Annotated in this window: 55 protein-coding genes (2 of these 55 cut by a window edge); 19 read left to right on the forward strand and 36 right to left on the reverse strand. The window is 42.1% G+C overall.

The features are described 5' to 3' along the window. Nucleotides 1-753 carry the final stretch of a helix-turn-helix domain-containing protein gene (locus H605_RS0108435; protein ID WP_029053814.1) on the forward strand. The gene continues 1,248 nt to the left of window position 1, outside the view, so 753 of the gene's 2,001 nt are visible here — the last part of the coding sequence; its start codon lies off the left edge, out of view; it ends in the stop codon at nt 751-753. Nucleotides 754-1,950: 1,197 nt separating this feature from the next. Here H605_RS0108435 and H605_RS0108440 read toward each other — a convergent pair. From H605_RS0108440 to modA, 5 genes are all read right to left on the reverse strand, one after another. Then, a complete protein-coding gene (locus tag H605_RS0108440; protein ID WP_029053815.1) occupies nt 1,951-2,325 on the reverse strand; it encodes a hypothetical protein in 375 nt (124 codons plus the stop codon). A 43-nt stretch (nt 2,326-2,368) separates the two neighbouring features. Continuing rightward, nucleotides 2,369-3,400: a type 2 isopentenyl-diphosphate Delta-isomerase gene (gene fni, locus H605_RS0108445; protein ID WP_029053816.1), complete on the reverse strand. Its 1,032-nt coding sequence runs from the start codon at nt 3,398-3,400 to the stop codon at nt 2,369-2,371. Between the two features lie 126 nt (nt 3,401-3,526). Then, a complete protein-coding gene (locus H605_RS0108450) occupies nt 3,527-4,195 on the reverse strand; it encodes an ABC transporter ATP-binding protein (protein WP_029053817.1) in 669 nt (222 codons plus the stop codon). An 18-nt stretch (nt 4,196-4,213) separates the two neighbouring features. Further along, a complete protein-coding gene (gene modB, locus H605_RS0108455) occupies nt 4,214-4,888 on the reverse strand; it encodes a molybdate ABC transporter permease subunit (RefSeq protein WP_418346999.1) in 675 nt (224 codons plus the stop codon). A 27-nt stretch (nt 4,889-4,915) separates the two neighbouring features. After that, nucleotides 4,916-5,713, reverse strand: a complete 798-nt coding sequence (gene modA / locus H605_RS0108460; protein WP_029053819.1) for a molybdate ABC transporter substrate-binding protein — start codon at nt 5,711-5,713, stop codon at nt 4,916-4,918. 160 nt (nt 5,714-5,873) lie between these two features. On the opposite strand from modA, the gene H605_RS0108465 reads away from it, so the two are divergent. Continuing rightward, on the forward strand, nt 5,874-6,827 hold the full coding sequence (locus H605_RS0108465; RefSeq protein WP_037561777.1) for a substrate-binding domain-containing protein: 954 nt from the start codon (nt 5,874-5,876) through the stop codon (nt 6,825-6,827). Nucleotides 6,828-7,069: 242 nt separating this feature from the next. Here H605_RS0108465 and H605_RS0108470 read toward each other — a convergent pair whose 3' ends face one another. The 3 genes from H605_RS0108470 to H605_RS0108480 all read right to left on the reverse strand — a co-directional run bounded on the left by H605_RS0108470 (nt 7,070) and on the right by H605_RS0108480 (nt 10,597). Next, nucleotides 7,070-8,266: an AI-2E family transporter gene (locus tag H605_RS0108470; protein WP_037561801.1), complete on the reverse strand. Its 1,197-nt coding sequence runs from the start codon at nt 8,264-8,266 to the stop codon at nt 7,070-7,072. Between the two features lie 72 nt (nt 8,267-8,338). Continuing rightward, on the reverse strand, nt 8,339-9,295 hold the full coding sequence (locus tag H605_RS0108475; protein WP_029053822.1) for an LCP family protein: 957 nt from the start codon (nt 9,293-9,295) through the stop codon (nt 8,339-8,341). Nucleotides 9,296-9,370: 75 nt separating this feature from the next. Continuing rightward, entirely contained in the window at nt 9,371-10,597 is a 1,227-nt protein-coding gene (locus tag H605_RS0108480; RefSeq protein WP_211225429.1) for an MFS transporter, read from the reverse strand. 102 nt (nt 10,598-10,699) lie between these two features. On the opposite strand from H605_RS0108480, the gene H605_RS0108485 reads away from it, so the two are divergent. Continuing rightward, on the forward strand, nt 10,700-12,298 hold the full coding sequence (locus tag H605_RS0108485; RefSeq protein ID WP_029053824.1) for an ABC-F family ATP-binding cassette domain-containing protein: 1,599 nt from the start codon (nt 10,700-10,702) through the stop codon (nt 12,296-12,298). Between the two features lie 148 nt (nt 12,299-12,446). On the opposite strand, the gene H605_RS0108490 is transcribed toward H605_RS0108485, so the two are convergent. Next, nucleotides 12,447-12,812 (reverse strand): helix-turn-helix domain-containing protein, encoded by a 366-nt coding sequence (locus tag H605_RS0108490; protein WP_029053825.1) that lies wholly within the window; start codon nt 12,810-12,812, stop codon nt 12,447-12,449. Nucleotides 12,813-13,229: 417 nt separating this feature from the next. Here H605_RS0108490 and H605_RS0108495 point away from each other — a divergent pair, with 417 nt between their 5' ends. After that, nucleotides 13,230-13,922, forward strand: coding sequence for a hypothetical protein (locus tag H605_RS0108495; RefSeq protein WP_029053826.1), 693 nt, complete (start codon nt 13,230-13,232; stop codon nt 13,920-13,922). 47 nt (nt 13,923-13,969) lie between these two features. Here the strand turns inward: H605_RS0108495 and H605_RS0108500 are convergent, their stop codons facing one another. Further along, complete coding sequence (locus H605_RS0108500) at nt 13,970-14,170, reverse strand: cold-shock protein (protein WP_029053827.1); 201 nt, start codon at nt 14,168-14,170, stop codon at nt 13,970-13,972. A 209-nt stretch (nt 14,171-14,379) separates the two neighbouring features. Continuing rightward, nucleotides 14,380-14,673 carry a DUF1033 family protein gene (locus tag H605_RS0108505; protein WP_029053828.1) on the reverse strand — a complete coding sequence of 98 codons (294 nt, stop codon included), beginning with the start codon at nt 14,671-14,673 and terminating at the stop codon, nt 14,380-14,382. Nucleotides 14,674-14,997: 324 nt separating this feature from the next. Between H605_RS0108505 and H605_RS0108510 the strand changes: the two genes are divergently transcribed. Both H605_RS0108510 and H605_RS0108515 read left to right on the forward strand, forming a co-directional pair. Then, complete coding sequence (locus H605_RS0108510) at nt 14,998-15,567, forward strand: 5-bromo-4-chloroindolyl phosphate hydrolysis family protein (RefSeq protein ID WP_232321227.1); 570 nt, start codon at nt 14,998-15,000, stop codon at nt 15,565-15,567. Then, on the forward strand, nt 15,494-16,747 hold the full coding sequence (locus H605_RS0108515) for a toxic anion resistance protein (protein WP_418347000.1): 1,254 nt from the start codon (nt 15,494-15,496) through the stop codon (nt 16,745-16,747). Before H605_RS0108510 ends, H605_RS0108515 begins: the two co-directional genes overlap by 74 nt. 344 nt (nt 16,748-17,091) lie before the next feature. Here the strand turns inward: H605_RS0108515 and H605_RS0108520 are convergent, their stop codons facing one another. From H605_RS0108520 to H605_RS0108535, 4 genes are all read right to left on the reverse strand, one after another. Next, nucleotides 17,092-17,289, reverse strand: a complete 198-nt coding sequence (locus H605_RS0108520) for a DUF6501 family protein (RefSeq protein ID WP_029053831.1) — start codon at nt 17,287-17,289, stop codon at nt 17,092-17,094. Between the two features lie 63 nt (nt 17,290-17,352). Further along, nucleotides 17,353-18,585 carry a 2-oxoglutarate dehydrogenase complex dihydrolipoyllysine-residue succinyltransferase gene (gene odhB, locus H605_RS0108525; RefSeq protein WP_029053832.1) on the reverse strand — a complete coding sequence of 411 codons (1,233 nt, stop codon included), beginning with the start codon at nt 18,583-18,585 and terminating at the stop codon, nt 17,353-17,355. A 99-nt stretch (nt 18,586-18,684) separates the two neighbouring features. Beyond that, nucleotides 18,685-21,495, reverse strand: a complete 2,811-nt coding sequence (locus H605_RS0108530) for a 2-oxoglutarate dehydrogenase E1 component (protein WP_029053833.1) — start codon at nt 21,493-21,495, stop codon at nt 18,685-18,687. A gap of 186 nt (nt 21,496-21,681) precedes the next feature. Then, nucleotides 21,682-22,755, reverse strand: coding sequence for an undecaprenyldiphospho-muramoylpentapeptide beta-N-acetylglucosaminyltransferase (locus H605_RS0108535; protein ID WP_029053834.1), 1,074 nt, complete (start codon nt 22,753-22,755; stop codon nt 21,682-21,684). Nucleotides 22,756-22,840: 85 nt separating this feature from the next. On the opposite strand from H605_RS0108535, the gene H605_RS0108540 reads away from it, so the two are divergent. After that, nucleotides 22,841-24,196, forward strand: a complete 1,356-nt coding sequence (locus H605_RS0108540) for an MATE family efflux transporter (RefSeq protein WP_029053835.1) — start codon at nt 22,841-22,843, stop codon at nt 24,194-24,196. A gap of 367 nt (nt 24,197-24,563) precedes the next feature. On the opposite strand, the gene H605_RS0108545 is transcribed toward H605_RS0108540, so the two are convergent. The 10 genes from H605_RS0108545 to H605_RS0108590 form a co-directional block, all read right to left on the reverse strand. Beyond that, nucleotides 24,564-25,217, reverse strand: a complete 654-nt coding sequence (locus H605_RS0108545) for a CAP domain-containing protein (protein ID WP_029053836.1) — start codon at nt 25,215-25,217, stop codon at nt 24,564-24,566. Between the two features lie 178 nt (nt 25,218-25,395). Next, the gene (locus H605_RS0108550; RefSeq protein WP_029053837.1) at nt 25,396-26,295 is read right to left on the reverse strand and encodes a CobW family GTP-binding protein; all 900 of its coding nucleotides are present in this window, start codon (nt 26,293-26,295) and stop codon (nt 25,396-25,398) included. A gap of 64 nt (nt 26,296-26,359) precedes the next feature. Continuing rightward, entirely contained in the window at nt 26,360-27,856 is a 1,497-nt protein-coding gene (locus H605_RS0108555; protein WP_029053838.1) for a lmo1851 family serine protease, read from the reverse strand. A 75-nt stretch (nt 27,857-27,931) separates the two neighbouring features. After that, nucleotides 27,932-28,636 carry a purine-nucleoside phosphorylase gene (deoD, locus tag H605_RS0108560; RefSeq protein ID WP_029053839.1) on the reverse strand — a complete coding sequence of 235 codons (705 nt, stop codon included), beginning with the start codon at nt 28,634-28,636 and terminating at the stop codon, nt 27,932-27,934. A gap of 77 nt (nt 28,637-28,713) precedes the next feature. After that, complete coding sequence (locus H605_RS0108565; protein WP_029053840.1) at nt 28,714-28,938, reverse strand: YozE family protein; 225 nt, start codon at nt 28,936-28,938, stop codon at nt 28,714-28,716. A 15-nt stretch (nt 28,939-28,953) separates the two neighbouring features. Continuing rightward, the gene (gene msrB / locus H605_RS0108570; protein ID WP_029053841.1) at nt 28,954-29,379 is read right to left on the reverse strand and encodes a peptide-methionine (R)-S-oxide reductase MsrB; all 426 of its coding nucleotides are present in this window, start codon (nt 29,377-29,379) and stop codon (nt 28,954-28,956) included. Continuing rightward, nucleotides 29,376-29,906, reverse strand: coding sequence for a peptide-methionine (S)-S-oxide reductase MsrA (gene msrA / locus H605_RS0108575; RefSeq protein WP_029053842.1), 531 nt, complete (start codon nt 29,904-29,906; stop codon nt 29,376-29,378). Before msrA ends, msrB begins: the two co-directional genes overlap by 4 nt. 13 nt (nt 29,907-29,919) lie before the next feature. Continuing rightward, complete coding sequence (locus H605_RS0108580; protein ID WP_029053843.1) at nt 29,920-30,492, reverse strand: YpmS family protein; 573 nt, start codon at nt 30,490-30,492, stop codon at nt 29,920-29,922. Nucleotides 30,493-30,500: 8 nt separating this feature from the next. Then, complete coding sequence (locus H605_RS0108585) at nt 30,501-31,304, reverse strand: SGNH/GDSL hydrolase family protein (protein WP_037561780.1); 804 nt, start codon at nt 31,302-31,304, stop codon at nt 30,501-30,503. Between the two features lie 25 nt (nt 31,305-31,329). After that, a complete protein-coding gene (locus H605_RS0108590) occupies nt 31,330-32,166 on the reverse strand; it encodes a DegV family protein (RefSeq protein ID WP_029053845.1) in 837 nt (278 codons plus the stop codon). Nucleotides 32,167-32,247: 81 nt separating this feature from the next. On the opposite strand from H605_RS0108590, the gene trhA reads away from it, so the two are divergent. Next, complete coding sequence (trhA, locus tag H605_RS0108595; protein WP_029053846.1) at nt 32,248-32,883, forward strand: PAQR family membrane homeostasis protein TrhA; 636 nt, start codon at nt 32,248-32,250, stop codon at nt 32,881-32,883. A gap of 9 nt (nt 32,884-32,892) precedes the next feature. Here the strand turns inward: trhA and H605_RS0108600 are convergent, their stop codons facing one another. The 5 genes from H605_RS0108600 to H605_RS0108620 form a co-directional block, all read right to left on the reverse strand. Beyond that, the gene (locus H605_RS0108600; protein ID WP_029053847.1) at nt 32,893-33,375 is read right to left on the reverse strand and encodes a dihydrofolate reductase; all 483 of its coding nucleotides are present in this window, start codon (nt 33,373-33,375) and stop codon (nt 32,893-32,895) included. 12 nt (nt 33,376-33,387) lie between these two features. Then, entirely contained in the window at nt 33,388-34,329 is a 942-nt protein-coding gene (locus tag H605_RS0108605; protein WP_029053848.1) for a thymidylate synthase, read from the reverse strand. Nucleotides 34,330-34,438: 109 nt separating this feature from the next. Further along, nucleotides 34,439-35,026 (reverse strand): YpjP family protein, encoded by a 588-nt coding sequence (locus H605_RS0108610; RefSeq protein ID WP_029053849.1) that lies wholly within the window; start codon nt 35,024-35,026, stop codon nt 34,439-34,441. A 415-nt stretch (nt 35,027-35,441) separates the two neighbouring features. Next, a complete protein-coding gene (locus H605_RS0108615; RefSeq protein WP_029053850.1) occupies nt 35,442-36,221 on the reverse strand; it encodes a class I SAM-dependent methyltransferase in 780 nt (259 codons plus the stop codon). Further along, on the reverse strand, nt 36,218-36,649 hold the full coding sequence (locus H605_RS0108620; RefSeq protein WP_029053851.1) for a BrxA/BrxB family bacilliredoxin: 432 nt from the start codon (nt 36,647-36,649) through the stop codon (nt 36,218-36,220). Before H605_RS0108620 ends, H605_RS0108615 begins: the two co-directional genes overlap by 4 nt. Nucleotides 36,650-36,866: 217 nt before the next feature. Between H605_RS0108620 and fabG the strand changes: the two genes are divergently transcribed. Next, nucleotides 36,867-37,610: a 3-oxoacyl-ACP reductase FabG gene (gene fabG, locus H605_RS0108625; protein ID WP_029053852.1), complete on the forward strand. Its 744-nt coding sequence runs from the start codon at nt 36,867-36,869 to the stop codon at nt 37,608-37,610. 55 nt (nt 37,611-37,665) lie between these two features. Here the strand turns inward: fabG and H605_RS0108630 are convergent, their stop codons facing one another. Further along, on the reverse strand, nt 37,666-38,232 hold the full coding sequence (locus H605_RS0108630) for a biotin transporter BioY (RefSeq protein ID WP_029053853.1): 567 nt from the start codon (nt 38,230-38,232) through the stop codon (nt 37,666-37,668). 96 nt (nt 38,233-38,328) lie between these two features. Between H605_RS0108630 and bioD the strand changes: the two genes are divergently transcribed. Continuing rightward, nucleotides 38,329-39,066 (forward strand): dethiobiotin synthase, encoded by a 738-nt coding sequence (gene bioD / locus H605_RS17625; RefSeq protein ID WP_051210521.1) that lies wholly within the window; start codon nt 38,329-38,331, stop codon nt 39,064-39,066. A 7-nt stretch (nt 39,067-39,073) separates the two neighbouring features. Next, nucleotides 39,074-40,405: an adenosylmethionine--8-amino-7-oxononanoate transaminase gene (bioA, locus tag H605_RS0108640; protein WP_051210530.1), complete on the forward strand. Its 1,332-nt coding sequence runs from the start codon at nt 39,074-39,076 to the stop codon at nt 40,403-40,405. Nucleotides 40,406-40,550: 145 nt separating this feature from the next. Here the strand turns inward: bioA and H605_RS17630 are convergent, their stop codons facing one another. After that, a complete protein-coding gene (locus H605_RS17630) occupies nt 40,551-41,435 on the reverse strand; it encodes a D-alanyl-D-alanine carboxypeptidase family protein (RefSeq protein ID WP_051210522.1) in 885 nt (294 codons plus the stop codon). A 380-nt stretch (nt 41,436-41,815) separates the two neighbouring features. Between H605_RS17630 and ggt the strand changes: the two genes are divergently transcribed. Both ggt and H605_RS0108655 read left to right on the forward strand, forming a co-directional pair. Further along, entirely contained in the window at nt 41,816-43,570 is a 1,755-nt protein-coding gene (ggt, locus tag H605_RS0108650) for a gamma-glutamyltransferase (RefSeq protein ID WP_029053855.1), read from the forward strand. Nucleotides 43,571-43,760: 190 nt separating this feature from the next. Continuing rightward, entirely contained in the window at nt 43,761-45,998 is a 2,238-nt protein-coding gene (locus H605_RS0108655) for a YhgE/Pip domain-containing protein (protein ID WP_232321228.1), read from the forward strand. A gap of 415 nt (nt 45,999-46,413) precedes the next feature. Here the strand turns inward: H605_RS0108655 and H605_RS0108665 are convergent, their stop codons facing one another. After that, complete coding sequence (locus H605_RS0108665) at nt 46,414-46,623, reverse strand: alpha/beta-type small acid-soluble spore protein (protein ID WP_029053858.1); 210 nt, start codon at nt 46,621-46,623, stop codon at nt 46,414-46,416. Between the two features lie 157 nt (nt 46,624-46,780). Continuing rightward, nucleotides 46,781-48,460, reverse strand: coding sequence for a glycerol-3-phosphate dehydrogenase/oxidase (locus H605_RS17635; protein WP_051210523.1), 1,680 nt, complete (start codon nt 48,458-48,460; stop codon nt 46,781-46,783). A gap of 254 nt (nt 48,461-48,714) precedes the next feature. Here H605_RS17635 and mtnK point away from each other — a divergent pair, with 254 nt between their 5' ends. The 6 genes from mtnK (at nt 48,715) to H605_RS0108700 (ending at nt 56,601) form a co-directional block, all read left to right on the forward strand. Beyond that, nucleotides 48,715-49,905 carry an S-methyl-5-thioribose kinase gene (mtnK, locus tag H605_RS0108675; protein WP_029053859.1) on the forward strand — a complete coding sequence of 397 codons (1,191 nt, stop codon included), beginning with the start codon at nt 48,715-48,717 and terminating at the stop codon, nt 49,903-49,905. 20 nt (nt 49,906-49,925) lie between these two features. Further along, nucleotides 49,926-51,119 carry a 2,3-diketo-5-methylthiopentyl-1-phosphate enolase gene (locus H605_RS0108680; RefSeq protein ID WP_029053860.1) on the forward strand — a complete coding sequence of 398 codons (1,194 nt, stop codon included), beginning with the start codon at nt 49,926-49,928 and terminating at the stop codon, nt 51,117-51,119. A gap of 15 nt (nt 51,120-51,134) precedes the next feature. Beyond that, on the forward strand, nt 51,135-51,788 hold the full coding sequence (locus H605_RS0108685; RefSeq protein WP_029053861.1) for a 2-hydroxy-3-keto-5-methylthiopentenyl-1-phosphate phosphatase: 654 nt from the start codon (nt 51,135-51,137) through the stop codon (nt 51,786-51,788). 28 nt (nt 51,789-51,816) lie between these two features. Next, the gene (locus H605_RS0108690; RefSeq protein WP_029053862.1) at nt 51,817-52,329 is read left to right on the forward strand and encodes a 1,2-dihydroxy-3-keto-5-methylthiopentene dioxygenase; all 513 of its coding nucleotides are present in this window, start codon (nt 51,817-51,819) and stop codon (nt 52,327-52,329) included. A 548-nt stretch (nt 52,330-52,877) separates the two neighbouring features. Next, nucleotides 52,878-55,298, forward strand: coding sequence for a Lon protease family protein (locus H605_RS17640; protein WP_081657894.1), 2,421 nt, complete (start codon nt 52,878-52,880; stop codon nt 55,296-55,298). Nucleotides 55,299-55,542: 244 nt separating this feature from the next. Next, complete coding sequence (locus H605_RS0108700; RefSeq protein WP_029053863.1) at nt 55,543-56,601, forward strand: acyltransferase family protein; 1,059 nt, start codon at nt 55,543-55,545, stop codon at nt 56,599-56,601. 66 nt (nt 56,602-56,667) lie between these two features. Here H605_RS0108700 and H605_RS0108705 read toward each other — a convergent pair whose 3' ends face one another. Both H605_RS0108705 and H605_RS0108710 read right to left on the reverse strand, forming a co-directional pair. Continuing rightward, complete coding sequence (locus H605_RS0108705; protein ID WP_029053864.1) at nt 56,668-57,228, reverse strand: hypothetical protein; 561 nt, start codon at nt 57,226-57,228, stop codon at nt 56,668-56,670. A 200-nt stretch (nt 57,229-57,428) separates the two neighbouring features. Next, on the reverse strand, nt 57,429-57,671 hold the 3' portion of the coding sequence (locus tag H605_RS0108710; RefSeq protein ID WP_029053865.1) for a hypothetical protein. Its footprint extends 204 nt past the window's final position; only the last 243 of its 447 coding nucleotides appear in the window; the start codon falls outside the window, past its right edge — the gene reads right to left on this strand; it ends in the stop codon at nt 57,429-57,431.

A 57,671-nucleotide genomic window follows, 5' to 3' on the forward strand; every position in this document is an offset into this window, starting at 1 on the left:
CCTGTCAACAAGAAGATGCAAGGGCGTGCGTTCATTTTTACGAATGAAGACGGTAGTCTGTGCGAATTAAATGAAGAGTCATTACCCGAACGTCTATATGTAACGATTGGGGAAGTTTTTGATTCTTTCTTGCAAGGCACTGCCAGACAAGTAAAGTTATTACCGAATCAAGCGATCGAATTCAATCCGTATCAACGGAAATGGGAGAAAAAACTCATCCGTTATGTAAGCTGGCGTTGGCGTACTCAAGCACGAAAAGCAAGCTACTTGCAGCCGCATAAAATTAGTACATTACTCGAAAAAATCGGTATACAAATAGATTCACAGGCACCTTCACGTATTCGGGACCGATTGGAGAAAGCCCTAGACCTATTGGAGGAAGAAGGCGTAATAACATTTTGGCAATACAATCAATGGAATGAAGATAGCATGTCGAAGAAAGGCTGGTTGCGTATCTGGTTGGATGCTACGATCATCATCGCGCCACCTGACGAGATTGTCGGCTATTATCAGCCGATCGAGAGAAAGAAATCAATCAATTCACCAACTACTTTTTCCGTAGTGCAAAACAAAGAAGGAATTTGTAAGAATATTGGCAGTGATTTTAAAGAATGTCGCATCAACCGTGGTTTAACACTGAAGCAAGTATCCGAAGAGTTGAATATATCGACGTCCTATATAAGCAATATTGAACGAGGTGGAGCCTTACCGTCACAAACCGTCTATAAAAAGATGAAAGATTGGTTAAATTAAGTTGGTATTACTGAATACGTGTCAGCTTAATTCAATTTCGAAATTATTTTTTTAAAAACCGAACATACAAACGCTATACTAGTGTTATACTAAGCAAAGCTCATTTTTTGTCGAGCTTTGCTTTCTTTTATCGACAAAAGTAATAAGTAGAGAACATTAAATTCTTAAGAAACCTGGTTCCAAATAATCCTTCTTACTTTACTATTATTCGCATCATGTAAATTAGCACGCCATAAATATCACACGTGCAGCAATCAAGGAAGGGAGATCCTGGAGAGCAACAGTAATATCATGCATAGAGCTCGGTTGATAGGTAGGAGAATGTACTTAAATGTCGTGATTCTATGTATTCAATGTGCAGGTGGAATTTCTGTAAAGGAATAATAGATTTGCTGAGCAACACTGGCAAGGTGTATTTAAGCCGGTTTTGCTTATCAATTTATAAAACGTTATTTGAAGATAAAAGATCAGTAAATATATAAACAAAAACAAAGCACGAACATACAAGCGCTATACAAGTGATATACTAGGCAGGGTTTATATTCATAAGTAAGGCTAAACGTAGTATGTAATCTTAGTGAACATGGTTCCAAATAATCCTTGTTTATACAGTGTTCCACGCACCATATTATCTAACAAACATCGACTATCGCACGTAAAATAATCAAGGACGAGATCTTCGAATACATAAACAAGGAGATTAAGCAGATTATTGAGAAAGCCCATCAATTAACTGGAAGAGAAGGGGCCGTCAGATTTTTGTCGATAGGATAATCGGTATGAAAAGTATATGACGATGACTTTACATGTCAAAAGCCTATAAAAGTGATAGGTTGATGGATTAAGCATTACGTTAAAGAGTGCTTATAAATGACTGGTCGAGTTAAGCTAGTATGATTGATCATCAAGCAAGATAGTAAAACGGCATATAAAATGCAAAGCAGGAACAAAACAATAAATAGTGTTTGCCGAAGAAAATTAATGACAAACACATAAATAATACAGAAACATCGTAAAGCTTGAAGTAAACTTGTTAAGCAATTATAATAAATCGAGCGCTTAATTCATCTAAAAAAGCGCTGATATCTCACTATCACAAGTATACTTATAAGTGATACATAACTTCCTATAATTTATATTATGTTCGGGGCGTTCTACGATCTATACATATTCTACTCTCCATGTGTCCTTCTCGCGCTAGCTTTCTAAGCGGTTCTTATGATCTTTAGTTTTGATGTGTTCAAAGTCGATATGTCCTACACTGTACTCAATGACATCGTTAATGAATAGCTTGTGATCTTTTGCCAGCTGTTTAACGGATTCCAATAATTCTTTATCGTACGTCGTTTTGTACTGGATTCGATCTGTTGGACGTAAATTCTTATCGTACTCAATAACTCCTGTGGCTAATACGTTCCACAATCCATTTTCCAATAAATAATTGCTATATGTATCATGTTCTTCAGATAAATCTTCTAATTGCTGTAAAATCTCTTGACTGATATTCGTGCGGAATTTAATCCGTGTTTCATCTGTCGTTTGAATCATTTTTCCGTTCACTAATTTCCACATTGTCATTTCCTCCTTAGATATGAAAAACTCGCAAATAGTACATTCACGAGTTAATCTTTTGTAATCGATCTGTTTGTTGTAACGCCCGGATATTCGCAGAGCCCGTTGCAAACATCGCCATGCGTAATTCTAGTTCGCGAACTTCCATTGTTTGGAAAACGTTTTCAGCTGATATAGTTGCTTCTTCTAAAATCGCTCGACCAAAACCGACAAAATCTGCGCCTAACGCGATACATTTTGCAGCGTCGACACCTGTATGAAGTCCACCACTTGCTACTAATAACTTATCGTTCATATGAGGTTTAACTAGCTGTAGTGAATCTGCCGTTCGAATTCCCCATTCGCTAAATGCTGCTGCCGCTTGCTGTTTAATCGGTGTCGTGCGGTATTTCTCTACTTGACTCCAAGATGTTCCCCCTGCACCAGCTACATCAATGAAAGACACACCGATATCCAAGAGCTTCTTAGCGGTTTGACCATCTATTCCCCATCCCACTTCTTTAATGCCGACAGGAACCGATAATTCATTGCATAATTTCTCGATTTTACATAATAAATTACTGAAATTCGTATTACCTTCAGGTTGAATGACTTCCTGTAATACATTTATGTGCAATACTAATGCATCTGCATCGGTATAATCGATAATTTGACGACATTCGTCTGCAGAAAAACCATAATTCAATTGCACTGCACCTAAATTTGCGATAATGGGAGCCGTTGGAGCATATTTTCGTAATGCAAATGAAGGACGGAATGCTTTACTCTCTATTAAAGCGCGTGTCGAACCTAACGCCAGTGCCCAGCCTCTTTGTTCTGCAGCAAATGCTAGATTCCGGTTAATCGTTTCCGCAAAATCCGCACCACCGGTCATCGAACTCACTAAAAAAGGTGTTTTGCATGATTTATTTAGAAAATTTTGCTCCATATTGATATCGTCAAATGATAATTCAGGTAAGGCATTATGCAGAAATTCATACCGCTCCAAACCTGTCGTAATCGCATTTCCAGTCACATGTTCTTCCAACACGATTTGAATATGCTGTGCTTTCCGGTCATTCAGTTGCTTGCCCATGATATTAACTCCTATCTACTAGTAAACCCATTTTTATATTAGTCGGTTACTATGAATTATAGCTGTTCTACTTCGATTACACAAAATATAAAAAAGCTCTGATATAAAATCGGAGCTTTGTACGTTTTAAAATGTTGAAACTAGATGTTTTTTCCACTTTTCATCCGTTATTTGTCCTTGATCAAGATAAATAATACGGTCACCTAGGCGTTCTGCTTCGTCAAGATCATGAGTTACAATAATGAACGGAATTTTCCACATGGCATGTAAACGTAAGAGCTCATCTTGACACTGTTTCCGCGTTTCTTTATCGAGAGCAGACAACGGTTCATCCAGCAATAACACGGAAGGTTGGGTAGCAAGTGCTCTAGCCAACCCTACACGCTGTTTTTCTCCGCCTGAAATCTGGTGGGGATACTTCTGTAGTAAATGCTCAATTCCTAGTACTTGAAGTAACTCCCAAATCATTTTGTTGCTTTCTTTTCGCTCATTCTTTTTCACGCCGAACCAAATATTCTTCTCCACCGTCATATGTGGAAATAATGCATAGTCTTGAAATAAATAACCGATTTGACGATCGCGAGCAGGCATTGGTTTTTCACCCGTTTCAAAAAAAGTACGTTCATTCGAATGAATCATCCCGTGATCCGGCTGTGCAAGCCCCGCAATATAGTTCAATATCGTCGTTTTACCAGAGCCGGATGGGCCGACTAACACCAGGATTTCATTGCACATTTCAAAATGAATGTTCATTTCATAATGCGCGAGTTGTTTATTGATTTCCACATGTAGCATGTCAAATCCCCCTTACCCTCAAGACTTCGTAAAACGCCTAATATTGCGCTTGCTCCACCAATTCACCCATAAAATCAAACTAAATCCGAATGTAATGATGATCACTACCCAAAACGTCGCTTTTTCCATCTGTCCCGACTCTACGGCGAAATAAATCGCCATCGGAATCGTGTCGGTTTTACCTGGTATGTACCCTACAAGCATTAAAGTAGCACCGAACTCTCCTAGACCTCTTGCGAATGACAGCACCAACCCTGCCAGTAAACCAGGCCAAGCAAGCGGGAATACGACTGACCAGAACACGCGCCATTCCGAAGCACCCATCGTACGCGCAGCATTTGATAATCGTTCATCGAGACTTTCAAATGCTGCCGCTGCGCTTTGATACATTAAAGGAAACGATACGACAATCGAAGCAATAACAGCGCCAATCCACGTAAAGACGATTTGAAAATCGAACCATTCGAGTAACCAACTGCCGATCCAGCCCTTTTTACCGAATAAAATGAGTAAACCGAAGCCGACGACGGTCGGTGGTAACACGAGAGGCAATAAAAACAATGCTTCCAATATGCTTTTTCCGAAAAAATCACGCTTCGCAAGTAAGTACGCAATGAACACACCAGCTACAAAAACAAAGAAAGTGGAGATAGCAGCTACTTTCAGAGATAATAATAAAGGTGAATAATCCATATCGAGCAAACTTTCTCCCCCTTTCCTTTACTTAAATCCAAACTTCTGCAGCGTTTCTTTTCCTTCCTCACCAGTCAAATAGTCAAGGAATTGCTGTGCGGCATCCTGATGCTTAGATTCAGCAAACACAGCGCCCGGGTACACGATCGGCTCATGCCAAACTGCATTTGCTTCTGCTAAGACTTTTACATCATCCGTAATGAATGCATCACTTGAATACACGACACCGTAATCTGCGTTACCCATTTCCACATGTGTCAGTACTTGACGTACGTCTGAGCCAAGAACTAATTTTTCTTGCAAAGACTCCCAGAGATCCAAGCTTTCAAGTGTCTCTTTCGTATAGCGACCCACTGGCACCGATTCCGGCTCACCAACTGCTAAATGATCGAGTGCTGCTGGATCTATGTCTTCAAAAGAGGAAATCGTCCGATTAGAATCTTTATGTGTAATTAATACGAGTGCGTTTTCAGTAAAATCTTTTCTTGACTCCTTGACGAGTAACTCTTTATCTTCCATATCATTCATATCTTTTGAACTAGCAGACAAGAATACGTCAGACGGTGCGCCATTTTCAATAGTCGTTGCCAATTTCCCCGAGCTGCCAAAGTTGTATGTCACCGTAATGCCTTCATGCGCTTCTTCAAATGGTCCTTTTAACTCTTCCAATACATCCGTCAAACTGGCCGCAGCAGATATTAATAATTCAGCTTCAGGTTTCTCGCGATCCACTGCGCCTGATTTCTCCGTTTCATTCGTATCTGAACATCCTACAAGCAAAACGGTTAGTGAAATGAACAGAGTGAAAAATGAAAAACGTTTCATTATGTAGTACCCCCTACTTCCCTGTTAACTATAACTAAATATATCTAAACATAACTAGTTATATCTAGAATCATCATATTATGCTTTATAAAGCTTGTCAATTTTGCAATTATGGATGATATGTTAGAAGATAGATGTACTATTTGTGGAGGGTTGAGACATGACAAATTTAGAAAATGATATCTCCTATACGACCGATGAAATCGCTCAATTGTTGAAAGTGTCGAAATTAACAGTGTATGACATTATTAAAAAAGGAGAAATCCGAGCCTATCGCGTGGGACGTCAAATGCGTGTCGATGCCGTAGATTTGACAGCATATAAAGAACGACTGAAAAGCGGCGGCGAATCGGCAACGGCGCCCACGACTTCAGTGATTTCACAAGTCGCTGCTTCAGAAACGGTTACAGACAGCCACGTCATCATTAGCGGGCAAGATTTGAGTCTGGACATCGTAGCTAGTCATGTAGAAGAATCGGGACTCTATCGACCGTTGCGATCATTCTCCGGCAGCTTGAATAGCTTGATCAAGATGTATCAAGGACAAGCCGACATCGTCAGTACGCATTTATTTGACGGAGAAACCGGTGAATATAATTTGCCATATATTAAACGGCTACTTACGGGGCGCTCTTATATGGTCATCCACTTGCTAGGTAGAAAAGCTGGGTTATATGTACAAAAGAATAATCCGAAGCAACTACAGAACTGGTCAGACCTGGGACAACCAGGTGTCCGCCTTGTGAACCGCGAGAAAGGCTCAGGAGCTCGTGTTTTGCTGGATGAGCAACTACAACTCGCAGAAATTACAGCCCCTTCCATTACAGGCTATGACGACGAGGAGTTGAATCACATGGCCGTAGCGACCCGCATTGCTTCCGGTTACGCAGATGTAGGCGTCGGAATCGAAAAAACTGCCCGATTGATCGATGTGGACTTCATACCATTAATTCAGGAGCAGTATGATTTAGTGCTGATCAAAACGGCTGAAAATGAAAAGCTGCGCGAACTCATAGTAGAGACACTGAACTCCGCTTCGTTCAAAGAGCAATTGGCTGCGGTGGGTGGCTATGACTTAACGAAAACTGGAACTATTTTGTATGAAACGGTGTAGGCATAGTGGATCGATTTTATGTAACTAGTGAGGTTTCGCTCATTAATTCGTCTACGCGCTCATAGGTCATGCGTAACCGCTCTATGGCCATCTCCAACCGCTCTATCACGGTCCGTAACCGCTCATACATTTCATCAAGCGCTCTATCAACACCTGTATCCGCTCATTAGCCTCAGCATTTCGCCTATCCACACTCACCAAACACCTTCAACAAAAAAGTAACCCACCTAGTAAAAGGCGGGTTACTCTCTATCATTCTCATAATACTCTTCAAGCGAATCTGTCTCATAATACATCTCTTCCTGCGTCTCAAAGCGATTATATCGCATCGTGAACAGATAAAATACATGAGTCGCAACGACTTTCAGCAGCGCATACGCGGGAATCCCGAGAATCACCCCAGCGACGCCGAACAGCGAGCCGGCCGTCAGTAAAACAAATATAATCGTGATTGGGTGGATATGCAGCGACTTCCCCATGATTTGAGGCGAAATAAATTTCCCTTCGATCACTTGCACAATCGTCCACACAATCGCCAGCTTCACGAGCATGAATGGCGACGTGACCATCGCAATAATAGCCGCTGGCGTGATCGCAATCACCGGTCCCAGATATGGCACGATACTCGTGAACATCGCAAGTACTCCGAGCAGCAATGCATACTTCATTTCAATAATCAGGAAGCCAATTGATACCATGATCCCAATCGCAATCGCAACTAAAATCTGACCTTGAATATACGCACTGATTTGTCTATCCGCATCGCGGAAGATGATCGCTGCATCGTCACGTAAACGTGGGGGCAACATACGCAAAATCGTTTGTGGTAACTTCTCACCGTCCTTCAGTAAATAAAACAGAATGAGCGGCACGGTGACAATGCTCAAGATAATTCCAGTAAGCGCGGAAACGAATGACGTCAAGCCTGATGCGATACCACCTATCGTCTCCGTGAAGAATTTGCCGATGCTTTCAAAACCGGAGTCAAGGAACGTATTGACGTTAAAGTTGAATCCTTGATAAATCGGAGCAAAAATGGAGTTCTTGAAAAAATTATCCATGTCCAAAATCAACTGTTTAAAGTACTGAGGAAATTCATCGAATAAATTGATCGACTGCAAACGTAGGAACGGTAACACTAAGAAAATTACTAATGTTAGTAACCCAGCAGTTGCCAGTAAAAGGATCAAAATCCCATAGACGCGTGGTATGCGTAAACGCTCTTCTAAAAACCGAAGAATCGGACGCATTAAGTAGTATAAAATGGTCGCAAGTACTACCGGCAAAACGACAGTCGAGAAAAATACTTGAATTGGATAGAAAATAAATGAAACTTGAGTGAAGACCAAGATGATCAATCCAATGAACAATAAACAAAGCAGTACAAACAATGTAGATTGACCACCGAGAAATCCGACAATTGGTGATGTAGAAGGAATAGACCAGAAATCTCGTAAAGAAGGCTTTTTTGGTGGCTGCCTCAACGTTTCACTCCCCCTTTATTCGATCCGTTAGGGTGTTGCTAAAAATGAACGGATCGCTTCTCTGTTTTTATCTAAATCAATATCGATTACAGATCCTGCATGGCTGTATGAAGTAAAGGAGTAACTGCCCTCAACTGGAATACGTAATGTCTGCAGATCCAGTTTACGTTTTGCGATAACTGTCAGCACTTTTGTTAGCTCGTCCTTCGTAGTTAAATCCGTTTCAATGAAGTTATCGAGTGCGCCGGCTACTTTCGGTGCTTGCATAACAGTGGACACGCTAAATAGCTCGTCCTTCACTGCTTGTATCACTTCCTGCTGGCGGTTGACCCGACCGAAGTCGCCTTCATCGTCTGCGCGGAATCGTGCATAACCGAGTAACTCTTTACCGTTCAACCGCTGTACGCCCGGTTTTAGCGTAACACCAATTTTCTCAGACATTTCATTCTTTACATTCATTTCGAGGCCTTTCGGAAACGCAATATCCATGATCGACTCGAAATTATTAAAATCGACGACTGCGTAGTGATGAATCGGGATATTGAACATCCCCGAAATCGTTTCTTTCGCCGTTTGTACTCCGCCTAAGTAGTATGCGGTATTAAGCTTGTACGACTGGTACCCTGGAATTTGTGCGTAAATATCCCGCATGAATGAAATTAAATGCGCAGTACCAGCGGTTTGATCCCAAGACAGCACCATCATCGTATCGGTGCGATATTTTCCAGTGCCATCATTGTCGATGCCAAGCAATAAATAATTTTCCGTCGTCGGATCTTGCGGACTCAGCAAATCACCTTGAAACTCTCCTGGATTAATCTTACTGCCTGCCGTCATAGCCTTACCTTGTTTATATTGAAAGTAACTATACGCTGAGGTCGTTACCGTGAAAAGCAATAGTACTGTCATAAAAACTCTGCCAACGCGTAATTTACGCTTCTTTTTTCTGCGATGCGGCTGTTGTTCGTCGAAGTGTTCTTCCATGTGGCATTCATTCCTCCATTATCCGTGTGTATCCTGTTAATCAGGACGTTTCTGTTCACAAGGGGTTGCGTCCAGTTACGAGCTTTGCTTGGCGGACCGACCTATTTGCAACGCTAGCACTAGCATAGCCACAAATAAAACAAGAAATACGAACAATGTCACGTAATGATTTTCAGTATAGTCATATAAGGAAGCGATCAGTAACGGCAAAATCCCTCCGATGATGAAACCACCTGTCTGCATCATAGCAGTCCATGAATTCGTTTCTTCGGCAGTATCCGTCGCGTCCATCGGCATCAACAAGCAAATCGGGAATAATCCACCGAGCGGAATCCCCATGACGAGAACTCCAATGGCAAACCACAGCGGATCAGCTGTCCACATTAACCCAATTGAGACAATACCGAGTGCAAGAATTACAACAAGTGCCGGCGTTCTGCTAGCAAACTTCTGTAAAACAATAGGAAAGCCTATATTCATAAAAATTTGCACGATTGTCATTCCACTTAGCAATGTCCCAGCTTGTAGAAGCGTCATGCCGTGCGATACCGCAATAGGAACGAGATACGTCAAAACAGAAAAGAATAATGCGGTCTGTAAACCAAAGAAGATCAGGAAGCTCCATGCCTGTTTACTGCGCCAAGGGTTCTTCCTTTTTTGCGCGGGTTGCTCTGTTATTTGCTTCACTTCAATCGGATGTGCAGCCGTAACTGCCCATGCAATAATGCCAAGAATTGCAATGACGGCCCAAACAGCAAGTGCAAATGAGTAGGAATGAACTTTTACATAAAAGACACCTGTCAATCCAGTACTCAGCGTCGCCCCCATGCCCATGCCGAATGAATAAATTCCGACGACTACAGCAACATGCATCGGGAAGTATTGTTTGATCAGTGCGGATAATAGCGGACCAATGACAGCAATGGCCACACCTGAGATGAAAGCTGTCAGTAATAACACACTGAACGACGTGACAGAATAACGCATGCCGGTTGCTACAGCGAGTAACAACAACATCCAGTACATCGTTTTATTCAAGCCGATTGCTTTATTCAGTATCGGCGCTAGCATCGCGAAGACGCCCATGCAGATAACCGGAATAACAGTCAGTAGACTTACTTGAGTGTTCGACAACAACAAATCATCACGGATGATGTTTAGCATCGGCCCGATGGACGTAATTGCCGGCCGTAAGTTGAGCGCGACTATAAAGATCGCAAATAATAATAGACCTTGACTAGTTTTAGAGCGCAATCCAAAGACTCCTTTTGTATAGGATACGTATAGAACATCTACCGTCATTATATCGTAAAACGAATTTGTAAACAGTACTAGTTCAAACATTCCATTTCACGTAATTTTAATGTATACTAGGAACATTGTGAAATTAGGAGGATATTATTTATGTTAGCAGTTAGTAATTTAAGTCTTCGCTTCGGCGATCGCAAGCTATTCGAAGATGTCAATATACAGTTCAATCCAGGCAATTGCTATGGATTAATTGGAGCGAACGGCGCTGGTAAATCAACATTTGTTAAAATTGTGTCAGGCGAACTTGAACCCCAAACAGGTAATGTTATTCTCGGAAAAGATGAACGTTTGGCTGTCCTGAAGCAGAACCACTTCGAGTATGAAGAGTTCGTAGTAATGGATCTAGTCATCATGGGTCATAAAGAGCTATATGAAGTCATGAAAGAAAAAGACGCGATTTATATGAAAGAAGACTTCTCTGATGAAGACGGTATGCGTGCAGCTGAACTCGAAGGTGAATTCGCAGAGATGAACGGATGGGAAGCGGAATCTGAAGCTTCTGTACTTCTTCAAGGTCTTGGTGTTCCTGAAAGTATGCATCACGCGACGATGGCAGAGCTTGACGGTTCAAGCAAAGTAAAAGTATTGCTTGCACAAGCTTTGTTTGGCAAACCAGACGTACTACTACTAGATGAGCCGACAAACAACTTGGATCTTAAAGCAATCCAGTGGCTTGAAGAATTCTTGATCAACTTTGAAAACACTGTCGTAGTCGTTTCACACGACCGTCATTTCTTGAATAAAGTATGTACACACATCGCCGATCTTGACTTTGGTAAAATCCAGATCTACGCGGGTAACTATGACTTCTGGTACGAATCAAGTCAATTAGCTTTGAAACTGTCCCAAGAATCAAACAAGAAAAAAGAAGAAAAAGTAAAAGAATTACAAGCGTTTATCGCGCGTTTCAGTGCTAACGCATCGAAATCCAAACAAGCAACGTCTCGTAAAAAGACATTGGATAAAATCGAGTTGGATGATATCAAGCCTTCTTCACGCCGTTATCCATTCGTTAACTTTACAATCGGCCGCGAAATTGGTAACGATGTCTTGACGATCAAAGATGTCACAAAAACGGTTGATGGCAAAACATTTATTAAAGATGCGACCTTTACACTCAATAAAGATGATAAAGTCGTATTGATCGGTAACCCACTTGCAAAATCTGCTTTACTCGATATGTTAGCTGAAGAAACAGAGCCGGATACAGGAGTAATCAAATGGGGCGTGACGACAACTCGTGCCTACTTCCCTATGGATAACTCGAAGTATTTCGAAGGTTCCGAGCCGACATTAGTTGAATGGCTTCGTCAATACTCTCCTGAAGATGAAACGGAAACATTCTTGCGTGGATTCCTCGGACGTATGCTATTCTCAGGTGAAGAAGTAAAGAAAAAGCCGAACGTCTTATCAGGTGGAGAAAAAGTTCGCTGTATGTTATCGAAAATGATGCTGACAAGCGCAAACGTTCTTCTTCTAGACGAGCCAACAAACCACTTGGACTTGGAATCTATCCAAGCACTTAACAATGGTTTGATCGCGTTTAAGGGCGCTATGATCTTCACATCTCATGACCACCAGTTCATCCAAACAATTGCTAATCGTGTAATCGAAATCAATGATGATGGAACAATCTTTGATAAGATGATGACATATGATGAGTATTTGGAATGGAAAGGTCAGAAAGCTTAATTCGTAGTGGATATAGTGACTCCCCTAGAAGGTAAAACTTCTAGGGGAGTTTTTTGCACTTATACGAATACATGATGTATAAAAGCCGTCGATTTGCTAGCGACATAAACTTGATTTGCTAAAATATTAGCCATCACGACTTCACATATTATTGTCTCTTTTGCGAATAATTGTCTTGCAGTGCTCTCTTTAGTAAAGAGATAGATCGATCAATCTCGAACTTTATAGTATCTTTATAAGCTTTCACTTTCTCCTTGTCCCCAATGCGGTAAATGTAAAGCGTCTGCATCTCCGTCCCTTGCTTATGGATTGGATGTCTGACGATTAATCCATCGTTGAGTAAATCATGGAGAGATTTGTATACTTCAGACTTAGTTGGACGATAACCTAGGTCCCTAAAATGATCTTGAAGGTCATCTAACATCTGTAAACCATACAAGTTCCCTTCTTCTGCCTTGTTGAGCATGTAGAGCTTCAAAAAAGCTCTTTGACGAATGACGAAAGTACTCTTCATTGATCTTTCCCCCCTTGATTGCTGTACGTGCGTTATGCATAGTATACCAAATAATGAGATGCGAGTATTATTATAGCATATAGGGATTATTTGGAACCAGGTTTTGTTAGAACTATATAATATGTTTATAGATGGATTAATTTGGAGGTTAGTAAATTAGCCCTATAATTTGAGAGTCGATATCTCCATTTCTATATTCAAAAATATTTATAAAATTAAATGTTTTTTTGCTAGAATTCATTTGTCGAAAGAAATCTTTAGCTTAGAAATCAAATGAAATGTAAAGTATATTTTAAGTGTTGTCCCACCCCAAAAATTAAATTGAATCCTGAGCCGTTTACTCTGACCTATTTTTATACTCTACGAATAGATTCCACTATGAAGGGAATAACACAAAGTAAAAGGAGGTTTTTCATTATGAAACGCAATTTATGGTTTCTAATGGCTGCACTGCTTCTCGTGCTCGCTGGATGCTCAAACAAGCCTACTACGTCGATGGATGGTAAGACTGACTCTTCAGAGACAAATCAAAAAGGGACGGACACTGACAAGTCAGAACAGCAAAATGGCAACGAGGATGCTAATTTAACCGACGTATCTCTCTTGGATTACTTTCTTCCTGACGGCTCCAGCGCGCATTATAAAGGTGTCGGTAATGAATTTGCTGAGCTAGATATCACTGTTGCACGACCTGCACAAGATTATGTCGTGATACACGAAAACAACGGTGGTGCATTCGTTCAAAAAGTATTTAAAGTGGATGGAGATGAAATTCAAGTATTGCAAGAGGAACATATCGAATTGGATGCTGGAGTCCCAACGACAGCTGAGCTAGAGTCCATGAATCCGGTCCGTACGTATTTGAAAGGTCCTATCGAAGTAGGGACAACATTTGATGACTGGAAGATTGTCGAGATGAATGCCTCAGTGGAAACGCCTTATCAGCAATTTGAAGATGCGGTCGTAATGGAGCAGGCTGGAAATGACTTTGTGAACAGGATCTATCTCGTGAAGGATTTCGGAGAAGTTAAACGTGAATCGGTGATGCCGATGGAAGGCGAAGAAGAATTCGTTGTCACGTCTAGCCTAGAAACAGTGACACAACCTTGATTTTTTGCAAACAAAAAGGCGCCACACTAGGCGCCTTTTTAAGTGGTTTAGATTTTAACAACGTTAGCTGCTTGTAGACCACGGTTACCTTCGACTACTTCAAATTCAACCTGCTGACCTTCGTCAAGAGATTTGAATCCTTCGCCTTGGATTGCTGAGAAGTGTACAAAGATGTCTTCTTCTCCGTCAACTTCGATAAAACCGAAGCCCTTTTCTGAGTTAAACCATTTCACTGTACCTTGTTTCATTCGATTACCTCCAAAAAAATATAAATACTTTAATACACGAACCTTAACATACAAAAAAATTCACGTATTACAAAAGTTGCCGACGTCGCCGATCCCTTTTGTAATAGGTGAATCTCTTAGCATACGGTCGTTCGATTGATTTACTTACGTCTAGTATAACATACTGGGCTTCTTTGTCAATTGAATAAATACATTTTTACAGAATGTTCTTACGATATGTTTGGTTCTCCGTCTACTAACACAATGATGCCGTGATACAATTGTAAATCTCCCTCACAGCCTTCGCAATAGTGTTTTTCCGAAGTCGACCAAAATGCATGGAAGCAGCCTTTACGAACTTCATAATGCTCGAAATACGGTTCCATCTTCCCGATCACTTCTTTAATATATGATTCTGTGTCGATTATATTCGTAAATGTTTTGGATGAAACGGAGTAGTCTCTCCACTCTTCAAACATCCACCACGGCTCAAAGTCCGCCTTCATGTATACCACTTCATACATTCAGTAAGCACCCCTTTATCTTTCGCTATGCAGGAATGATATTCATTCTAGCAAATTCAACTCGCTTATCAAAGTAAATTGATTCATGTGGCGTAATATATGAGTTTTCGGCGGTTTTCGGCTATAATTGATATAGGCTCCAGTAACCTTACTATCTACACGATAAATGAAACCTTTTCGCTGTTAATCCGTAAGTATTATATAGAGTCAGAATGGAAGGCGGCCTGAACCATCATGAATAATATAAAAAATTTCTTCACACGACATGTAATTATGGCTCCGACTAGTTTCCTGACATGGGCTCTCCTAATAGGCGGTACAAGCATGAACTTTTTCATAAGCTCCGCGATCGGGATCGCACTGTATGCAGGAGGCAACGTAGGAATTAAAGAACTGCAGTTACGCTCCACACTAAAAAAATTCGGGATGGCGCGCTCTGAATATAAACATATTGAACAACAAGTGAATGAATCTAAACGGAAGCTAAAACAACTCGGAAGTATGTACGGACAAGTTCGTTCAATACAGGCATTCAGACAAGTATACGATATGTCTTCGATGGCTCGACGCATCATTAAGATCGTCCAGTCCAATCCAAGAAAGTTCTATCAAGTCGAAAGCTTTTTCTATGCTCATCTTGATTCTGTCGTTGAATTAACATCAAAGTACAGCCTACTCGTTAATCAACCATTAAAAGACCAAGATATCAAAGTCGCGTTACAACATACACGCGAAACATTGTCCGATTTGAGCCTCGAAATGGAACGAGATCTACGCAACGCTGTATCAACTGATTTGGAACAGCTCCGTATGGAAATTGATTACGTCGATATTACACTCAAGAGAGACAAACCGTTGCTTGAATCGAAAGGAGAACACTCTAATGACAGATAAAAACGTACTACAAGAAAAAACAATGGATGACCTACTCGACAATCCATTTGATATGGATGCTAGCTTGCTTCCGAAAGAGATGGAAAATTCGCTGGCAGACACAGCAGCACCCGCTAAATTGATCGACCGATTAACACCTGAAGAACAAGACAAAGCAAGACAATTGGCTTCACAAATTCCTGTTGGTAATTACGAAGCTGTCATTTCTTACGGTGCTAATGCACAAAATGAACTATCCAACTTTTCACACAAAATGCTTGATCATGTACAAAGCAAAGACATCGGCCCTGTCGGTGAGGTACTGAATGAATTAATGGCTAAACTATCCGAAATTGATACAGACGATTTATCGGATAAAAAGAAATCAGGTCTTAGTCGTTTATTTAACAAGGCGACTCGCCCGATTAAAGAAATTATGACTAAATACGAAAAACTCGGCACACAAGTCGATAAAATAAGCGTTCAACTAGAACACTCCAAGCGCGGTTTAATGGATGACGTCCGCATGCTAGATAATTTGTATGAACAAAATAAAACCTACTTCCAAGCACTGAACGTTTACATCGCAGCTGCGGAATTAAAGATCCATGAAATCAATAGTACAATCATTCCTGAACTGCATAAAAAAGCACAGCAGTCAGACGATCAAATGATGGTCCAAGAAGTCAACGATATGGCACAATTTGTTGATCGTTTAGAAAAACGCCTATACGACTTGCAACTATCCCGTCAAATCACGATTCAAAGTGCTCCACAGATTCGCATGATCCAGCAAACGAACCAAACGTTGGCAGAGAAAATTCAGGCATCCATCATGACGGCGATTCCCCTATGGAAGAACCAGATTGCAATTGCCCTGACGCTAAACCGTCAACAAAAGGCTGTGGAGTCACAGAAGCTTGTCACTAAGACTACGAACGACTTGTTGCTTCGTAACTCCGAAATGTTGAAAGTGAATAGTATTGAAACCGCAAAAGAGAACGAAAAAGGTATTATTGAAATCGATACATTGAAGACGACACAGGAGAACTTGATCCAGACGATCGAAGAAACTTTACTGATCCAAGCGGATGGCCGCGCGAAACGCAAAGCTGCTGAGACCGAGATCGCTAAAATGGAACAAGACCTCAAAACACGTTTACTCGCTGTATATGAAGAGTCACAAAACCGTCCCTCGTAAGAGAGACGGTTTTTTTGTTGTGTAAGTTCAGTATATCGGCCTAGACCGATAGAGCGGTTGCGGGCTTTGAGCGGTTACAGTCTACGATAGAGCGTTTAGTGTTATCGTATGAGCAGGTGCGGCACCTGATAGAGCGGTTGGCAGTGACTATAGAGCGAATGCGCTTGAACTATGAGCGCTTAGACGATTTAATGAGCGAAACCCGCATTGCCGTCCTCACCAGTTAATCACGTCTAAAACTTCAAACTACAACACTTCCCGCCCTACCCATCTCAAACATAAAAAAGACGATTCAATTAAGAATCGTCTCAAAATCCCTACTATACTATCTATTCACCAATCAATCACTCAAAATACGTCTTATAATACCCGCCGACCTTGCCAGAATTATCTACTACAAAGATAAATTCTTCTGTCTCGTTTTTTACTTCATACGACTTCCCTACTGTCAGCATATTACTAACCAAATACTTCGCTGCATCGGTATGCGTACACGTCACCGTCTTCAACGAAGGTTCATCCAACCATTGTAAAAATGACATACAATCTCTCCTTCCTTAAATAAAAACGACCCGCTGATTAGCGGGTCGCTTGATTTGAGTTAATTAAGAACCTAGTAGAAGGTCTTCAGGGTTTTCAAGCAACTCTTTAACCATCTTCAAGAATCCTACTGAATCTTTCCCATCAATTACACGGTGATCATAAGAAAGTGCAACATACATCATTGGGCGAATTTCGATATTGTCACCAACAGCTACTGGACGCTTCTGAATTGTATGCATACCTAAGATTCCTACTTGTGTACCGTTAAGGATTGGAGTAGACAATAGTGAACCGAATACCCCACCGTTTGTAATGGTGAATGAACCGCCTGTCATATCAGCCATTGTCAATTTGTTGTCGCGAGCTTTTTTCGCAAGTTCTCCGATAGATGCTTCGATTTCAGCAAAGCTCTTACGGTCTGCGTCTACTACGTTTGGAACAACTAGTCCGCCGTCAGTAGATACTGCGATACCGATATCGAAGTAGTTCTTCAATAGAATTTCATCGCCATCGATTTCAGCGTTAACATATGGATATTTCTTCAATGCTGCAACGACTGCTTTCGTGAAGAATGACATGAAGCCTAGACGTACATCGTTTTGCTCGAAGAATTGGTCTTTTTTGCGTGAACGAAGTTCCATCATTTTCGACATATCAATTTCATTGAATGTAGTCAGCATTGCTGTGGATTGTCTTACTTCAAGCAAACGCTTAGCGATTGTTTGACGACGACGAGTCATTTTCTGACGTGTAATACGGCCGTCATCCTTTGCTTCTGCTTTAGCAGCTGGTGCTGCAGGAGCTTTAGGTGCTGGAGCGTTGTTGTGAGCAGATACGTCTTGTGCGCGTACGCGACCCATTGGATCAACAGGTGATACGTCTGCAAGATTAATACCTTTTTCACGAGCAAGCTTGCGTGCTGCTGGGCTTGCAATCGTGCGGTCTGAAGAAGATGTTTCTTCCGCTACAGCTGCCGCCGGAGCCGGAGTTTCTTCTTTTTGCGCTGGAGCAGGTGCTGCAGCTTCAGTTGCTTGTGGAGCTTGTTGTGCCGGTGCACCTGAACCTTCCCCTACAATCGCGATAACTTGGCCAACTTCAACTGTGTCGCCTTCTGCAGCCAATAGTTCAGACAAAACGCCTGCTTCTTCTGAGATGACTTCGACGTTTACTTTATCTGTTTCCAATTCAACGATGAATTCACCTTTATCCACGTTTTCACCGGGTTGTTTTAACCATTTTGCAATTGTACCTTCTGTAATTGATTCTGCTAGTTCAGGTACTCTGATCTCTGCCACAATAAATTCCTCCTCGTAGGTATACCGTTTTATTAACGGACAAGCTACTTTGTTTAAGTAGTTTTTAAATTTAATTGTAAAGCTTCCTTACTTGTTATATCACTTTTTTAAAGCTTCTTCAATGATGCGATTTTGTTCTTTTTTATGAGAAGCGCCGTCACCTTCAGAAGGACTTGAACGCTTAATACGTCCTACATACGAAATGTTCTTACCGTCAGCTAATTTTTCTAGGAATGGATAAGCAAATGACCATGTACCCATGTTCTTCGGCTCTTCCTGAACCCATACTAAATCTTTTACTTTCGGGTAGCGTGCAACGATTTCTTTGATTTTGTCGGATGGGAATGGATATAGCTGCTCTACACGTACCACGTGCAAGTAGTCGAATCCTTCGCCGTCTTTAATCTTTTCAGCCAAGTCGATTGCCATCTTCCCGCTTGCAAACAAGATCTTTTTGACTTTTTCAGGCTTTTTCCCTGTGCCAGGTTGCTCGAGAACCGTCTTGAAGTGACCTTCCGTTAAGTCTTCAACATCCGCTCCAACTAGTGGGTGACGAAGTAAAGACTTAGGTGTAGCAATAACTAACGGACGTTCTGCTTCGCTGCCGAGAATTTTCGACTGACGACGCAATACGTGGAAGTAGTTTGCTGCGCTGGAGATATTCGCGACTGTCCAGTTGTTTTCCCCACAAAGTTGTAGGTAACGTTCAATACGTGAACTGGAGTGTTCTGGTCCTTGTCCTTCAAATGCGTGCGGCAACAATAGCACTAGGCCGGATTGCTGACCCCACTTCGAATAACTTGAAGATACGAACTGGTCGAACATAACTTGTGCCATGTTCGAGAAGTCACCGTATTGCGCTTCCCAGATCGACATCGTTTTGTCTTCTTCTAAGTTATAACCGAATTCATAACCTACGATTCCTGCTTCTGACAGTGGGCTGTTATACGCCACGAATGAAGCATTGGATCCGCTAATATGATGCAATGGAACAAGTTCTTCACCTGTTTTTTCATCATGTAATACTAAGTGACGCTGTGCAAATGTACCGCGCTGGATATCTTGTCCAGACATACGGATTGGTTTACCGTCTTGAATGATTGAACCGAATGCTAATTGCTCCGCATGTGCCCAGTCAATCTTCCCTTTACCTTTAAACGGCTCCAGGCGACGCTTCAAGATTTTATCCAATTTGTTGAAAACAGTGAATTCATCCGGGTATGTTAATAGCTCTTCGTTCATTAGGCGAAGGCGATCTTCCGCTACCCCTGTTTCAAGGTCACGTGGAAGTCCAGCTTGTACGACTTCCGGCGTTGCGTTGGAAATTTCCGGTGCGTCTGCTGATTGTTCTTTTACGTGATCGTACGCTTGTTGCATCGTTGCGATCACCGACTTGTCCATTTCCTTAACCTCTTCGTCTGTTAGGAGCTTTTGCTCTACTAGACGTTGTCCGTAAAGTTCACGAACTGTTGGGTGTTTATGGATTTCGTGGTACATCACTGGATTCGTTACTAGTGGCTCATCCATTTCGTTGTGTCCGTAACGACGGTACCCAATCAAGTCGATTAGTACGTCTTTACCGAACGCCTGGCGATATTCAAATGCCAGTTTAGCAACAGCTAGTACTTCTTCTGGGTGATCTGCATTCACGTGGAATACAGGCACTTCATAGCCTTTTGCTGGATCGGATGCATAGTGTGTAGAACGGGAATCATAATATTCCGTCGTGAAGCCAATTGTATTGTTGGCGATGACGTGAACCGATCCACCTGTTCTGAAACCACGAACGCGAGAATAGTTGAATGATTCCGGAACGATACCTTGTCCAGGGAACGCAGCATCACCGTGTACTAAGATCGCGTATGCTTTATTTGTATCTTGTTGTGGAATACCTGGGTTGTCCGTGTTTTCTTGTGCAGCACGAGTTTGACCAGTAATCACCGGGTTTACCACTTCTAGGTGAGACGGGTTGTACGCAAGGAAACGATTCATCCCAGATTTACCTTTATGAAGAGCACCCATATGGTATTTCACGTCGCCGAACCAGCCGCGAGTTACTTCAAGAGATCCGTCTTTTGGCAAGAACGGTGAAGCAGGTACGCCTGCGAATTCTGCAAACATCATTTCGTATGGTTTGTTTAAGTTGTGCGTCAATACATTCAGACGTCCGCGGTGAGCCATGCCAATTAGCACTTTTTCCATTTGCGCATCTTCGGATAGACGCATTAATTCATCAATTAAGACGACTAATGTGTCTACACCTTCGATAGAGAAACGTTTTGCTCCAACGAATGTACGGTGAATGAATTTTTCAAAGCCTTCAATTTTCGTCAAACGCTCAAGAAGTTGTTTTTTCTCGTCTCCTTGCATTTTTGACTGTACGTCGCCGTTTTCAATTTTTGATTGAATCCAGTTACGCTCTGTTTCATCGATCAAGTGAGAGAATTCGTATGCAATGGAGCCTGTATAAAGAGACTTTAAATAATTCATTGCATCTAATCCGTTTTCAACTGTCGCTGGAACATTTTTCAAGAACAAAGTTGCTGGCAATCCGACCAGATCGCTTTCTGTCAATCCATGATAGGACAGTTCAAGACGTGATGTATCTTTAGGTCGATCGTTTAATGGATAAATGTCTGCTGCAAGATGTCCATAAGAACGAATAGCTTCAAGTAAAGAATAAACGGCAAGAACTTTACGCAAATCCGTTTGGGAACCTTGCGCTATAACTGCCTCTTGACCTGACTCATCCATCTGAGGCGCACCAAAATTCCTGAATAGCTCTGCTAAATCAGGATCTACTGCATCTTGATCTGTTTTGAACAGATCGTACATTTCCATTACATACCCAAGGTTTGGACCCGAAAAATTAGCATACGGGGAACGATGGGAATCCACATTGTTCGACATGTAATATGACCTCCACATTTGCCAAATGGCTTGTTGTGTTTATTTTCACTACTTCTACATAATAATAGCACGCAAACCTTAGAACTGAAAGGGATTAATCCTAATATGCGTAGTTTTCTGCAAAGTTCTTAAAAATATATTAAATAATACTGAAAACTACGTCTCTTAGGCACTTCACGTACATTCTCATTTTTGGAACGACAAAATCAATTCTGCCATCTTTTCAGGTGTCTTCGGTTCTGTCGTCTTTTCAATATTCGACAGCAATCGAGCTTTTTCCTTCATGAGTCTATCAAATTGTTCTGTAACAGACTGCACTTCGAATTGTTCTTCTTCTATTTGTAATGCCAGCCCTTTGGAAGCAAAGTATTTCGCATTCAATATTTGATCGCCCCGACTCTTTGACGCTGCAAGCGGAACAAGCAACATCGGCTTATGGATCGCAAGCAATTCGAAAATCGCATTCGACCCCGCACGCGAAATCGCATAATCAGCAGCTGCGAGCAGGTCGGGCAATTCATCAGTGACATATTCATACTGCACGTACCCCGCCACTGAAAGACCTTCCACCACATTCCCTTTACCACATAAATGAATGATCTGATACTTCTTAAGTAAGTCGGGCAGTTCATTACGCACCGCTTCATTCAACACGGCAGAGCCTTGACTACCTCCCATAATAATAAATACCGGCTTTTCGGAATTCAAACCCGTTCTGCGCAATCCTTCTTCTCGATCACCCATAAACAGCTCTGGTCGAATAATTGGACCCGTACACATAGATTTCGCTGTCGGCACGTACTGCAACGTCTGTTCGAAGACCGTGAAAATTTGCGAAGAGAACGGCAATGCCAATTTATTCGCAAGACCAGGCGTGACGTCCGACTCGTGCACAACGACTGGCACGTTCGCAAGCTTAGCCGCCATCACAACAGGTACGGAAACGAATCCGCCTTTGGAAAAAATTATTTCCGGCTTTACTTTACGAAGAATAGCGAGCGCCTGTAATGTCCCAGCACCGACACGAAATGGATCCGTAAAATTCTTCATTGAGAAATAACGCCGTAACTTTCCACTTTGAATCGCATGATACACCACTTCCGGGTGACCTTCCGCGATCAGTTCCTTTTCGATTCCTTCATGGGAACCAATATAATGCACGCTATATCCTTTATCCAAAAATACAGGAATTAACGCTTGATTGACGGATACGTGTCCTGCTGTACCGCCACCTGTTAATACGACTACCGGTTGCTTCATTCTTTCCATCCTTCCCTATACGTTGCCTACTATATTTCATGCTACAATAGTCAAAACGAAAACATTAGTAGAGGAAATCAAAACTATGACTACTGCAACGAAACCTTTGCAACAAAAAACATCCATTTTCATTAAAATTATGATTCCCATTGTCATTACGCAAGTCGCGCTTTATCTGATGTCGTTCTTCGATATTCTCATGACCGGACGCTATGACACGTTCCACTTAGCAGGCGTGACCATCGGCAGTTCCTTCTGGATACCGGTCTACACCGGTCTTTCCGGAATTCTGATGGGCCTGACTCCTATTATCGCACAGCAAATCGGTGCGAAGAATAAAAACGATGTCCGTCCTACTGTCCAGCAAGCATTATACGTATCTCTCGCACTTTCAGCAATCATTTTCGTGCTGATCCACTTTGTCGTGTTACCGGCCATTACCAGAATGCCACTCGATGCGCCAGTTATAGAAGTAGCTTCCGCCTACTTGACTGGCATGAGTATTGGATTAGTTCCACTCATGGCCTATACCGTACTGCGTTCATTCTTTGACGCACTCGGTGCAACCCGTGTCTCGATGTTTATCATTCTGTTGTCCGCGCCAATCAATATTGCATTGAACTATCTATTAATTTTCGGTAACTTCGGGTTTCCAGAACTAGGGGGTGCCGGTGCAGGGTATGCATCTGGATTCACGTACTGGCTCGTATTCTTCATAGCGGTACTGATTGCTTGGTCGTCCCGCCACTTTAAGGAGTATACGCTGTTTAGTGGTTGGCAAAGAATCTCCTTCCGCAAATGGAAAGAAATTTTACTCATCGGCGTGCCGATCGGTCTATCTATTTTCGTTGAGACGAGTATCTTCTCCGTCGTGACGTTATTGATGAGTAGCTATACCGCACAAGTCATCTCGGCTCACCAGATCGCGCTCAATTTTACGTCTCTTCTCTATATGGTGCCGTTAAGTGTGTCGATGGGGACGACGATACTAGTCGGACAGTCCATTGGTGCCAATAAAACGAAAGACGCGCGGGAATATACGTATCTCGGCATAGCGTTCGCAGTTATTTTCAGTTTCTTATCCATATTCATTTTACTGACGTTCCGTGAGTCGATTGCTTCTATGTATACGACGGACACAGCGATTATTACACTGGCCGTACATTTCTTCATCTATGCTGCACTATTCCAGCTATCGGACGCGGTGCAAGCGCCGATCCAAGGTGCGTTGCGCGGCTATAAGGACGTGACAATGACGTTCTTAGTCGGCGTCGTGTCATTCTGGCTCATTGGGTTGCCAACGGGATTCGTTCTTGCCCGCTATACAGAGCTAGGCGCATACGGTTACTGGGTTGGTCTCATCGTTGGTCTATCGGTGGGTGCGGTGATTCTTTCGTTTAGGTTACGGTATATACAGAATAAGTACCGTGAAGTTGAATAATAGATATGTATGGGTCGATGGAGATTTTATTCCATCGACCTTTTTTGTAGTTGTGAGTTTCAATAGTGAATAACTGGTGAGAGTGGCGCGGGTTTCGCTCATAAATTCGTCTTAAGCGCTCATAGTTCATGCGTATCCGCTCTATCGTCACCGCCAACCGCTCAATCAGCGTCTGCAACCGCTCATTACTTTACGTTAAGCGCTCTATAACAGCTCGTATCCGCTCATTACCCCAGCGTCTCTATCAGTCATGACCCATCACTCAAACGTACACAACGAACGATGCCAGTCTATCACGCGAATGAAGTCTCAAACTCTCCCAATTAAAAAAAGGTCAATGGATATAAATCCATTGACCTTCACCTTCTTACTTCTGTATAAACTGCTGCGTCCAATAATGTCCATTCGCATCATACCCGATACCGATATGCGTAAACCCAGGTGTCAGGATATTTTGTCGGTGTCCAGCTGAATTCATCCAAGCTGTCACGACATCCTGTGCACTGCGTTGACCCATCGCAATGTTCTCGGCTGCCGAACGGTATGTAACGCCATTCTGCTTCATTTGATCAAACGGTGAACCGTATGTCGGGCTTGTATGAGAGAAATAGTTGTTCGCTGCCATATCCGCTGACTTCTGCTTTGCGGACTTCTGTAAAGCTGCATCGATCTGTAACGGCTTGAGGCCTGCTTTTGTACGTTCCGCATTCGTCAAATCGAGTACGGCTTGCTCTGTAGCAGACACATTCGCTGTCTGCTGTGCTGGCTTGTCTGTTTGTGGTTTCTCCACTGGTTTGGTTGGTTGAGTAGGTTGTTGTGCAGGCGGTGTCGGTTTCGCTACCGGCTTACTAGGTTGCTGTGGCTTCTGATAGTTGCCCCAGTAACATGAATAGTCCTGCTTGTTCGATACACTCCACGTATACGTGTGAGTTTGCACCTGATTTGTCGTGCTTGCCTCTGCTGCATGAGTAGGCAATAAAATAGCTGAGCTTAATAAGATGAGTGATAACGGTTTTTTCATCTTGGTCCCTCCTTTTCTACGAGACTTAGCATAACGTCAAAGAAAAGGAGAGATATTGGTCATTCTAACCAATTTGTCCAACAAACTCTACAAAGCTATGAAATGAGAGTTTAAGAACGATATAATTAGCAACTTTGTCCAGTGGAGAAGACCTTTACCAACAAAAAGCTATTGACAACTAGTTTTTTGGCGAATACTCGATGTCGGTCAGCTGCTCCCCGATGATCACCAATTTAGACGGAATTTGCATATATTCCGGTATCCAGTTGACCATGCCATATGCATATTGGAATAAATGCGAGTACCGAGAACCTTCTAGTTGAATATAGCCTTTCATCCGATAGACGCTGTCCGGTAATGTGCGCACCCAGTCTTCAAAATGTTCTTGGTTGATCGGTGCGTCAAACGACAACACTTTTGAAACGAGAGGCAAACCACTACCTGTTGTGACCGACTGTTTTGGTGCCGCCACATTGACCATCTTCTCGACATAGCTGAAATCGACTTTCGCGTTCATTGTCTGGACGAGCGGTGCGTAACTATTAAATTGTGTCACTTGCATCGTCACGAAAGCTAATTGATTGTCTGTCAGCAAATCCGTTTTATTGAGCACCATAAAGTGTGCGTGACGGACTTGTTCAAGGAATAATGCTTGTATACGTGGTGAGAGCTTGTCACGGTCGATCCAGCGCTTGGCATCCACTACGGTAACAATTCCCTTAACGTCCAGTTTCTCTGCGAATAACGGCGAGTATACGGCGTCTAACGCTTCTACGGGGTGAGCTGCACCAGTCGTTTCAATGAACAGTACGTCAATCTCGGGGTAATCTGCTAATAAGCCTTGTAATTGTGCTTCCGTAGATTCCGCACCCGTACAGCATATACAGCCGTTTAGTAACTCTTTTAACGGAACTTCTCCTGCATCCTCGACGATTTGGCTGTCGATGTTCAGTTCTCCGAATTCATTCATCAATACAGCTGGTTGTCTACCGGATTCTTTTACTTGGTCGACTAGATTTACGAGTAACGACGTCTTGCCGCTTCCGAGAAAGCCGCTGAGTAAATATACATCAATCATGTGTGGATCATCCTTTTCCATAGAGAACACGCGCCCAACGATTGCTGGACGCGTGTTTCTTTGATTATGAGTTAATTTCTTTTAACACGACTTCTTTCGCTTTCAGCAATTGCGGGTCATCTTCTTTCATCTTGTCCCGTAATTTCTGCATTAAGCCGACTGTTGTATCGCCAGTCAAGATGCCTGTTTGCTCTTGTGATAGATCTTTTTGCAACGTTTTAACGGCTTGTGCTGTACCCGCGTCGTAGAGACCATCTACTTCTCCTGGATCATACCCTACCGCTTCTAACATCTCTTCTGCAGCTTGTACAGACGGAGAGACGACACCTTCGTCCATCTCTTCAGATGAATCAAGGAACGGCAGTGATGCGTATGGAGGGTATGGTACTTTCACATCAGGTTCGATCCCTTTTTTATGGATCCAGTTGCCGTCTGGAGTTAACCATTTCGCTGTCGTCAATTTCAAGTTGGAGCCGTCTGGTAATTGAGTCGGTGTTTGAACCGTTCCTTTACCGAACGTCTTGACGCCGACAATCGGAATACCCGCAGACTCTTTTAACGCACCCGCTAAGATCTCAGACGCAGACGCACTGCCTTCATCTACGATCAACGCGACGGGAACCGTTACTTTCTGTCCGTTAGACGAAGGATACGCTTCTGGTGTCTTGCCTTTTTCTTCTGTTTGGAACAGAATCTTGCCGTCTGGGACGAACAAATCGGAAATATCGATTGCCCCGCTTAAGATGCCACCTGGATTTTGACGCACGTCAATGAGTACGCCTTCCATGCCTTTATCGGTCATTTCATTCAGCGCTTCGAGTAATTCCTCGTACGTATGTTCAGAGAACGATGTGATATTGATATGTGCGATATTATCGTCGAGCATTTCTGCGTAAACCGTATTGATCGGAATGACGTCTCGAACAATCTTTACGTCAAAAGGATCAGATTTTTCGCCGCGTCGTACAGATAATGTCACCGTTGACCCTTTTTCTCCGCGGATGAGCAATACCGCTTCCGATGAAGACAAACCTTGTATACTTTCACCGTCTACCGATAGTACGGTATCGTTCGGTAGTAAACCCGCTTTTTCAGCAGGTGAGTTTTTGATCGGTGACACGATACTAATATAGCCGTTTGACTCTTGAATTTCTGCACCGATTCCTTCAAAACTTGAAGATATACTTTCATTTAATTGCTTGGCTTCTTTTTCATTTAAATAATCTGAGTATGGATCGCCTAATGAATCGACCATTCCATTGATCGCGCCGTCGATGACGACATGATCGTCCACTTCGTCAAAATAGCTTTCTTTTAGTTGATCGTATGCTTCATACAGTTTCTTGAACTCTTTTCGTTCCGTACCTACTTGATTCGGTTTGACGACTTCTACTACTTTATCGTCTCCGACTGTCAGTGCAACGAAGGTAACGGTGGCTGTCGCCAGCACAAGGAAAAAAATGAGCATGATCAGAGAAAACGGTTTAATCCGAATAAAGCGAGTAGGTTTTGGCCCTTCCGGTTGTGGTTTCCCGTTCTCATGCGAATCGTTTTCGTTCATTGTCTTCCCTACTTTCCATATCCCTGCAAAAGACCGCTGCCAAGAGCGGTCTATTACCAGTTTCTATCTATTCAATTAGTCTGCAATTGCTGCGTCTAACGCGACTTCGATCATTTCGTTGAATGTCGTTTGACGCTCTTCAGGAGTAGTAATTTCTCCTGTAAGGATGTGGTCACTTACTGTTAGGACAGCGAGTGCTTGACGGCCAAAGCGAGCTGCTAGTGTATAAAGTGCTGCCGCTTCCATTTCCACTGCCAATACGCCGTGACGCGCTAGTTTCTCGTGTTGTGCGTCTTCATTATAGAAGAAGTCTTCTGTATAGACGTTACCTACTTGTAAATGCAAGCCTTTTTCTTTCCCTGCATGATACGCTTTCGTCAATAAATCAAAGTTCGCAATCGGCGCAAAGCGAATCGGTCCGAATGTTACGTCGTTTAATGAAGAGTTGGTTGTCGCACCTTGTGCTAGGATGACGTCACGTACTTTTACGTCTTTTTGAATCGCGCCACATGTTCCAACGCGGATCAATTTCTGAACGCCAAACTCCTGCATTAACTCGGTTACGTAGATAGAAATAGACGGAACGCCCATTCCAGTACCTTGTACGGAAATACGCTTGCCTTTGTATGTTCCCGTATAACCAAACATGTTCCGTACCTCGTTATACTGTACAACGTCCTCTAAAAATGTTTCTGCGATATACTTCGCACGCAATGGATCTCCTGGAAGTAGAACCGTTTCTGCGATATCACCTGGTTTTGCATCAATATGTATACTCATCTTTTTTCAGCCTCATTTCACTAATTTGTTATTATCATACAGTGAATAATGGCGAGATGCAATGAAACCCTCGCCATTTACCTACTGCAAAGCTCTTGATAGATTGCGTATAATTCGTCAAACGTAGTAGAACGTAAATGATCATCCGCCATGTCCTCGACGTAACGCGACAATGAATCGAAATCCTCTTCATCCTTCGGGAAACCGGCATCAAGAAACATCCTATCTGCAAACAACGCCTTTTCATCATCTTTTCCACCGCCACGATAACGTAGCGCGAAATGGTAAAAGGATCGATCCATCGTCGTCACCTTCCTTCACTCAAATAACCCTTTGTATTCTTCATAACCTTCTTTTTCTAGGTCACTCACCGGAACGAAGCGCAATGCCGCGGAGTTGATGCAATAACGCAATCCGCCTTGATCTGTTGGTCCGTCGGGAAAGACATGTCCTAGGTGAGAATCCGCTGTCTTACTGCGTACTTCCGTGCGGCGCATGCCGTGAGTGGTATCGAAGTGCTCGGTTACTTCCACTGCTTCAATTGGCTTCGTGAAGCTTGGCCATCCGCACCCCGCGTCGTATTTATCATTCGAGCTAAATAACGGTTTGCCCGACACAATGTCTACATAGATTCCGTCTTCGAAATGCGCATCATATTCATTACGAAATGGTGGTTCCGTTCCGCTTTCTTGCGTCACATGATACTGCATCTCGTTCAATTCAGTACGTAAGTCTTTTTTCATGAATGATTCCCCCAATTTTTTTCGATAAATCCTGCGCGTCCTGATCCAACAGTGTAACGTGCGTAGTGGTCTGGGTTCTTTTCATAATACTGCTGGTGATATTCTTCCGCTGGATAGAATGCTTTTGCCGGGAAAATATCTGTTACAATCGGCGCGTCAAACTTGCCGCTATCTTGTAAAGCTTGCTTCGATCGCTCTGCTGCTTGCTGTTGCTCGTCCGAGTGAGTGTAGATCGCGGACTTATACGATTCGCCACGGTCATGGAACTGGCCGCCTGCATCAGTAGGATCAATCACTTGCCAGAAAATACTCAATAATTCGTCGTAACTGATGACGCTATCGTCGAATTCGATCTCTACGGCTTCCCGATGACCCGTTGTATTGGTACAAACTTCTTTATACGTTGGATTGACGGTATGTCCGCCAGTATAGCCACTCGTGACGGAATGTACACCATCGTATTGGTCAAACGGCTTGACCATACACCAGAAGCATCCGCCTGCGAAAGTTGCGAGTTGTGTTGACATAGGTAGTGCCCCCTTAGTTATTCGGTATCAATACTTCCAATATAATCTCATCTTTTGCTAAATTCACTTCTTTTGCCTTTACTTGAACGTCACCCGAGATTGGCAAATCTTTTAAATCGATGAAAATTTCCTCTTCTTTTGGTCGGACGACCATCCACTTTGGAAGCTCTACAGAACTCTTCAGTAATTTCAATACCGTAGAAGGTGGAATATTCAACTGCCCTAATTCCATGGACGATTGTTTGAGAATTAAGTTTCCGTCTTCTCGTACGACTGGGTCAAAATGCATCGCGAGCGGTAATGTATGCGAGAATACCGTAAGTTCGGATGTCAATAATACATCGTCATGCATTTCCAGTTCCACTGGTAACGTGCCTTTCACGGCCTTTCGGATATACGTATTCGCCATTCCTTGAAAATTCTCTTTGGTTGTATTCAATGCCAACGTGTAGCCTTCCTCTTTTACCGCTGTATCTTCCGGTAGAGGTGGAGAAGCAGTGGCGCCACTGATGAGAATTATTAATCCTACAAGCGCCGCTGCCACTATTCCCGCCAGGCTGAAAAACGCTACTTTCCAAATATTCATATTGTACTTCACTCCACTTCCAGGTCAACCGCTGAACAGCCTTTTATTTCTCTTACGAAACGCTTTTCCATCAAATCATACCCTTTACTATTCGGATGGAAGAAGTCTGTGTGATAAACCAAGTTTTCATTCGAATTAAATAAATCTTTCACAGGAACAAAGCAAGCCATGCCGTCTTGTTCCACTTGTTCTTCTATCGAGCGGTTCCAGTCCGCGATAATGTCTTCGAACTCTTGTACCTCGTCCGTCACGACAGAGAACGGATTATAGAGACCCGCTACGATGATCGGTGCATCCGGGTTATACAGACGTATAATCTCGAACAACTCTTCGATTCTCGTTTCGAATTTACCGAGAGCTTTGTAGAAATCAGACATTTTCATTTGCATGAAATTCCCTTTGACGACTTTCATGATGTCATTGCCACCGATCGTAAAGACGATATAATCTGCTTGAATGACCGCTTCTTGTACTTCTTCATCTTGCAATTGTTTTAAAAACTGGTCGCTGCGCCGTCCGCGTTTTGCTAAGTTCACGGCGTCCACTTCCATAACGCCTTTCCATTGTTCCATGTCCGACGTCAAACGGCCGAAATATCCGCCTTCTTTACGTTCGTCACCGACACCTTGTGTCAATGAATCACCTAGCCCTAAGACGTTTACACGTTTCGGGATAAATGTTTCCGGCACAACGAACGGATCGAACGCGACGGTTTCACGTTCCGCAAGCGTCGTCTCTTTTTTGCTGAATGGGGCTTGGCACCCTGCTAAGAACAATGAAAAGACGAGACCTAGCACTAGCATTCTTCTCATAATGTCATATCCTTTGTAGTTAATATCACTCGGTGTAATACATGAATCCGATCGCGCCTTCTCCAGTGTGGGTACTAACGATCGGTGTCGTAAATGTCAGCATCACTTGAATGCCCATCTCTTCAATCTTGCATTTAAGCGGCTCCGCCATCGCGAGGCCATTTGCATGCGCGATCCCGACACTACGAATTACTTTCCCTGCTGTTTCCTTCTTAAACTCATCAAACAAATACGAGACTACTTGTTTATGGCTACGTACCTTCGCAACCGGTGTATACACTCCGTCCTTCAGTGACGCAATAGGCTTGATATTCATCAGAGAACCTAACATCGCTTTCCCTTTGCCTATACGTCCGCCTTTCACCATGTTATCAAGAACATCCAGTACGACGAATAAGGAAGAACTTTTACGTACATGATCAAGTGTGTCCACAATCTCTGCTACCGTTTTGCCTTCTTCTGCCAGACGGCATGCTTCAAGCACTTGGAATGACAGTGCGTGTGAAATATACATCGAGTCGATGACCGTAACGTCAGCGCTTGACGCATGAGCTGCTGTTTCCGCAGATTTCACTGTACCGCTCATGCCGCCTGTCATATGAATCGAGATAATTTGCGACCCATCCGCACCCAGTTCATCATAGAGGTTCTGGAATACGCCGACTGCTGGCTGTGAACTTTTCGGTAATTCTTTGGCACCGCGCATCAAGTCGAGAAATTCTGCTGGTTGGATTTCTACGCCGTCAACATAGGATTTTTCATTGATGGTTAGCGTTAACGGTACGACATGGATATTGTATTGAGCAATCTGGTCATCCGTTAAATCTGCAGTGGAATCCGTGACGATTTGAATTTTTTTCATGATTTCTATCTCCTTCGGGTGTGGCTTTTGCGATTTTTTTCGCAGTATTTGGTATAGTGTGTTGCAGGAGGTGCTATCAGAATGGAAGAATCATTCGATTATAAGAATCTGCAGGAAGAACGTTGGAATGCGATCACGCATGCCATCGGATTCTTACTCAGCATACCTGCACTGGTTTTGCTGATCTTAAAAGGTGTGAAACAAGGCACCGGAATCGCCATAACGAGCTTCACGATCTTTGGCGTGTCCATGTTGTTACTATTCCTCGCAAGTACATTACTACATAGTATGCCGGTCAAATTGAAATCTTTTTTCGCTATTCTTGACCATTCCGCCATTTATGTACTGATTGCCGGAACGTATACGCCATTTTTATTGGTTACCTTACAAGGGGCGCTCGGCTGGACGTTATTCGGCATCATTTGGGGATTGACCTTGTTCGGCATCTTGTTCAAGATCTTTTATATTCATCGATTTGCCAAACTATCGCTCGCCCTCTATCTCATTATGGGCTGGCTCATCGTGTTGGCGATTAAACCATTATATAATGCACTGCCTACTCAAGGCGTATGGTTGCTCGTGATCGGTGGGTTGTTCTATACAGCGGGCGCGTACTTCTTCATGTCACGCCGTGTACCGTATAATCACGCGATCTGGCACCTGTTCGTCATGGCAGGCAGCGCATCGATGTACTTTAGCGTTCTTCTCTATGTATAGAGAGGAACGTTATTTTTTATCCCAAATTTGGTACGTATACGCGGTGCCGTCTTTCGCATAATGCGGCTCGGACTTGCTTGTTAACGCGTAGTCTTCTTCGTATTCAGGGAAGAACGTGTCACCCGGGTAATTTTTCTCAATGACGGTCACATACAATCTGTCTGCATCATCTGCCATCGACATCTTGAAAATCTCCGCGCCACCGATGACCATTACTTCGTCCGCATAGTCTTTGGCGAGCTTCACAGCACTGTCCATATCATGAACGACCGTTACGCCGTCCGCTTCGTAGTCTTGATTGCGCGTGAGGACAATATTCAATCTGCCTTTTAACGGGCGACCAATCGATTCAAACGTTTTACGCCCCATGATCATCGCTTTGCCTATTGTCTTCTCTTTAAAATATTGTAATTCTTCCGGAATATACCATGGCATCTCATTGTCCTTGCCGATCACTCGGCCTAGGTCATGTGCAACTAATAATGAAATCATTGTATGTCCTCCTTATACTGCGATCGGTGCTTTAATTCTCGGATGCGGATCGTAACCTTCAATTGAAATATCTTCTGCCGTCAAATCAAAGATCGACCGACCATTGTAATTGACTTTCAGTGTCGGTAACTCTTTCGGTTCTCTCGCTAATTGCTCATGTACTTGATCGATATGGTTCTGATACAAGTGTGCGTCCCCTAATGTATGGACGAATTCGCCTACTTCTAAACCACATTCATGCGCAATTAAATGAATAAGTAATGCGTACGACGCGATATTGAACGGTACGCCGAGGAAGACGTCCGCGCTGCGTTGGTAGAGCTGGCATGATAACTTACCGTCCGCTACATAGAACTGAAACAGTAAGTGGCATGGTGGCAGCGCCATTTCATCGACTTCAGCCGGGTTCCACGCTGTGACGATGTGTCGGCGAGAGTCAGGATTATGCTTGATGCTGTCGATTACTTGTGCAAGCTGATCGATGACACCGTTCGCGCTATCCCACGCTCTCCATTGCTTGCCGTAGACAGGACCTAGATCCCCGTGCTGCTTCGCAAATTCTTCATCTGCTAGGATTTTCTCTTTAAATGAAGCGAGTTCCGCTTTATAAATCGTCGCGAATTCTTCATCTTTTAATACACGGCGGCCAAAATCTGTCATATCCGGTCCTGTATACGCCGCACTGTTTACATACCGCTCAAATGCCCATTCATCCCAAATACCATTACGTTCTTGAATCAACGTACGGATATTAGTATCACCTTTAATAAACCATAATAATTCCGAGACAATCAAACGAAACGCCGTCTTTTTTGTTGTTAGCAGAGGAAATCCTTGCGCTAAATCAAAACGCATCTGATAGCCGAAGACACTGTATGTCCCCGTACCCGTACGGTCTCCCTTTTTTGTTCCTGTTTCCAGAATATGTTGACATAGATCTAAATATTGCTTCATGCTTCAAGCTCCCTCTTCTGAAATTACACTTAGTATAGCATTCTTTGCCCTCATGCAAAAAGAAAGTACTTGGATTTACGCACAAAAAAACACACCGGGAAATAGCTGATTACGAAAGCCATTTCGGTGGTGTGTTTTTAGACCAGTAAATATCGCCAACTGAGTGATGCGCGACAAATCCATCATCCGCTGTATGGTAATGGAAGTTATAGAAGTAACCGTCAATAGGTCGTTTTTCCGTCCGGACGTGGAATTTGATCAGATCTTGGTTCGCTGTCTTGTCGTAGACGTGAAAAATCTTTTCCGCATAATCGCCTGAAGGCTGCTCGGTGATTGCGAGACGGCGATCTGCTGCATTATGTACGGTCGTTTGAATTACCGCTTCGATTCGTGGAAAAATCTCATTATCGAATTCATTCTGGATTACGGGGCCGATACGCTGTCCGAATTTTTCATATGTTAACAGACGTGCATGTGCGACCAATTGCTGTTCTCTAGTGTAGCTGTCAAGCGTCAGTAAGTCATTTCGATTGTCTTGCAGTTCAAGGGAATACTCCATGCCTTCTGCGTGGGTTCCGGATTCATTCGGTTCATGCTTGTCTTGAAAGTTTGTCCAAATTTCATGATTGGGTGTAATGATGCCCAGTGTCAACACGGCGACAGATGCGATCATCAGCCGCTGTAACCATTGCTTCATTTCCATCACTCCTTCAACATTCCGTCATACATCTACATAACTCATACGAAAAGCGTCACAAAAGGTTTCATCTTTTACTATTTCATTGTACAATAAAGTCAAACTTCAATCATCAATTTTCACAAAATGTTCTCTGATTGCAAGTTAAGCGGATTTCAATCAACGCGCTACATATAAAGGAGGTCGCAACAATGGATGTTAACTTACTATTAGGTATTGGTATGCTGGTATTGACTTTGTACTTGAGCTCCCTTAATTTCACGCACTAATTCAATAGCGAAGAACGCCGTATAGCCTCGACAGGCTGGCGTTATGGTAAAACACAAAAAAGACTGTATGGCTTAATAAAAAGCTATACAGTCTTTTTTCCTTGTTAATCGTTAAGTAAAGAAATGAGACCGCGCTACAGCCCATCTCATTTCTCAAGCACGCCATAATGCACTTTCGTATACGGGCGAATTTGCTGAATAAAGCCGAAGCGTTCGAACATCGGTGACTGGAAGTGGTCTTTCAGGACGACACTGCGTCGGCATACGCGCAAAGCTTCTGCTACCCATTCTTCCGTGACAGTATCGGTCACACCAATTTCCCGCAAAACTTCAAAATTGGATGACTCTTCGATTGGAGTCGTGAACATCGGATCGAGAAATACAACGTCACGTGAGTTCGTTTCGCAAGTTTTCAAGAAATCTACGGCTTCCGCATGAATGACTTGGACTCGTCTCATCGCTTCTTGCAGTAGTGGAAAGTCGATTGGGAAGTTATGCAATCCGACTTTAGTTAGAAAGGCGACAATTTGATCTGCTTCGATCCCTTCCACTGTTCCTTTTTCTCCCACAGTGCTCGCCGCAATGATCGCATCAGAGCCGAGGCCGAGTGTGCAGTCGAGGAAAGAGTCTTCCGGTTTAAGATCGGCTGCCGCCACGAGTGGATCTATTTCGCCTTTTAGGATGCGTTTCAAGCGATAAGTAGCAGAGTTCGGATGAAAGAAGAACGACTCGTTACTACCTTTTTTGTAAAACGAATAGCGGTCCTTCCCCGCCACTAAAACATCTGCTTGATAGACGTCTTGTAGTGTAGGGATAGACCGCTTTTTTCGCTCGACGACAGGTGCCTGTAACGCGTCCGCTGCTTGATGCATCAGTGCAGTGGAATGTTCATCAGGGCGTCCTGCTGTCGTAATGATCACGTTCACTGAGCGACAACTTTAGTTAAGACGTCAACCAGGTGATCTTTAATTTGATCTTTCTGGAAATTCTCGATTTGTTCGCGTGGAATAAAGTATACAACTTTCCCTTCATTCCAGATCGCAATGGATGGTGAACTTGGTGGAATTTCTGGGAAGTACGAACGGAACGTTTCCGTCGCTTCTTTATCTTGACCTGCAAACACCGTAAATAGGTGATCCGGTTTCACTTCTTCTATCGCCTCGCGTACTGCCGGACGTGCTAAACCTGCTGCACAGCCACAGACAGAGTTGATCACAATAATAGCGGAACCTTCCAAGTCTTTTAGTGTATCGTCGACTTCTTCAGCCGTTGTTAGTTCTGTAAATCCTGCAGTTGTTAATTCTTCGCGCATCGGTGTAACGATTCCGCGCATGTACTCATCATAAGCGTTCATTTGAATATCTCCGCCTTTCATGGGGGGGTAAGTGTTTTATGTCGTACTGATTTCAATAGTAAAGGATAGAAGGAATTATTTCACGTGATTGAGTTGGCGAAAGATAGAATATTGTATTCACTGATATTCTTTGAGCGAATAATCCGCTATATGAATCATCATTCATTCATGATAAAATTATCTTACTATTCTATAAAAATGATAAGGAGTGTGAAATATGGGCAAATTAGTAGATAAGATTGCGATCGTAACAGGTGCGGCACAAGGAATTGGAGAGAAAATTGCGGAACGTGTACTTCAGGATGGGGCTTCGGTCATCATGTTGGACGTTAATTTCACCAAGTTGCAACAAACGGCTTCCGCATTAGACTCTTCAGGTGAAAAGGTATTCGCTATGAAGTGCGACGTAGCCGATCCAGACGAAGTGACGAAAACATTTTCTACTATTTACGAGAAGTTCGGCAAGGTTGATATATTGATTAATAATGCAGGTATAACGAGGGATTCATTTTTCCATAAAATGACGCCGGCGCAATGGCATTCTGTACTGGACGTCAATCTCAACAGCATGTTCTATACGTGCCAAGCCGTCATTCCGCATATGCGTGCGCAGCAATACGGCAAGATCGTCAATGTCTCATCCTCTTCCAGCTGGGGTAATTTGGGACAAGGAAATTACAGTGCGTCAAAAGCGGGTGTACTTGGTTTGACTCGAACGCTAGCTAAAGAAAACGGCGGTAAGCAGATAACGGTCAATGCGGTAGCGCCAGGTCAGATCAATACCGATATGACGAAGGATTTGCCAAAAGATGTGAAGAAAATGGCGACGATGTTAACGCCTGTTGGTCGTATAGGTGATCCTGCAGAAGTAGCTTCGGTTGTTGCGTTTTTAGCTTCAGATGATTCGAGTTTTGTAAATGGCGAGTGCATTAGTGTTAGTGGCGGATTTTTGATGGTGTAATGTAAAAATATACCTGTGTGAGAACTTTTTGATTGTCCTCACACAGGTATATTTTTTACGTCAAACGCTTACTCAGAGGCTTGAATTTAATAGCTTTTTGCAGTCTAGGAATTAATATAATAGACAGAATCGTAACTCCAATATCCAGTGGTAAATAAGCAACCATCCAGGACCAAGCAAGTACATAACTGAAGCCAGCAGGTGCTTCTACCCAGTATACATACGCAAAATACATATAATTCGTACCGATTATGTAGTTCACTGCTATTGCGAGAAAGCCTGCACCCGCATAACTAAACCACGACTGTTTACACTCGAAGAGCTTCCCTACGAGATAAGCTACGAAAATAAAGGAAATAATGTAACCAAACGTCGGGCTGATGAAACTACCGAGTCCTCCTTTAAATTGTGCGAAAATCGGAGCACCTGCTAACCCAATAAATAAATACGCGAACATTGACATGGCACCCAAGCGGCTACCTAGTAATCCCCCTGCCAATATTGCAAATAGTAGCTGAAGCGTGACTGGCACACCCCCGATCGTAAGGAGCGGCGCTATGTTCGCCCCCACCCCCATCAGTGCTGCAAATAATGCGCAAAGTACAATTTCTTTTGCTTTCATTTTCTGATCCTCCTACTTTCTATTGTTGTCTTACAAATTATATGTTAACATAATTCAGTATTTAGTTAACTCATATTTTAAAAAGGAGATTATAATGTGTCGATATTATTCATTACTGGAACAGATACTGATGCTGGAAAAACTGTAGCCACTGTGTTACTTAGTGACTTTTTATCTACTAAAGGTCGGAATTTCGTCCCGTTTAAACCTATCCAAACAGGGGCGGTTTTACGCAATGACCACTTTGCGGCACCAGATATGATGACGTATGAGCTGGCGTCAGGCAAAGAACAACTTTCCCCCGACTATTTATTCACTACACCTTGCTCGCCTCATTTGGCTGCCAGTTTGGAAGACGTACAAATCGATATTAATAGATTGACACAAACGGTGAAGAAACTTAGTGAAAGTTATGACGGCATCGTAGTAGAAGGAGCGGGAGGATTATATGTTCCGCTTACCTCAGAAGGATATTGCATGATTGACTGGATGGAAGAATTGATGGCACCTGTGGTATTAGTGGCACGAGCGGGAGTTGGGACGATCAACCACACACTCCTTTCAATCGAAGCAATGAAAGCTAGAGGGATTCGAATTGCCGGGCTTTTATTCAATGATATGGCGCAAGACCAGCACAATGTCATTAAAGATAATGTGGAAATGATCCAAAAGCTTAGCGGTGTTCCAGTGATAGGGATCATTCCCTATCAGAAAGACATTCAAGAAACGTTGATGGATTCGGAAAAGAGAAAGAAATGCTACGAAGAATGGAATTATACAATTTTAGAGGAGGCGTTACAGAGTGGAAGCGAATCAATTACTCAAGAAAAGTAAGCAATATATGTGGCTACCATTTACACAAATGTCGGATTACGAGAAAGACCCGCTCATCATTGCAAGCGGAGAAGGCGTGACAGTTACGGATATACATGGCAAAACGTATTTGGACGGCTATTCCTCTTTGTGGCTAAATGTACATGGCCACCGAAAAAAGGAATTAGATGAAGCGATCCAAACACAACTGCAGTCCATTGCTCATTCGACGTTACTCGGTGCTGCAAATATACCTTCGATTTTGTTGGCGGAGAAATTAGTGAAATTAGTGCCCGAAAGATTGACCCGTGTATTTTACTCGGACAGTGGCGCGACGTCTGTTGAGATAGCGGTGAAGATGGCGTATCAGTATTGGCAGAATAAAGGTCTGGAGAAAAAAACACGCTTTGTGACAGTTAGCAACGGATATCATGGTGATACGGTCGGTACGATGAGTGTTGGTTCTATTGAACTGTATCACAAAGTCTATACTTCCCTATTATTTGATGCGCTCGTCATTCCATTCCCATCCGTTTACCGCCACCCTTCAGGTGATGAGAATATCGTGCGAGATGAAAGTCTGCAGGAACTGCGCTTGCTATTTGAAGAACGCCATGAAGAAATTGCGGGAATGGTGCTTGAGCCGATGATTCAAGGAGCGGGCGGGATGAATACGATGCCAGCAGGTTATTTAAAGGGCGTTGAAAAATTGTGCAACGAATTTAACGTTTTACTCATAGTCGATGAAGTGGCTACCGGTTTCGGTCGTACTGGGAAAATGTTCGCTGTTGAGCATGAAGGAATCCAACCCGATCTGATGACTGTAGCAAAAGGACTTACAGGGGGCTATTTACCAGTCGCCGCTACATTCGCGACCGAAGAAATCTACGATGCGTTTTACGGAGAATATGAGGAAATGAAAACATTCTTCCATGGACACTCTTACACGGGGAACCAGCTTGGATGTGCAGTAGCACTAGCTAACTTGGAAATTTTCGAGAAAGAGCAACTCGTAAAGCAGTCAGAGGAAAAGTCTACGTTTCTTAAAGAATTACTAGTGAACGTCAAGCAACTTCCGCATGTGGGAGACGTCAGACAATGTGGCTTGATGTGCGGAATTGAAATCGTAAAAGACAAGCACACAAAAGAGTCTTTCCCATTAGAAAGCCGTGTAGCTTACCGGGCTACATTGGAAATGAGAAAGCTCGGTTTGCTAACAAGGCCGCTCGGGGATGTCATTGTCCTAATGCCGCCTCTAGCTACTTCAAATGAACAGTTAGCGGAAATGGTCGCTCTCATGGTAGAAGGAATTAAAGCAGTGACAGAAGAATCGGTTGCTATGGATAGTATTCAGCAATAACTACAAACAGATAAAAAAGTCCATGCTAGAAACAAACATTGTTTCTAGCATGGACTTTCTTGAATCACCTTTTATATGGATAACACCTTTGTCAAATCAGAGGTATTAGTAATCTTTGCATTTACAAACAGATATAAGTTCACCATCACTTGACAAACCGCTCCACCATTTCTCGTGTCACATGAAAACGAGGATCAGAGCTATTTCCCTCCACTTCTTCTACTCCAATTAATACGGAAATTACCCGTTCCCCATTGAATACACCACTACCCGTAAAACACGAACCCGCCGCATCGGTATAACCGGTCTTTAATCCGTCGATACCGTCCATTTGCATGCGCATACCCGGTAACAGTAGATTCGTATTCCACATCTTCATTCCTTCGTTAGACATGAAATGCGTCATGCTAGCAAACTCCAATACTTCAGGATGCGTTGCGATGAGTCGATCAGCGATAATTGCCATGTCATGTGCGGAAGCTAAATTGTTCTGATCATCACCTCTGCCAAGATAATTGCCATCTAAGCCATGTGGATTATAAAAAACGGTTTTCTTTAGCTTAAACGCACGTGCTTGTTCATTCATGATGGCAACGAATTCATCTTCTGTCCCTGCCACGATCTCAGCTAACGCAAGGGCCGCATCATTTGCTGAAATGACTGTCATCGCCGTAAACAATTCACGTACTGTATAGCTTTCATTCGCTTTCATGCCGAGCTTCGCAGCACTAGCGAACTGTGCCATATCTAGCACCGTGGGACTTGGTTGGTAGGTAGTTTCCCAGGAAATCGTTCCATTTTTGATCGTATTTAAAACGATATATTGTGTCATTAATTTTGTCATACTAGCAATGGGTAATGACTTTTTGCTGTTTTCCTCATATAACACCTCACCTGTATGTGCATTGTATAGAATCATGGCCTTCGACGAGGCACTCCAATTTTCATCTACCAATTGCACATCGTTCCATTGGGTAACAACAGCATAGATCCCCAAACAGATGAGTAATATCAATAGTAATTTCTTCATGTATACACCTGCCTATACTATTCATTATGAAGTAGAAATCTGAAGAATGGTAGCGGATATTTCTTAAGAATGTATGAAGACTATAAAATATTTTCAATGTAGAAAATATGCCATGCTCATAGTGAAGAGGTTTCATTTAACCTATCTAGTAGAAAGTTGGTAGATTGGAAGTAAGTTATTTATAACTAGAAATCCCTTGCTTGTTAACTACTTTTGAACTGAATTTCAAAATCCGAAATATAATCTCCTTAAATATGAAAGCGTTTGCTATAATCTAATTATTCAGGCTATCGCACTATTAAATTGCGATAATCTAACTTAATTGGGAAGGAGATCCACTGCTGGAGTAAAGTAAAAACATTTCTGAAAGGGTGAAGTAATTGAAGAAACGATTGAATTGGATTCTAGTGCTTCCATTGAGTTTTTTACTTTTATTCAGTACATTACCGGGAACTATACTTGCTAGCGAATGGGATACGGACTATTCAAATTATCGTCAAGTAGCAACTGGACTTGATGGTATGGTAACGACGGCGCATCCATTAGCATCGAAAGTCGGTGCTGATGTATTAGCGAATGGCGGGAATGCGATTGACGCCGCTGTCGCTATCCAATTTGCACTGAACGTGACTGAGCCTATGATGTCTGGTATTGGTGGCGGAGGCTTCCTTATGTATTATGATGCCAATACGGATAAAACACAGATCATCAACAGCCGTGAACGCGCACCTGCAGGAGCTACTCCAAATATGTTTTTAGATGAAAAAGGTGAACCGATCCCCTTCTCTAAACGTGTGGAAGGTGGAAATTCAGTTGGGGTACCTGGAACGTTAAAAGGACTGGAGGAAGCACTTTCACGCTTCGGTACAATTCCAATGTCCGAATTAATTGATCCCGCAATTGACTTAGCGCGAAATGGCTTTCCAATTGACTCGGTACTTGCGGAAGCTATTGAAGATAATAAGCTCAAACTAGCTTTCAAAGAGTCCGGAAAAATATTCGTACCTGACGGCAAGCCTATGCGTGAAGGCGACTTATTAGTACAAAAAGATCTAGCGAATACATTTGAATTAATTAAAAACCAAGGAACAGATGTATTTTACAAAGGAGAAATTGCACAAGCTATCGCAGGCGCAGTACAACAATATGGCGGCACTATGACACCTGAAGATTTACGTACATACGCGATTACGATGGATGATCCAATTTGGGGAGATTACAAAGGCTATCAGATTGCTAGCATGCCACCTCCTAGCTCTGGAGGCGTCTTCCTTCTTCAAATGCTTGGTATTCTGGATCACTTCAATCTATCTCAATATAACGTAAAATCATGGCAGAAATATCACCTACTGGCGGAAACTATGCACCTCGCATACGCTGACCGTGCCATGTATGCTGGAGATCCTGATTTTGTCGACGTTCCATTAAAAGGACTATTGAATCCACAATATATCCAGGAACGTACGAATTTGATCAACTTAGATCACATGATGAAAGAGCCAAAAGCTGGAGATCCATGGAAGTATGAACATAAACCGAATGCGACTGTAGCTACAGTACAGCCCGTTCCAGACAAACTCGGTGAAACGACGCACTACTCCGTAACGGATCAATGGGGCAATGTTGTATCTAACACGACAACCATTGAACAATTATTTGGTAGCGGAATCATGGTACCAGGTTACGGAATTGTCCTAAATAACGAACTAACGGACTTCGATGCAGTACCAGGCGGAGCGAACCAAGTGGAACCAAATAAACGTCCACTCAGCAGCATGACACCTACTATCGTATTTGAAGATGGCAAGCCGGTTCTTACGGTTGGTTCCCCTGGTGGACCTACAATTATCACATCAGTCCTACAAACAATTATTCATTCGATTGAATACGGTATGGAGCTTAAGGCGGCTGTAGAAGAACCTAGAATCTATACAAACAGTACATCATCCTATCGTTATGAGAGCGAGATTCCACAAGAAACAATGGATTACTTGCGTGTACTTGGTCATCAATTTGGCGACAAGCCGACTACGATCGGGAACGTACAAAGTATTCTAATCGATCAAAAGGAAGGCGTCTATAAAGGCGTTGCTGATTCCAGCCGTAATGGAGCTGCAATTGGTGTGAGTAAATAAATTACCAACATATTTATAGGAAAGCATCTTATCCCCTGCTATATCAACCAGGGACAAGGTGCTTTTTTTAGTGCAACCTCCATCACGCGAAAAACATTCCTATGCATTTCAGTAACAATCTTTGGCTTTCTAACATAAACGCGAAAATACAATTTAAATTCACAAAAGAAATCAGTTGAACTCCTGTGTTATGGGCATAATAGCTAATAAAAAGCGTTACTGGAAAAGAGGTACAATGGTGAAAACAAGCTGGAATATTTTTAAATTGGATTTGAAGCATATTAGTAAAAACTGGGTAGCTGCCCTATTGATTGGCGGATTGACTTTTTTACCATCTTTATATGCATGGCTGAATATCTACGCAACATGGGACCCTTATGCCCATACCGACCAATTACCTGTCGCGATTGTCAATGAAGATGAAGGCGCGATGGTGCGTGACAAACAGATTGATGTCGGTAAAGAACTAATAAATACGTTACAAGATAATAAAGATATGGATTGGTCATTTACTACAAGTGAGGAAGCGATGGATGGCGTAGAATATGGTGACTATTTTGCAGCGATTTTTATTCCGAAAGACTTCTCCAGCAAACTTGCGACAGTCACTTCAGGAGAGCCAAAAAAAGCAGAAATTCATTATTTCGTCAATGAAAAATTGAATTCTATTGCACCTAAAATTACGGAAAAAGGCGCTTCTGTCATTGTCGATAAAGTAAGCCGCCGTTTTATCTCTACTGTCAATGGTGTGGTACTCGATTTGTTTAATGAACTTGGTATAGAAATCGAGAAAGATTTACCAGACATCAAGAAATTCGAGCAATACATTTTCGACATTCAAAAGCAACTACCGGCGATTCAGCAGACGTTAGAAGGAATTGTAACTGATGCCAACTCTGCGAAGCGCATCATCAACAAAGCGCAACAGTTACTGCCTGAAGCGAAACGAACTACGAATTCAGGACTGAAAACGATTAATGATACGTTGGATCAGCTGACAACAGCGCAGAACCGACTAGAAGCGGCTGCACCACGTATTAAAGCGGATTTGGAGAAAATCGCTACTATTACGAATGAAACGAATGATTTCCTTAAACAGATTCAGCAACTATCACCTGACTTCACTGAATGGAATCGTACGACACAAGCAATTGACGACCGTGTAACTGGCAGTATTGAAAAACTGGATGGACTTGAGCAAGACCTGCTGAATATCAAGAATGTAGCTGAACAATTAAACGGTGAACAAGCGAATGCAACAGATGCCTCTCTGTCCCAGCCAATAGACGTCGCATTACTAAAAGTCGACAATCTCAAAAATCTACTCAATGAAATTCAACAAAATGCACGTACGATGGACTCACTTGTGCAAGGTGAAGAAGAGCGTCTACGTAATAGTATTAATGATTTGCAAAAGATTGCAGAAAACACGTCTATTCAAGCTAATTCATTCCTAAAAGAATATACCGACACGATAGAACCTTACATCCGCAAAGAAATTGCCCAGGCATTGAAGACACTAACTAGTGCCAAAGCGTTGCTGACAGAAGTACAGAACACCATTCCCGAAGTACAACAAACATTAACTAGTGCTGATACACACTTGACGCAAGGTAAACAGCAAGTCGAGAGCGCGTTAAACCAATACCCATATGTCTACGAGAAAGTGAACCAGCTCGCAAATCGTATTGAGGATATTCAAGGCACAACAGATATCAATGAAATCATCGACTTACTGCAAAATAATCCACAAGCGGAGCGCAGCTTCTTTGAGGAACCGATTGTATTAAATGAAACAAAACTATTCCCGATCAAAAATTACGGTACCGGCATGACACCTTTTTATACGGTACTTTCGATTTGGGTCGGTTGTTTATTGTTAATTTCCTTACTCTCTACAGACATTAATCGGGAAGGTACATTCACGGCTAGACAAATTTATGTAGGTCGGCTTTTCACATTTGGTTTGATCGGATGCATTCAGACGCTAATCGTGATGACAGGCGATATCGTGCTGCTTGGTGTAACCGTCAAAGAACCGCTACCATTTTTCTTGTTTGGTTTATTGATCAGCATAGTGTTCATGTCAATCGTCTATACGCTCGTCTCAGTGTTCGGTGATGTAGGCAAAGCGATGGCCATTATCTTACTCGTGCTACAGATTGCAGGATCTGGCGGCACGTATCCGATTATGCTACTACCTTCATTTTTCCAGTGGATCAACCCTTTCCTACCTTTCACGTACGCAATTGACTTGATGAGAGAGGCCGTTGGAGGAATCGTCTGGGCCCGAACTATAAAGGATCTGTTGTTTTTGGCGGTAGTTGGATTGGCATTCATTACATTCGGTATAGTATTCAAAGAAAAAATGAATAAAGCGACCAATCATCTTTTAGCGAAATCACGTGAAACCGATTTATTTCATTAAACTGTTGCATATAATTTGTCTACTGAATGTAAAGTGTTTCTCTGACCGCTCTGACATAGTAGCACTCGCTTATGGTGATTTATATGATATTCAACGGAAATAATATGCAGCACAACAAAACCTCCCTACATTGGTAAGGAGGTTTTACGTCGTGTTAACTTATATATAATATTTCAGCGCGTCTGGAAATTCCCACAAAAAAATAAAATGTAGTCTGTTGAACACTTTGAATTTCAAAATAAATATCTCAATGATTCTAAACAAGTTTATTTTTATTTGTAATAGTAACTCTTTCAATACAAAAAAGACGACAATCCATTCACGTTTGAATGAATTGTCGTCTTTTAATTTTTGAGAAATCAAAGCGTATAGTGACATTGATTTTTCACATGCTAATCTAGCTGGTTAGAACCGATTACTTCGTATAACCGTTCATTTGTGATTGAGCCTGACGCACTAATCGCTTTGTGATTTCTCCGCCGACGGATCCGTTGGCACGCGATGTGGAGTCTGGTCCAAGGTTTACACCGAATTCGTTAGCGATCTCTTCCTTCATCTGGTTGATCGCTTGTTGTACGCCTGGAACTAAAAGTTGGTTTGAGTTGCTGTTGTTGTTGTTTGTCATGTTGTCCACCTCCTTCTGACAATAGAATGAGCAATTTTTTAGAAAACATACTAAAAACTTTTAGAAACCATTATTTTTTATTTACTTCATATAAAGAGCACTCGTACAAGGAAAATAAACAACCTCTACCGCAAGTACGCTGGCAGAGGTTGTAGGCTTATGAACGGGTCTCCCCTTCTATTAGTGTTCCCATGCACAATTGTTTACTCCGCTCTAACTCTTCGGTCATTTGTTTCTTCACGTCACTTGACCAGCCAAGTTGAACAGCTAGGAAATCGATGACAGGCTCTTTCCATTGATCGACCCAGTCGATGTCAAAGAGCAATGCGCCCGTACGTCTCCAGAAGAAGTCTACTGGTGTGCAAACGAATTCTTTTGAAATGGAATACCACACTTGCGCGTAAATTTCGATCGGTAAATTGGCTCTCTGCGCGTCAGCCTTCCCGTTTTGAATTACGCCGAACAAATCATGTATGTTCGAACCGTAATGTGTCACGAGCGCATAAGCTGTTTTCTCCGTTAATCCTAGACTCATCCCTTCTTTCACCTTTCTCTGAACGAAAGTCTCAAACGCTTTCGAACCACCTACATGGCCACCTGAAATAGGGAGCTTTTTTGTACGGCTAGACGGCACTTTCTTGCCATATTGAGTCTGAAGATCTGCTGCGATTTGATCGACAATCGTTTCTGCCATTTTGCGATACCCGGTCAACTTACCGCCAGCAATCGTTAATAAACCAGAATCCGAGATCCAAATTTCATCTTTTCGGGATATCTCTGAAGCGCTCTTTCCTTCTTCTTGTATGAGAGGTCTAAGGCCCGCCCAACCCGATTCAATTTGCTCTTCGGAAATCTCAAGTTTCGGAAACACAAAACGAATGGCCTTCAGCAAGTACTCTTTGTCTGCCTGTGTGATCTGCGGCTCGGTCAAACTTCCTTGATAATCTGTATCCGTCGTTCCTATGTATGTTTTGCCATCCCGCGGAATTGCCAACACCATGCGACCGTCTGGTGTATCAAAATAAATAGTTTGTTTTAAAGGAAATACACATTGATCAAAGACTAAGTGAACACCTTTAGTCAAATGAAGCTTCTTATGATCAGGCATAGCATCTTTGTAGCGGACTTCATTGACCCATGGACCTGCCGCATTGATTACTTTCTTCGCGCAAATCACTCGGGATTTTCCTGTTAGCTGATCGACCGCTTCGACTCCCGCCACTTTTCCGTCTTGATACACGAAGTCTGCCACTTTTGTATAATTTAATACCGATGCTCCGTGCTGGACAGCTTCTTTTATCACTTCAATAGTTAGGCGCGCATCGTCTGAACGATACTCTACGAATTTCCCTGCACCAAGGAGACCTTTTGGATTCAATTTTGGTTCAGCCAGTAATGTCTGTTTTTTTGAAAGCATACTTTTACGTTCTGACCTCTTTACTTTGGCTAACATATCATAGATACGTAAACCGATCGAACTGCTAAACTTTCCGAAAGTTCCTCCTTTATAAATGGGCAACAGCAGCCATGTGGGCGTCGTCACATGGGGTCCGTTTTCATAAACTACCGCACGTTCCTGTCCAGTTTGTGAAACGATTTTAAATTCGAGTTTTTTTAAATAACGCAATCCACCATGAATCATTTTCGTAGAGCGACTAGAAGTCCCCGCTGCAAAGTCCTGCATTTCTACTAACACTGTATTCAGCCCCCTGCTCGCTGCGTCGAGTGCTATACCTGCTCCAGTCACACCGCCTCCAATTATAAGTACATCAAATTCTTCTGTTCGTATATTTTCTAGTATGTCTTCTCGTTTATAACGAGGCTGTTGATTAATCATATGTAGTCAAGCTCCTATCTTTACTCGTTCAATAGCATAATACTACAACTAATCGGAATATTTTTAAAGTTAATTGACAAACTATTTAATTCGTGTGATAATTTCTACATATTTAGTAGGAATTATTGTCACATATAGTACAACTAGAAAAATCGGCGCGTAGACTTTTACCACAGCATGAGATAGACATTTGTTTGTAACAGACCTATCCCCTTAGTGGATTGGTCTTTTTTATACTATAGGAGGTTGTATGGATGGACGTAGTTGTCAACGAACAGAAATATACTACATATCGCTTTTTAGAAATCGAGGATATTAAACAGTATGTTAGAAGCCTAGATCTTTTTCCTGAACCTGAAGATATAAAAGTAATCGAAGTGAGTGATGGCAAAATCAATCACGTTTATAGATTATATAATGAATTCAGGTCCATCATTTTTAAACAAGCAGTTCCTTACGCACGAGTTGTCGGTGAGTCGATGCCTCTGCCAATTGACCGTGTACGCGTTGAAGCGGAAGTGATGGCGCTCTACGAAAAAATCATTCCGAAAAGTGTTCCTTCCGTCTTACATCTGGACGTAGTGATGGCGGTCGTCGTGATGGAAGACATGCTTCCACTTGAAGTTGGCCGTACTGCATTAATCAATGGAAGTGAGTCCGCACATTTCGCGGCTGATATTGGCAAAATGTCAGCTGAAGTACTTTTTAAAACATCCGATTTCTACATGCCTTCTTCTGATAAAAAGGAGCTACAAGCACGATTAGCGAACCCAGAGATGCGGCAGTTGACTGAGCAACTAGTATTTGATTGGCCTTATAGCGACCACGAGACCAATGAGTGTGAGGACGGTATGCGCAACGAGGTGAAATTCCTCAGTCAGGATCAGCGCTTATTACTTGAAGTAGCTCAACTTAAACATAAATTTATGACAAAATCGGACGGCCTCATTCATGGCGATTTGCATAGCGGTGCAATTTTCACAGGAGAAAATCGAACGGTCATTTTCGATACGGAGTTTGCACTTTTCGGTCCATTTGGTTTCGACCTTGGACAATTCATTGCCAATCTATTTTTGAATGGCATTGCCTTCCCTGAGTTTAAGGAAAAGCGTTTTGAACAAGCCAAAGAAACATGGTATGCATTTGTGGAAACATTTTCAAATCTGTGGCAGAACAATACAAATGAGCGCTATACGAAAGTTGATGGATTTTACACTATCATTATGGAAGAGATATTTACTGACCTCATTGGCTATGCAGGATGTGAATTAGTACGACGAGCAATCAGCATCGCACAAATTCCAGATATGAATACCGAAGAAGATGAAGACTTGCGCATGGCCGCTAGAAAGAAAGTTTTAGAACTTGGAAAATATATGATTATGGAACGTAAACAGATCCATTCGTTAGAACAATTAAGTCAGTGGTTTCAAGCATCTAGATAAATACTAAAGGAGGCAATTCGATGGGCGTTACAGCGACCTATTTATTCCCTACTCATCCTGATCAGGAAAAAATTGCAGAACAACACGCGCTTGGGTTGACGATTGGTTCATGGACCGATATCCCCCATATTGAGCAGCAACAATTGAAACATCATAAAGGTGAAGTAGTATCAGTAGTTAAAGGCGAACAGAAAGACACGGTGACGATTTTTTATCCGTCAGCTAACTTTTCTGCGGATCTACCGGCAATTTTTACTACCGTGTACGGTAAATTATCCTTTTTCGAAGGCTATGAACTGATTGATTTGCAGTTTGACAATTCATTACTTGCACAATTCCCTGGCCCACGTTTTGGTGTCAATGGAATTCGTGAAAAGCTCGGCGTCTATGATCGCCCACTATTAAAAGCGATTTTCAAAGGAGTTATGGGACGAGATTTATCCTTTTTCTCCACTCAACTCCAAGACTTATTAGCGGGTGGTATCGATTTGATCAAGGACGATGAAATTCTTTTCGAAAATGAATTAACTCCTTTTCATAAACGTGTAACTATAGCTAAAGACATAATCGATCATCATTATGAGAAAACAGGTGCACATGCCTTATATGCCGTCAATTTATCAGGTAGATCTCATGAATTGCATGAAAAGGCAGAGCGCGCAACCGAACTAGGTGCGAGCGCGTTACTATTTAATGTGCATGCCTATGGTCTAGATACGCTACAATCACTACGAGAAAACGATAACATCGGCTTACCTATCCTGGCTCACTCCGCATTGTCTGGTGTACTTGCGGGTCAAGCTGGCAGTGGATTTTCCTATCCTTTACTCGTTGGGAAGTTGACGCGTCTCGTTGGTGGGGACCTCTCACTATTCCCGAGTCCTTATGGAAATGTGGCGATCTCACGCAAAGACGCGCTAGGGATTAATGAGGAGTTAATACAAGACAATGGCCTTGAACGAACATTTGCCGTGCCGTCTGCTGGTATTCATCCAGGAATGGTACCGCAGTTGCTTGAAGACTTCGGTGACAACTTGGTAATCAATGCAGGAGGCGGGATTTTTGGACACCCTGATGGTCCAACACCTGGCGCACAAGCTTTCCGCGCAGCAATCGATGCAAGTGTTGAACATATTCCATTACAACAAGCTGCAAAAACATCCAGCCCTTTGCGGCACGCATTAGATCATTGGGGCACTATCGACGTTACGTAAAGTGGAGGGTAAACAATGAGTAAAGTAGTTATTTTTTGTGACTTTGATGGAACCATTACGAAAAAAGATAATATCATTAGCATCATGAAAGAATTCGCAGTGCCTGGCTGGAAAGAGATTACAGATGATATTTTACATCAAAATATTTCGATCCAAGATGGTGTACGTCAGCTGTTTTCGTTAATTCCGAGTACGTTACAAGAGGACATTGTCTCTTTCGTAATGCGAGATGCAGAAATCAGAGAAGGATTCAGCGATTTTGTTCAGTTTACGAGGGAGCAGAATATTCCACTCTATGTTGTCAGTGGCGGGATCGATTTTTTCGTTCATCCTGTGCTTGAGCGTTTTGGACCTTTCGATCATATCTATTGCAACAAAGCGACATTTGACGAAGAACGAATTGCGATCCATTATCCGCATGCTTGTGACGCGTACTGCACAAAGCAAGATTGTGGTTGCTGTAAACCGTCCATCATGCGCAAGCTCTCAGACGAGCAACAGACACGCATAGTCATCGGAGATTCGGTAACAGATTTTGAAGCAGCGAAATTGGCTGACGTAGTCATTGCAAGAGACTTCTTAGCGGAAACTTGCGAGAAACTGGACATTCCTTATACGCGCTTTGAAACATTTACTGATTGCATCGATATTGTGAAAGAACAACTGTAATTTCAAATAGATAGGAGCGACTACTAATATGGCAACGATTACGATTCAAGGGACGAACGAAGTGATTGAAGGACAACAAGAAGTTACCCAGTTCCTAACACAACAGGAAGTTATTTATGAACACTGGCCGATTGATCAATTACCTGCTCATCTCCGCGAAAAGTTCAATCTGACAGATTCTGAGAAAGAAGAGATTCTTCACACTTTCAAATCGGATATTGACGCAATTTCTGAACGCCGCGGTTACAAAGCGGCAGATGTTATCTCGTTATCCAAAGACACACCGAATATTGAAGAAATGCTGAAAAACTTCGAACGGGAACATCATCATACCGACGATGAAGTCCGTTTTATCGTCAGTGGACATGGCGTGTTCGTTATCCAAGGTAAAGATCAGCGCTTTTTCGAAGTGCATCTAGATCCTGGTGATTTAATATCTGTACCTGAAAATATTCGTCATTATTTCACCTTGGCCCCAGATCGCCAAGTAGTTGCACTTCGGATTTTCGTTACACCTGAGGGCTGGGTTGCAGTGTATTAATTTGAAAATTACTGTTCAAAATGAAAAGCATCTTTTCTCATATGAGAAAAGGTGCTTTCGATATATCTAGAAAAATTAGACGGAAACGGTTACACAGAAAAAATATGTAATAAATCGAAAAAATACCAGACTGAAGCACCTTACATGACAATTGAACTCTAACGAGCAATTCAACTTCTTAAAAGTAAATAACTGGTAGACTTGACGCACGCATTCGGGCCCACTTCCCCTCACTTTTCTATTTTTTACGCAGCATAATTTGAAACACTCCTCACGCCCGATGACGGATTCTTCGCCCAAACCCGAAAAAGCTTCTCGTTTTCTCGTACGTAGTCTTTACATATTGCCGTAAATAATAAAAGGTGTTGCTGTGCGCATTTCAGCGTTTGCAATACCTTTTCTATTTTATTTATTATGATTGCTGAAACCTATAACTTCCGTGATTTAATATTTCTTGTATTCCGCAATAATTTATCTGATTATTGTGTGTACTAACTCCGTTAAGGGTATGTACTGAATAGAGAGTAAAAATGAGTGAGGTGAGTTAATTGGCAAATTTCAACGAAGAATCCATAAAACTACAAGCGGAGTTACAATCTAAAGATCTAAAAAAAGCGGTAGACTACTCGATGTTTTCATTCGAATCAACAGAACAAGTAGAAAAGCTGACAAATATTGTTGGTCAACAACGCGCGCGGTCCGTGATGAATTTTGGCTTGCACGTGAATAAACCCGGATATAATTTATACGTCGCGGGAATAGAAGGCGTCGGGAAAACCTCGTTTGTCACTACCGTCGTAAATGACTTTTCAAAGAAAGAAGCTACCCTTTTTGACTGGTGTTATGTAAATAACTTTGAAGACGAGTACAAACCTAAAGTGCTAAAACTTCCCGTCGGATTGGGGAAGCAACTTCAAAAATCGATGGAAGACCTGTTGAAGGATTTAAAAGTAGATATCCCCACTGCTTTTAATGAAGAAAATCGATTAGAGAATCGTTCATCGATCATTCGAAAGTATAAAGATCAAGTGGACCAAGTGTATAAACAGACCAATGAAATAGCTACAGAGAATGGATTTATACTTAAACAGTCCGATTCCACGATTGCTACAATTCCGATTGGTGAGGACGGAAAACCTATAAGTGAGGAAGCTTATAACTTATTGAATGAGGAACAACTGGCAGCTATTGAAAGTAAATCTGCCAAATTACAAGAAATTATTCTAGATGCGACGAAAACCATACTTCATTTTGAACAGGATTTGAAAAAATCGTTGGCACGCTTTGATCATCAGACGGCTATTACGACTATCGATTTTCATATTGATGAATTAAAAAAGAACTACAAAGACTGTCCTGAAGTGATGCACTATATTATAGCAGTACGAAAAGATCTCGTTAATAACTTTCACGCGTTTTTACCCAGTCCATCTAAAAAGGATGAAAAGCAGCTAGGCAATCTGTTCAAAGACGAAAATCAAGCGCTAAAAAAATATACGATTAACGTGCTAGTTGATAATAGTGAAACGACAGGCATGCCTGTTATATCAGCAGACAACCCTACCTTTTATAACATAATGGGTAAAGTGGAATATGAAAATCGAATGGGTGTCATGAGTACTGATTTCACGAAAATTAAACCGGGCTATTTGCATGAAGCGAACGGAGGGTATCTTCTCATTCAAGCAAAGGATATTTTTTCAAAAAGACAGTCTTGGGAAGGATTAAAAAGAGCATTATTGATCCATAAATTACAAATTGAGAATATTGGTGAACACGCAAGCATCATTGCTACCGCATCCGTAAATCCAGACCCGATTCATCTCAATGTAAAAGTGATTATTATTGGAAATATGGATATTTATCAAGTTCTTTATCATCATGATGAAGATTTTCGTAAACTATTTAAAATTCGTGTAGACTTTGATGTGGAAATGAAATACAACCAAGATAATATTGCAGGGCTAGTAAGTTTCATTCATACCCATTGCAAAAAACACGAACTTCGACATTTTGATCCGACAGCTGTGGCAAAAATCATTGAATACAGCTCGCGTATCGCTGGCGATCAAAATAAATTGTCCACTCGCTTTAATTTACAAGTAGAATTACTCTACGAAGCGGATACATGGGCAGGAATAATGGGAGACGAACTTGTTTCGGCCAAACATATTGAAAAAGCTATTCAGGAAAAGAGATATCGCTCGAACTTATATGAAGAAAAAATTCAAGCGAGTATTGAAGAAGGAAGTATTTTGATTGATACGACTGGAGAGAAGATTGGACAAGTAAATGGCTTGGCAGTCTATGATTTAGGGCAATATCATTTTGGTAAACCCTCACGTATTACAGCCACTACATTTATGGGAAAGAAAGGCTTTGTCAATATTGAAAGAGAAAGCCAAATGAGCGGTAACACGCATAATAAAGGTGTGTATATATTAGGTGGCTATTTAGGTCAAAAATTCGCTCAAAAGTATCCATTAGTACTGACTGCACATATCGCTTTTGAACAGTCCTATGGTGGCGTGGATGGTGATAGTGCGTCAAGCACAGAATTATATGCAATTCTCTCAAGCCTGGCAGAAATACCAATTAAGCAAGGATTAGCTGTAACTGGATCTGTCAATCAAAACGGAGAAATTCAGCCAATCGGCGGCGTTAATGAAAAAATTGAAGGCTTCTATAATGTATGTAAAAGTAGAGGACTAACAGGTGAACAAGGCGTCCTCATCCCCCATCAAAATGTGAAAAATTTGATGCTGAATGACGAGGTCATTGAATCTGTTCGTGTTGGACAGTTCCATATTTATAAAGTGCGCACGATTGAAGAAGGAATAGAAATTTTAACTGGTGTACCGGCTGGACATCCGAATGAACATGGAGACTATGACATAGAAACCGTCTATGGAAAAGCTGCAGCGAAATTACGTATGTTTATGGAGTTTTCTAGAGAACAGGAGAAATGAAAAAGGATCTGCGTATGAAATGCTTGTGAGGGTTACACCTCACAAGCGTTTTTAGTGCAGATCAATCCTTTGATTACAAAACTACAGAGACGTCTCACTATTCAGTCAATAGTAATAGAGCACCAAAATACTCCTATGTATTTCCAATTAGCTTACATTTTCAAGTCATTTCTGTTACATCTCCTTCAAAGTTGACGAAAGGTTGTACAATGAATGTACGATAGTTTTCTCGAGGAGCCTGATTATGAATAAGAAACGTTTAACCTGGGTAGATGTCACCAAAGGTTTTTTAATGATTCTTGTCGTCATTGGACATTATCCTGGACAGTTGGATTTCCCACTTGTTAAGTATATTTACTGGTTTCACATGCCAGCTTTCTTCATTTTAAGCGGATTGTTTTTCAAGCCTGTAGTTGAAAAAAGTTTAATGAAAATTTCGATTCAAAAACGGTTCATGCAGTTGATTGTTCCTTATTTATTTTTCCTCGTCAGCATTACGCTAATCCGTTACGGGATAGAGATTGGTTCGGGCAACAAAGACTTATCATGGTATGTAAATGATATGTGGACACTTGTTGTCGGCGGACGTTTTGTACGGGGGGCCTATGGTGTATTCTGGTTTGTTACGACGCTATTCTTTACGTATTTGTTTTTCTTATGGATGACTAAAAACTTTAACCGCACGAAACAACTTATTATATTAGCCGTTTTTTATAGTATCGCCCACTTTGAAAGCTTGTTCGCTATGCATGTCATTGGGGGTTCCCCATCTGAAGCGGCGCAAACGATCCCGATGATTTGGAACATCGATGTCGCACTGATGGCAGTTGTCTATTTTTCACTCGGCTATTACTTGAAGAGTTTTTGGATGAATGTCTCGCATAAATGGTTGATTGCTGGTGTGCTCGTTAGTATATCAGCCGTTTTACTCGATAATTATAACGTCATTGACTATCACTTGAGTATGAAATTTTTACGCTACGACCATTTCGTCTTAGACTTGATCATCCCGCTTTCTTTTACAGTTGTGTTGGTTGGTATTTTCCAACTCATAGCAGCTAAATCATCGTTAAATTGGCTACAAAAAATTGAAAAGCATTCCTTGACCATTATGTATTTGCATATCTTTACAGATATTTTATTAAATGATTACTTTACGTATGGGGTCATTGGATTCACCGCATTCGGTTTATTCGTTCCCATTGTAGTTTCGATCATTATCCAAAAGTTTCTACCACATGGAAAGCTATTGCTCGGTGGATTTTCACAGAAAAAGGCCAGTTCAAATCGCGCCGTGACGTAAAAAGCACCTGTGCACGAAACTTTCATGAATGTTTATACCTTCATGAGAGTTTCCGACACAGGTGCTTTAACTATTACATGCTAATAAAACATGAACGGCAGCTATCATTATCGCCGCTGTTAACAAGCCTATATGGATATCGCGAAGAGGTTTCGCTTTCCTCCTTTTCATATACGATGCTCCGAACATACCACCAATCACAGCTGCAACTAGTGAAATCGTGCCGATCCATTCAACCAAACCAAACTCGCCTTCAGACCAAAATAATAAAACACCGTGCCAGGCAACTATGGAGAAAACGGTAATTCCGATTGGCATATGTAACTTTCTCAGAGCAGCTAGCAGTGACACTAACCTATTCCTTAATTCTTTTCTTTTTCGCACAACCATAGGTATGATTTTTTTAGCAGGATAAAGCGCAACTGGCACCGCAGCTAGAGCAATACCCATCCAACCCATAAACTTCCCTATCTCTTCACCAAGATCATCTTCATCATTATGGCCAACTGAACCAGAATGAACATCTCCGAAAACAATCATCGGCGTTAACAAAATGATACAAATAGCAAATATGTATAAAGTCGATTTTTTTATACTATATACCTCCAATCGATATGTTTTCATCATTTATATTTATTCCCAATGAGTATCCACTGTTACTGAATTCCATCTACTTTAATGTATTTATCCTTAACATTTTTTACTTAATAAAGTCAAATATACATTATTCACTAATAAAAAAATATCCGTACACAAAACTTTCATGAATCGTTAAACATTCATGTCTGTTTTGTAGCACAGATACTTTTTACTAACACAACTATGAATTACTCCGACTTCTGTGTTTTCAAACCTTCAATAGCACACATTATATTTTTGTAGTAATCTGAACGGATAGTAAACCCGCTACATTCTTCATGTGTCGTACAGGAAAACCAAGCAAAACCATTCTTCATAAAGGTTAAATCCTCAGGTAAATGAGGAGCTACCCAGTCATACAAAGTATTGGCGTGGTGTTTTAATAACTCGCATGTTCTTTCGTTTGATTCCATCACGTAGACGGTTGCAGC

It is taken from the genome of Sporosarcina ureae DSM 2281, assembly GCF_000425545.1.
Classification (GTDB): Bacteria; Bacillota; Bacilli; order Bacillales_A; family Planococcaceae; genus Sporosarcina; species Sporosarcina ureae.

Bases quoted from the DNA above. Each gene is read 5' to 3' on its own strand.
- H605_RS0108490 (WP_029053825.1), bottom strand. From the start codon at position 12,812: ATGAAGAGTACTTTCGTCATTCGTCAAAGAGCTTTTTTGAAGCTCTAC.
- H605_RS0108475 (WP_029053822.1), bottom strand. From the start codon at position 9,295: ATGGAAGAACACTTCGACGAACAACAGCCGCATCGCAGAAAAAAGAAG.
- H605_RS0108705 (WP_029053864.1), bottom strand. From the start codon at position 57,228: ATGATGAAAACATATCGATTGGAGGTATATAGTATAAAAAAATCGACT.
- fabG (WP_029053852.1), top strand. From the start codon at position 36,867: ATGGGCAAATTAGTAGATAAGATTGCGATCGTAACAGGTGCGGCACAA.
- H605_RS0108440 (WP_029053815.1), bottom strand. From the start codon at position 2,325: ATGTGGAAATTAGTGAACGGAAAAATGATTCAAACGACAGATGAAACA.
- H605_RS0108555 (WP_029053838.1), bottom strand. From the start codon at position 27,856: ATGAACGAAAACGATTCGCATGAGAACGGGAAACCACAACCGGAAGGG.
- H605_RS0108620 (WP_029053851.1), bottom strand. From the start codon at position 36,649: ATGAACGCTTATGATGAGTACATGCGCGGAATCGTTACACCGATGCGC.
- H605_RS0108655 (WP_232321228.1), top strand. From the start codon at position 43,761: ATGGGCATAATAGCTAATAAAAAGCGTTACTGGAAAAGAGGTACAATG.
- H605_RS0108605 (WP_029053848.1), bottom strand. From the start codon at position 34,329: ATGAAGCAATATTTAGATCTATGTCAACATATTCTGGAAACAGGAACA.
- H605_RS0108535 (WP_029053834.1), bottom strand. From the start codon at position 22,755: ATGAAGCAACCGGTAGTCGTATTAACAGGTGGCGGTACAGCAGGACAC.
- H605_RS0108680 (WP_029053860.1), top strand. From the start codon at position 49,926: ATGGGCGTTACAGCGACCTATTTATTCCCTACTCATCCTGATCAGGAA.
- fni (WP_029053816.1), bottom strand. From the start codon at position 3,400: ATGGGCAAGCAACTGAATGACCGGAAAGCACAGCATATTCAAATCGTG.
- deoD (WP_029053839.1), bottom strand. From the start codon at position 28,636: ATGAGTATACATATTGATGCAAAACCAGGTGATATCGCAGAAACGGTT.
- H605_RS0108520 (WP_029053831.1), bottom strand. From the start codon at position 17,289: ATGTCATTTTTACAATGGTTGGATGAACCTTCGTTGAAGACGGTGACG.
- H605_RS0108530 (WP_029053833.1), bottom strand. From the start codon at position 21,495: ATGTCGAACAATGTGGATTCCCATCGTTCCCCGTATGCTAATTTTTCG.
- H605_RS0108610 (WP_029053849.1), bottom strand. From the start codon at position 35,026: ATGAAGCAATGGTTACAGCGGCTGATGATCGCATCTGTCGCCGTGTTG.
- trhA (WP_029053846.1), top strand. From the start codon at position 32,248: ATGGAAGAATCATTCGATTATAAGAATCTGCAGGAAGAACGTTGGAAT.
- H605_RS0108495 (WP_029053826.1), top strand. From the start codon at position 13,230: ATGAAACGCAATTTATGGTTTCTAATGGCTGCACTGCTTCTCGTGCTC.
- H605_RS0108450 (WP_029053817.1), bottom strand. From the start codon at position 4,195: ATGCTACATGTGGAAATCAATAAACAACTCGCGCATTATGAAATGAAC.
- H605_RS0108465 (WP_037561777.1), top strand. From the start codon at position 5,874: ATGACAAATTTAGAAAATGATATCTCCTATACGACCGATGAAATCGCT.
- H605_RS0108505 (WP_029053828.1), bottom strand. From the start codon at position 14,673: ATGTATGAAGTGGTATACATGAAGGCGGACTTTGAGCCGTGGTGGATG.
- H605_RS0108565 (WP_029053840.1), bottom strand. From the start codon at position 28,938: ATGGATCGATCCTTTTACCATTTCGCGCTACGTTATCGTGGCGGTGGA.
- H605_RS0108485 (WP_029053824.1), top strand. From the start codon at position 10,700: ATGTTAGCAGTTAGTAATTTAAGTCTTCGCTTCGGCGATCGCAAGCTA.
- modA (WP_029053819.1), bottom strand. From the start codon at position 5,713: ATGAAACGTTTTTCATTTTTCACTCTGTTCATTTCACTAACCGTTTTG.
- H605_RS0108580 (WP_029053843.1), bottom strand. From the start codon at position 30,492: ATGAATATTTGGAAAGTAGCGTTTTTCAGCCTGGCGGGAATAGTGGCA.
- bioA (WP_051210530.1), top strand. From the start codon at position 39,074: ATGTGGCTACCATTTACACAAATGTCGGATTACGAGAAAGACCCGCTC.
- msrA (WP_029053842.1), bottom strand. From the start codon at position 29,906: ATGTCAACACAACTCGCAACTTTCGCAGGCGGATGCTTCTGGTGTATG.
- H605_RS17635 (WP_051210523.1), bottom strand. From the start codon at position 48,460: ATGATTAATCAACAGCCTCGTTATAAACGAGAAGACATACTAGAAAAT.
- H605_RS0108685 (WP_029053861.1), top strand. From the start codon at position 51,135: ATGAGTAAAGTAGTTATTTTTTGTGACTTTGATGGAACCATTACGAAA.
- H605_RS0108585 (WP_037561780.1), bottom strand. From the start codon at position 31,304: ATGAGAAGAATGCTAGTGCTAGGTCTCGTCTTTTCATTGTTCTTAGCA.
- H605_RS0108480 (WP_211225429.1), bottom strand. From the start codon at position 10,597: ATGACGGTAGATGTTCTATACGTATCCTATACAAAAGGAGTCTTTGGA.
- H605_RS17630 (WP_051210522.1), bottom strand. From the start codon at position 41,435: ATGAAGAAATTACTATTGATATTACTCATCTGTTTGGGGATCTATGCT.
- H605_RS0108600 (WP_029053847.1), bottom strand. From the start codon at position 33,375: ATGATTTCATTATTAGTTGCACATGACCTAGGCCGAGTGATCGGCAAG.
- H605_RS0108700 (WP_029053863.1), top strand. From the start codon at position 55,543: ATGAATAAGAAACGTTTAACCTGGGTAGATGTCACCAAAGGTTTTTTA.
- H605_RS0108630 (WP_029053853.1), bottom strand. From the start codon at position 38,232: ATGAAAGCAAAAGAAATTGTACTTTGCGCATTATTTGCAGCACTGATG.
- H605_RS0108545 (WP_029053836.1), bottom strand. From the start codon at position 25,217: ATGAAAAAACCGTTATCACTCATCTTATTAAGCTCAGCTATTTTATTG.
- mtnK (WP_029053859.1), top strand. From the start codon at position 48,715: ATGGACGTAGTTGTCAACGAACAGAAATATACTACATATCGCTTTTTA.
- H605_RS0108540 (WP_029053835.1), top strand. From the start codon at position 22,841: ATGACTACTGCAACGAAACCTTTGCAACAAAAAACATCCATTTTCATT.
- H605_RS0108500 (WP_029053827.1), bottom strand. From the start codon at position 14,170: ATGAAACAAGGTACAGTGAAATGGTTTAACTCAGAAAAGGGCTTCGGT.
- msrB (WP_029053841.1), bottom strand. From the start codon at position 29,379: ATGAAAAAAGACTTACGTACTGAATTGAACGAGATGCAGTATCATGTG.
- H605_RS0108550 (WP_029053837.1), bottom strand. From the start codon at position 26,295: ATGATTGATGTATATTTACTCAGCGGCTTTCTCGGAAGCGGCAAGACG.
- H605_RS0108510 (WP_232321227.1), top strand. From the start codon at position 14,998: ATGAACTTTTTCATAAGCTCCGCGATCGGGATCGCACTGTATGCAGGA.
- H605_RS0108590 (WP_029053845.1), bottom strand. From the start codon at position 32,166: ATGAAAAAAATTCAAATCGTCACGGATTCCACTGCAGATTTAACGGAT.
- H605_RS0108690 (WP_029053862.1), top strand. From the start codon at position 51,817: ATGGCAACGATTACGATTCAAGGGACGAACGAAGTGATTGAAGGACAA.
- H605_RS0108665 (WP_029053858.1), bottom strand. From the start codon at position 46,623: ATGACAAACAACAACAACAGCAACTCAAACCAACTTTTAGTTCCAGGC.
- modB (WP_418346999.1), bottom strand. From the start codon at position 4,888: ATGGATTATTCACCTTTATTATTATCTCTGAAAGTAGCTGCTATCTCC.